We start from the raw sequence: 57671 nt of genomic DNA on the forward strand, positions 1-57671 counted from the left end.
GCTAAGAAGACACTGCGAAGAATGAGCAGATGTCGCACTTGTGCCCGTGGTGAAAGGGAGTGAATTTCGCAAAAATCAACATTGAACGATAACAGCGCCTAAAAAATAAGAAAGTATAAGTTTTTGCACCTTCGGGCAAATGGTACAGTTCCATCGCCAATATATATTAAAAAGTAATTAATTCTAGAAGATTTCATATAATTATCTTGAGATGACGTATTCTGGCTAATAATAATCGCATTAACAGTGGTTCTATTCTTCTAGTAATATAAAAATTCAAATAATTACAACAAATAGGTTCCATTTTGTATGCGTTTTCATTAAAATGGGGATAAGAGGAGAATGCCTATCGTTGAAAAGGAAACTCAAGTTTAGAGGCTTAGTCTTTGGGGAGACAGTTTCAGGCGTCTTATACTTTTTATTTGGGGTGACTTTTCATCGAGGTGCTTTTAAAAAGGGGAGATCTTTTTTTAAAGGGAGGAGAAGGATATGGAAACAGTAACGGAAAAGCCGTGGTTTCAACATTATCCAGAAGAGATACCAAAGTCAATTGAGTACGAAGTGGCAACACTGCATAGTTACCTCAAGAGGGTTGCGGAAAAATTCCCGGATAAGTCAGCATTAGATTTTATGGGGAAAGAAATGACTTACAAAGAGTTGTATGATTCCTCATTGAAGTTGGCAAATCAACTACGGTCTATTGGGGTTGAAAAAGGGGATCGAGTAGCCATTATGCTCGCAAATACCCCTCAGGCAGTAATTTCGTATTATGGTGCTTTATTTGCTGGAGCAATTGTTGTTCAAACGAATCCATTGTATGTAGAGCGGGAAATTGAGCATCAGATGAATGACTCTGGAGCAAAGGTGATGATATGTCTTGACCTTGTTTATCCGAGAGTGGCGAAGGTCTTGGATAAGACAGAATTGGAGCATATCATTGTTACTGGAATTAAAGACTACTTACCATTCCCAAAAAATTTGATCTATCCTTTTATCCAAAAGAAAAATACCGGAATAAAGGTAAACTTAACTTATAACAACACACTACACTCCTTTGTGGATTTTCTAAACAAAGGCAGTTCAGATGAGATTGATTTAGAAATAGACCCTAAAGAAGACCTTGCTTTATTGCAATATACTGGTGGAACGACAGGACCAGCTAAAGGTGTTATGCTAACACATTTTAATCTTACTGTTAACACTCAACAGTGTCAGGAAATGATGTACAAAATGGAGGAAGGTAATGAGGTAGTACTGGCAGCACTTCCATTTTTCCATGTGTATGGAATGACAACTGTGATGAATTTGTCTATTCGTATGGGTTATAAAATGATTATTATGCCTAAGTTTGAACCGAAGGATATATTAAAAGCAATTTCAAAGCATAAAGTGACACTATTTCCAGGTGCACCAACAATGTATATTGGATTGTTAAATCATCCGGACATTAAGAACCATGATCTTTCTTCTATAAAAGCTTGTATTAGTGGTTCGGCTCCTCTTCCATTGGAAGTTCAGAACAAGTTCGAAGAAATTACAAAAGGACGACTAGTGGAAGGTTATGGCTTAACCGAAACGTCTCCAGTCGCCACATCCAACTTACTTTGGGGAAAAAGAATAACAGGGAGTATTGGCATTCCATGGCCAGACACAGAACTTGCTGTATTATCAGCTGAAACTGGGGAGCCAGCCGCCCCGAAGGAAATCGGTGAAATAATGATAAAAGGCCCGCAAGTCATGAGAGGATACTGGAATAGGCCAGAAGATACTCAAGCGACGTTTAAGGATGACTGGTTCCTTTCTGGGGACATGGGGTATATGGATGAAGAAGGATTTTTCTATATCGTTGACCGAAAGAAAGACATGATTATTGCAGGCGGGTTTAATATATACCCAAGAGAGATTGAAGAAGTTCTCTATGAACATGAGGATGTCCAGGAAGCGTGTGCCATTGGAGTACCAGATCCATATCGTGGAGAAACGGTCAAGGCCTTTATCGTTCCGAAAGAAGGGCGTGAGATATCTGAGAAAGATCTAGAGGAATTTACCCGTAAGCATTTAGCCTCATATAAGATTCCAAGGTTATATGAGTTCCGGGATGAACTTCCGAAAACAATGGTAGGTAAAATCCTGCGCCGGGTTCTTGTAGAGGAAGAGAAAAACAAATTAAAAGAAGTGGCAGGGGATGAAAAGTAAACTTCATCTTATCAAGTAAAATTACTTTAATACCAACTGTCATTTTTTCGAGATAGATAACACTTGAGTTTTGAAACACGGGGGTTAAAAGGACGGCGGAAAATCAAATCACATTAACAGGTGCTTCCATTCGGATCACCTGTTTTTCTTTTTGCATCTTTCCTTCGGGAGGAAGAAAGAATTAAATATGCTTCAATAAAGAAATACGAGTAAAAATGCACTAATATCGTTGAAAAGTATGACTTTCTGTAATTAACTAATTTTTTCATAAAAATAAAAAATTTAAAAAATTGAAACAAGATAGTTTATTTTTGTAATCGGTTTCATTACAATGTCCATAGAGGGGATTGAATGTTTCTGCGGAAGGGAGAGACAAAGGAGGACATTTCATGAATGGAAATGTAGTAAGACCGTGGCTCACTCAATATCCGGAAGAGATTCCGACGAGAATTAATTATGATGAAAAACCACTTCAAGAATATTTAAAAGAAGGAGCAAAAGAAGAACCGGATAAAACTTTATTTCATTTTATGGGGAAAGAAATGAGTTTTGGAGAAGTATATAATTCTGCACTCCGGTTCGCAAATAGTCTTAAAGATTTGGGAGTCCAAAAAGGGGATCGGGTTGCAATAATGCTTCCTAATACCCCACAATCAGTCATCAGTTATTATGGGGCATTGATAGCAGGGGCAATAGTCGTTCAAACGAATCCATTATATGTGGAAAGGGAACTGGAACATCAAATGGTGGATTCAGATGCAAAAGTTATCGTTTGTATCGATTTGGTTTATCCGAGAGTAATGAATATATTGGAGAAAACAAGTTTGGAACATGTGATTGTAACAGAAGTTAAAGATTATCTGCCGTTTCCAAAAAATTTAATATATCCATTTATTCAAAAGAAAAATTATGGATTTAAGGTAGATGTAGAATACAACAAAACAACTCATTCTTTCGTTGATTTGTTAAAGTTTGCTGAAACAAAGGAAATTCCACTAAAGATTGATGTGAAAAAAGATTTAGCTCTACTCCAATATACTGGTGGTACGACTGGAGTTGCAAAAGGAGTTATGTTAACACATTTCAATCTGGTAGCAAATACAACTCAATGTATCAAGTGGATGTACAATATGAACCATGGAAATGAAGTTATTTTATGTGCACTGCCATTTTTCCACGTGTATGGTATGACAGTGGGGATGAATTTTTCGGTAATGGATCGATCAAAAATGGTGATCTTACCCCGTTTTGATACGAAACAAGTTCTAAAGGCCATTGACAAACAAAAGGCAACAATATTTCCAGGTGCTCCGACGATGTATATAGGGCTTATCAACGATCCGAATGTCCAAAAGTATGATCTTTCTTCCATTGATGTGTGTATAAGTGGATCAGCTCCACTTCCTGTTGAGGTACAAGAGCGATTTGAAAGCCTTACTGGAGGCAAACTTTCAGAGGGATTTGGTTTAACAGAAGCATCGCCTGTTACACATTTTAATTTAATGTGGGGAAATCGTCCTACGGGTAGTATAGGCTTGCCATGGCCGGATACGGATGTGGCCATTCTTTCTGCAGAGACAGGAGATACGGCGCCCGTTGGAGAAATTGGAGAATTAATTATTAAAGGACCTCAAGTGATGACAGGTTATTGGAATCGGCCAGAAGAGACAAAAGCGAGTTTTCATGGAGACTGGTTATTAACGGGTGATATGGGATATATGGATGAAAAAGGTTACTTTTATATAGTGGACCGAAAAAAAGATATGATTATAGCAGGGGGATTTAACATTTATCCGAGGGAAATTGAAGAAGTACTTTATGAGAACGATGCTATTCAGGAGGCAGTAGCAATAGGAATACCAGATCCTTATCGGGGAGAAACAGTAAAAGCATTCATTGTCTTGAAAGAGGGTGCACAAATAACAGAAGCGGAAGTAAGTAATTTTTGCCGAAAGCATTTATCAGCATATAAAGTCCCTAAACATTTTGAATTTCGGAACGAACTACCAAAAACTATGGTCGGTAAAGTTCTAAGAAGGGCCTTAGTAGAGGAAGAAAAGAATAAATTAGCCCGAAATGCAGATATAAAACAAAGTAAAAGTAGTTAATGGGCAAAAGAGGGTGATGAAAAAGGTCCAAAAATACCTTTTAAATCACCCTCTTTCATGGCTTAGTAACGGTCAAGGAAAAATAGAGCACCGACAATTACCAATAGGATAAACAGCACGAGAGTGATCAAGAATATCATAAGTCACAGCACCACCTTCCATGGCTATAACTCTGTATATTTACTAAACTTCTCAATGATACATCGTATGTCATCTACGACAATCGTGTATGGATATTTGACTGAGTATCATTCATTTCTTTTTATCCTTTTTGCTTCCCTATCAACAATCAGATAAGATATAGGTCATTGACAGAATTAAAAAGATACACTAAAATTGAACATATGAATGAATGATCATTCATTTTTCTTATGAGAGTTGAGGAAGTGATGATAATGGGAAAAAAGAGAGGACAAAAATACGAACAAATTATTAATGCAGCGGTTAAAGTTATTGCAGAGAATGGATACCATCAGTCACAAGTTTCTAAAATTGCCAAAGAGGCAGGAGTTGCTGACGGTACAATTTACTTATATTTCAAAAATAAAGAGGATATATTAATTTCTTTATTTGAAGAGAAGATGGGAACGTTTGTCCAATTCAGTCAAGAAAAACTGGCAAGTAAAACATCTGTTGAGGAGAAGTTACTTCTTCTCATTAAGCTTCATTTAACACAACTGGAAGCGGATTATAATTTAGCCATTGTTACTCAATTAGAATTAAGACAATCAAATTTGGCACTCAGGACCAGAATTAACGAAGTATTAAAGGGGTATTTAGGATTAATCGATTCCATTCTCGTAGAAGGGATTGAAACTGGATTTTTTCCGGAATCCATTGACAGACGGATTGCAAGGCAGGTTATTTTTGGGTCTATTGATGAAGTAGTAACTAACTGGGTAATGAAAGATCATCGGTACAAGTTAAAACCTCTGGCGGAACCGTTACACAAGATGCTTTTAAATGGGCTTAAGCAGGAATAGAATCTATTGGTGACCAATGAAAATAAGGATTTTATACGTTTTACCATAATGGGAAGGGGGAGCCACTTGAAATATGGGGACATTGATTAAAGTAAGTAAAGAAGACAACATTGGAATTATTACGTTAAATCATCCGCCTGCAAACACTTTATCACAAGCTATGATTCAAGAAATCGAAACGGCCTTTGACCAACTGAAAGAAGAAACAACGGTGAAAGTTATACTCCTTCATGGAGAAGGACGTTTTTTTGCGGCAGGTGCTGATATTAAAGAGTTTACAAAGGTAGATAAAAAAGAAACCTTTCAGGAAATGTCAAGGAAAGGGCAAGAAGTTTTCTCTAAAATTGAAGCGTTTCCAAAGCCTGTCATTGCAGTTATACATGGTGCAGCATTAGGTGGTGGTCTTGAACTTGCAATGGCTTGTCATATTCGTTTTGTTTCAACGGATGCGAAGTTAGGGTTACCGGAACTACAACTTGGTTTAATCCCTGGATTTGCCGGAACACAGCGATTACCTAAGCTTGTAGGTAAAGCAAAAGCAACGGAATTACTACTTTCTTCTGACACGGTAATGGGTGAAGAAGCAGTTCAAATAGGATTAGCCAACCGATGTTTTCCGCCTGAAACAGTATTGGGTGAAGGGAAAGCATTAGCAAGAAAGATTGCTCTTAAAGGTTCAATCTCTGTCAGGCGAACACTTGAGCTAATAAGTCTTTCTAATTCAGAAAAGTTGGAAGTAGCTCAACAAAAGGAGTCACTTCATTTTGGTGAAGTAGCTAAATCGGAAGATGCAACGGAAGGAATTCAAGCATTTATAGAAAAACGAAAACCGGTTTTCAAAGATAGATAGAGTAAAGGGGGTACTAAAACACGTTTGAATGAATGGAAAAAGATCGACTTTATATCAAGAAACGAAATAGGAGGGTAATGGATGAATATCTATGTAATTTTAAAACGGACTTTTGATACGGAAGAAAAAATACAGATTGAAGATGGGAAAATTTTAGAAGATGGGGCTGAGTTCATTATAAACCCTTATGATGAGTACGCTGTGGAAGAAGCGATTCAACTTCGGGAAGAGCATGGCGGGGAAGTGACTGTCGTTACTGTAGGGAATGATGAAGGGGAAAAAGAACTCCGTACTGCGTTGGCAATGGGTGCAGATAAAGCAGTTCTCATAGAGGATGAAGATGTAGAAGATGGAGATGCATTTTCCACTCAAGCCATTCTGGCAGCCTATTTTAAAGAGCAAGAAGTGGATATTATTTTAGGTGGAAATGTAGCTGTAGACGGTGGCTCAGGGCAAGTTGGTCCAAGGTTAGCAGAAAAGCTTGATATAAATCATGTAACATCAGTTATTAAAATCGAAATTCAAAATGATAAAGCTGTTGTGGAAAAAGATGTGGAAGGGGATAAAGAATTAATTGAAGTGAGCTTACCCCTTTTAGTAACTGCCCAACAGGGTCTCAATGAACCAAGATATCCCTCTTTGCCAGGTATCATGAAAGCGAAAAAGAAACCACTAGATACACTTGATCTTGATGATTTAGATCTTGATGAGGAAGACGTGGAAGGAAAAACAAAGACTGTGGACCTTTATTTGCCACCTGAAAAAGAAGCCGGAAAAATTCTTGAAGGGGAAATAGATGACCAAGTTAAAGAATTAGTATCTTTATTAAAAACAGAAGCAAAAGTGATATAAACAGGAGGGGATCAGAACATGTCAAAAAAAGTTCTAGTCATCAGTGAAATACGGGATGGGGAATTCCGAAATGTATCATTTGAAGCGATTGCAGCAGCAAAACAAATCTCCAATGGGGGAGAAGTAGTTGGTGTTGTAATTGGAAACCATGTGGGAGATTTATCTAAACAATTAATTTATTTTGGTGCTGATCGTGTCCTTCTTGTTGAAAGTGATAAATTAGAAAAGTATACACCTAGTGGTTTTGCCCAAGCAGTTCAGACTGTTGTAGAACAAGAGGACCCAGATGGAATATTAATAGGTCATACTGCCATTGGCCGAGATCTTGCTCCAAAGCTTGCAGCACGCATGAACTCTGGTTTAGTCTCCGATGCCATTGCATTTGAAGTAGTTGGAGATGAAGTTCTTTTTACCCGTCCAATCTATTCAGGTAAAGCCTTCGAAAAAGTGGTTGTAAAGGATGGAATCGTTTTTGCTACTATACGCCCTAACAATATTGCCTCTCTAGAAAAGGATGAAACACGCAGTGGAAATGTTCAAACTGTAGATGTTGAAATTAAGGATTTGCAGACAGTAATTAAAGAAGTTGTGAAAAACACGACATCGGGGGTTGATTTGTCGGAAGCGTCTGTTATTGTTGCAGGTGGACGGGGTTTGAAAAACGGAGACAATTTCAAACTTCTTGAAGACTTAGCTACCGTTCTCGGTGGAGCTGTGGGAGCATCCCGTGGGGCGTGCGATGCGGATTATTGTGACTATGCATTGCAGATTGGGCAAACAGGAAAAGTAGTAACTCCTGACTTGTATATAGCTGTAGGTATAAGTGGAGCGATTCAGCATGTAGCCGGAATGTCTAACTCAAAGGTTATCGTTGCCATCAATAAGGATCCTGAAGCAGAAATTTTCCAAATTGCTGATTACGGTATTGTAGGGGACCTCTTTGATGTTGTTCCAAAATTAACGGAAGAATTTAAAAAAGTTTTAGTTTAATATTCATTTTAAAAGCCGTTTCCAACAGAAACGGCTTTTAAAAAGGCTATGTTAAAGGCTAATGTTGATTTTTTAACAGGATGATTTTTAGCGAAATTTACGACACTCCTGCGGGAAAAGTGAGTTCAGGGGAGACCCCGCAAGGTGTGAAACACCGAGGAGGCTCCCGAACCGCCCGCGGCTAAGAAGACACTGCGAAGAATGAGCAGATGTCGCACTTGTGCCAGTGGTGAAAGGGAGTGAATTTCGCAAAAATCAACATTGAACGATAACAGAGCCTTTAAAAAAGGAAAGAATAGATTACCTTACATCACTGCTCCAGTTAATATGAGCAATATTTTTGCATCCGCAGGGCATGTTATATATTATAACAGTTAAGGGATTTATGATGGATTTTTGCTGAAATTTAATCATTAGGCAAAATATTCAATATCTGTCATAAATTGGCAGTTTAATGACATTAAAAGGAATAAAATGTGGTATTGAGGAGGAAATAAAATGGCAATTTTAAATGTAACAGATCAAAACTTTGCGACGGAGACGAGTAATGGTGTAGTATTAGCAGATTTTTGGGCACCTTGGTGTGGACCTTGTAAAATGATTGCTCCAGTCTTAGAAGAGTTAGATGGAGAAATGGGAGATAAGGTTAAGATTGTAAAATTGGACGTTGATGAAAATCAGGAAACAGCAAGTAAATTTGGCGTGATGAGCATCCCGACACTTCTTGTATTTAAAGACGGAGAAGTTGTAGATCAAGTTGTTGGATTCCAGCCAAAAGAAGCTTTAGCAAGCGTGTTAAACAAGCACGTATAAGCATTGGTGAACTGTAAATTGCATAAAGTAAAGTAGTTATGTGAGGAGTGCGTCCAAAGAAACTTGGGTGCACTTTTTTTCTGAAGTTATATAAGTTTTCGTAACCTTTGGGCATGTTTTCTAAATGTCTGGAGAATAGTGTTTAAGAGTAAAATTGTTACACGATAAAAAGCTATGCTATATTAGACAGATATACTAAAATGAAATGAAATTAATGTTATCTTATACGATAAAAGGGGCGACAGGACATGCCTGATATTAAGGAAAAATTAGTATTAGTACCAGCACAGCCTGGTTGCTACTTAATGAAAAATAAACACGGGACGATTATTTATGTTGGAAAAGCAAAACTGCTAAGAAATCGTGTCCGCTCCTACTTTTCTGGTTCTCATGATAAAAAGACACAACGATTAGTAAGTGAAATAACGGATTTCGAATATATTGTCACGTCTTCTAATATAGAGGCATTGTTGTTAGAGCAAAATCTCATAAAGAAACATGAACCGAGGTATAACGTTCTTTTGAAGGATGACAAAAGTTATCCTTATCTAAAAATTACGAAAGAAGAACACCCGCGACTAATTACTACGCGTAAAGTTAAAAAAGATGGCGGGAAGTACTTTGGACCCTATCCAAATGTTCATGCAGCAAATGAAACGAAGAAATTGTTAGATCGTTTATATCCCCTTAGGAAATGCCGAACCATGCCAGACAGAGTTTGCCTTTATTACCACATTGGACAATGCTTAGCACCTTGTGAATTTGAAGTGACCGAAGAGAAAAACCAGGAATTAGTTCAGGAAATTACACGTTTCTTAAATGGGGGACATAAGGAAATAAAAGCAGATTTAACAAAAAAAATGCTGGAGGCATCTGAGGAATTAAAATTTGAACGTGCAAAAGAATACCGTGATCAGGTTCAACATATTGAATCGGTCATGGAAAAACAAAAAATGACTGTAACAGATCTGGTGGACCGGGATGTGTTTGGATATGCCTATGATAAGGGTTGGATGTGTGTTCAAGTTTTCTTTGTGAGGCAAGGGAAACTGATAGAACGGGATGTATCTTTATTTCCTATTTACCAAGACGCTGCCGATGATTTTTATACATTCCTTGGACAATTTTATTTGAATGATCAGCATCAAAAACCTAAAGAAATTTTCATCCCAAATACGGTGGATGAGAACCTGATCTCTCAGTTTTTAAGTGTGAAAACATTACAACCGAAGCGTGGTCAAAAAAAGGCCTTGGTGGAATTAGCAAGTGAAAATGCAGAAATTGCTTTAAAAGAAAAATTTGATCTGATTGAACGGGATGAACAAAAAACCGTTGTTGCTGTGGAACGACTGGGAGAAGCGTTAAATATTGATATTCCTCACCGAATTGAAGCCTTTGACAATTCTAATTTACAAGGGGTAGACCCCGTATCAGCCATGGTCTCATTTATTGATGGAAAACCGGATAAGAAAAATTATCGGAAGTATAAAGTAAAGTCAGTCCAGGGACCAGACGATTATGAATCTATGCGGGAGGTCGTGAGGAGACGATACTTACGACTTCTGAAAGAGGGTCAAGCACTCCCGGATTTAATTGTAATCGATGGGGGAAAAGGCCAGATTTCAGCTGCGCAAGAGATAATCCAAGATGAACTTGGTCTATCTATTCCTGTCTGTGGTCTTGCGAAAGATGAAAAGCATCGCACTTCACAGTTGTTGTTTGGAGATCCCCCTGAAATTGTACAGCTAAAAAGGACGAGTCAGGAGTTCTACTTATTGCAGAGAATTCAAGATGAAGTTCATAGGTTTGCTATTTCTTTTCATCGAAATATTAGGAAACAGTCTATGTTTTCTTCTGTTTTAGATGATGTGGAAGGGATCGGAGAAAAACGTAAACGTTCTTTACTAAAACATTTCGGATCATTGAAGCGACTAAAAGAATCTTCTTTTGACGAGATAAGAGCAGCGGGAATTCCTGAAAAAGCTGCTAGAGATTTAATGAATAAAATCAATGAAGAAAAGGATGAAACGGGAGAGTAATCTTCTCTGGTCCAATGGATCACTGAATCAGAAGCAAAATAATTAGCGAATTCTTTATGTCAGGTTATCTTGCATAAGGAAATAGAATCTGATAAACTAGTAATCAAGTTTTGTTTTAGTTCCATATACTTCAGCTCATGAAGTGGTGGTAGAGGCGCGGAGACATTAGTACGTTGTGGGAGAAGGTTGAGCTTCATGGAACACAACGGAAAGGGGAATCCGCCGAAGAGAAATTACCCCTCATCGGTAATACTCTGGACCTACATTGAATAAATGTAGGACTGTCATACAATTTGTATGGAGGACTATCTCACGGAGCGGCTTTTATGTAGTTCATTGTTTATTTAAAAAGTCGTATTCGACAGTGGGAATCTCCTGCTGTCGATTTTTTTATGCTTTATTTAGGTAAAGTGTGAAACGGAAGCACATAAAAAATGAGGTTTTGAAATGTTATTTTGCTTTCGAGTGGGTTAGGTCAACTCTTTTTCATCAAGAAAAAAATTCCTGTTTAAAAAAACAGGGAAAGGGAATTAATCAAAATTGGTTGAACAAAAAGAGGAGGCGTTTTGGTTGGCGACGATTGTTCAAAAGTTTGGTGGTACATCAGTAGGTGATGTATCAAGGATAAAACGAGCAGCAGAAAGAATTAAGCAGGCAAAAGAAGCAGGAAACCGTGTCGTAACGGTTGTTTCAGCAATGGGGAAATCAACGGATGCGTTAGTAAAGCTTGCATATGATATTAGTGAATCTCCTGACAAACGGGAAATGGATATGCTCCTTAGTACTGGAGAGCAAGTGACCATTTCATTAATGGTTATGGCTTTAAAGGAATTGGGAATTAATGCTGTCTCATTAACAGGGTGGCAAGCAGGAATTAAGACCGAACCTGTTCATCAAAATGCCCGTATAACAGGAATTGATACAGAGCGATTAGAATCTTATCTAGATGATGATAAAGTTGTTATTGTTGCCGGATTTCAAGGAATGTCTGAAAGTGGTGAAATAACTACACTGGGACGTGGAGGTTCTGATACGACAGCTGTGGCATTAGCTGCTGCCTTAAAGGCGGAATCATGTACAATATTTACGGATGTTACAGGTGTTTATACATGTGATCCAAGGGTGGCAAAACACGCCCGGCAATTACAAAGTATTTCCTATGATGAAATGCTGGAGTTGGCAAATTTAGGGGCAGGAGTTTTACATCCAAGGGCAGTGGAATTTGCAAAAAACTATGAATTACCCCTCATCGTTCGATCGAGCATGGTTGAAGCGGAAGGGACTATTGTAGAGGAGGAAGCATCAATGGAACAAAATTTAACAGTACGAGGTCTTGCGTTTGAAGGTGCTGTAACAAAGATTACGATTGAAAGACTCCCAAATAGATACCATTCCATGTCGGACGTTTTCTCGGCATTAGCAGATAGCGATATTGATGTGGATATCATTATTCAACAGATGACAGGAGAAAATGAACTGAATGTTTCCTTTTCCATCCATAGCCATAAATTACAGGAAGCACTTCAAATTTTAGAAACGAACAGTGAACGTTTAGGTTATAAACAAATTCGTTTTGAAGAAGGGCTAGCTAAAGTTTCCATCGTGGGTTCTGGTATGATATCTAATCCTGGTGTTGCTGCAAATATGTTTAAAGCCCTATCGGATGAGGAAATCCTTATTAAAATGGTAAGTACGTCTGAAATAAAAGTATCAACAGTGGTGCCGGAAGTGGATATGGTAAAAGCAGTTGAAACATTACATACTGCTTTTGATTTGGATGCAGTGGAGGAAGAAGTAAGGGATGTTGAAAAAGTTACTTCATAAGTCCAATAAAGGGACATGAGGGACAGTACCTGTCCCTCATGTCCCTTTTGCTATATATTAAATACCTATTGGGTCTGATTTATCCCATTTCACAATTATACGAAATGTGAGAGGCTTTTTCCTTTTTAATTCATAGGCTGCTTCCGTTATAAAACCAACCTTTCGTTCTGTCCACTGTGCTAAAAAACCGCATTCCAATGTTAATGGTCGCGTTTTATCCATCAATGGGGCAATCAGTTCATAATGCTGCTCTGTTCCCTTTTCCTTGACTAAAGACAAAGTCCCCCAACTGGATTCCTCAAAAAAATGAACTAAGTCAGTTATATCCTCGTCGGTTAATTTTCTTGCCAGTGCTTTTCCTGCCCAATACAAGATCATTTCTTCTTCTTCTCCTAAGAGTTCCGGCAACAGTAAGTGGCGGAGGAGCTGAAAGCCATAGGTTGGAACAGTTGTATTCATCTCTTCTCCTACTAAATCAAACTTTTTCTTCATGTTTCCCATCAACATTCCTTCCCCCGTATCCGTGATCTCGAACGTTTGTTTACTCAATCCCTACTCATATTACCACATAAAGTTAAGTTAAGGAGAAAAAAAGCCAAATCTATTTTGATACTTTTATGGTAACTGACATCAACAAATGTTATACTAAACCCCGAAATAAACTGGAGGTATAATTTGGATGAAACTAGGAATGAGTAAACTCCTTAGTCCGTTTCGGATCATTGTAACTTCATATATAATTGCAATGTTTGTCTTTAGTGTTCTATTATATTTACCAATTTCCACTCAAGAAGGAGTAAGCGTTACTTATTCAGAGGCACTCTTTACCTCTGTCAGTGCTGTAAGTGTAACGGGACTGACTGTTGTTAATGTATCTGAAACATATAGTGGATGGGGGGTATTCTTTTTAGCCCTTGCCATTCAATTAGGCGGAATCGGTGTAATGACATTGGGGACATTTGTCTGGATGGTTTTTGGAAGAAAAATAAATTTGTCTCAAAGAATGTTAATTATGGTGGACCATAATCAGATTGCTTTTTCTGGGCTAGTAAGTCTAATGAGGGGTATTTTAGCTGTTGCCTTAGGGATAGAGATTATCGGAGCATTAATTTTAGGTACATATTATTTGAACTACTTCGAGACTGCAGCGGAAGCTTATTATCAAGGGGTGTTCGGAGCGCTATCGGCTTTCACAAATGCTGGATTTGATGTAACCGGTGCATCCCTCATCCCCTTTGTAGATGACTATTTTGTTCAAATGGTAAATATCCTGTTAATTTTTGCGGGAGCCATCGGATTTCCAGTTTTGATGGAATTGAAAGCGTATTTCACTTCAAAAGACAGGAGTTTCCGATTTAGTCTCTTTACCAAGATTGCTACAACTACTTATTTTATTGTATTTATCGTTGGGGTTATTGGATTATGGATTTTGGAAAAGAATGCTTTTTATGAGGGACTAGCTTGGCATCAACAGTTATTCTTCTCGCTATTTAACTCTGCCACAGCCAGGAGTGGGGGGTTAGCAACGATGGATGTTTCCAACTTAACATTAGCAAGCCTACTATTTTTGTCAGCACTAATGATTATTGGTGCCAGCCCATCTAGTGTGGGTGGTGGAATTCGTACCACGACTCTCGCTGTAATGTTTTTAACCATAAAAAGCTTTGCAATGGGGCGTAATGACGTAAAAGCATTTGGCAGGGAAATTCATCAAGAAGATAGGCAAAAGGCTTTTATTGTCTTATCGGTGTTCGTTGTAGGTCTTTTTCTGGCTATCATTCTCGTCAGTGCTTTTGAGCACAGTAGCGAATTGGAATTGATGGCCATCATTTTCGAAGTGAGTTCGGCTTTCGGAACATGCGGGTTATCCATGGGAATTACCCCAACACTTTCATTGCCCAGTCAAGTCACATTGATGGTCCTCATGTTGATAGGACGGGTTGGGTTAGTGGCATTCCTCTTCTCCATCCGTGGAAAAGAGAAGAAAACTAATTATAAATATCCTACGGAAAGAATTATAATCGGCTGATTGTTGTAAATATTGGTATTGTGAAAAAATAGTCTGAACTTTTGACATTTTTGTTGCTTATGATAATAATTATAAGTAAAGAGCACCTGGATCTATGGAGAAAGGTGCTCTACCACGTTTCCTGCCCTCATGCTATGATAAAAATCACAGCCTTTTCTGTTGGAAAATTATAAACATTGTGTTCTATTTAACATTTTTCTGTTAAAATATAAGGTGTATCCGCTTTCTTGACGATGGAGGGTATCGAGGGTAAAATGAAAATGTCACAGATTGTTCAAATATGTGCAAATTCTGTTATGATTAATACTTAAAATAGGATAATAGAATTTGAGAAAAAGGAGGCAAAATACCATACTCAGCAAGTATCACCATTTTCGAAAAAAATGATAAACAGGGGGAAAGTTTGATGTCCACGAATCGTGAATTTTTCTACCGCAAGCTGCATTCCTTGTTGGGCGTTATTCCATTAGGTGCTTTTTTAGTCGTTCACTTTATGATTAACTATCAGGCTGTAAATGGTCCTGAAGCCTACAATCAAGCAGCAGGTTTTATGGAAAAATTGCCATTTTTATTAGTTTTAGAGTTCGTCATGATCTATATTCCAATTCTTTTTCATGGTATTTATGGTTTATATATTGCTTTTCAAGCAAAGCATAACACCTCTACATATAGCTATTTCCGGAATTGGATGTTCCGCCTACAGCGTTGGACAGGTGTCATCACTATTATTTTTGTTGCTTGGCACGTGTGGGATACACGAATCGCTAAAGCGTTAGGTGCAGAAGTGAATTATGATATGGTAGCAAATATCGTTGCCAATCCTATTGCTCTCACCCTTTATATTATCTCAATCATCGCAGCATCGTTCCACTTAGCCAATGGTTTATGGTCCTTTGCAGTTACTTGGGGAATTACCGTATCTCCAAGATCACAAGTTATCGCAACGTACGTTACGATGGGAATTTTTCTTGCGATGTCATTTGTGGGAGTTCGAGCAATTTTAGCATTCGTGTAGCCAAAGAGAAGGAGTGTTTTAAATGAGCAAAGGTAAAATTATCGTTGTTGGCGGCGGTTTAGCTGGGTTGATGGCGACAATTAAAGCAGCTGAAGCAGGCGTTGCCGTTGATTTATTTTCAGTCGTTCCTGTAAAACGATCTCACTCTGTTTGTGCACAGGGTGGAATAAATGGTGCAATGAATACAATGGGAGAAGGGGACTCCACTTGGGAACACTTTGATGATTCTGTTTACGGTGGAGATTTCTTAGCGAACCAACCCCCTGTTAAAGCCATGTGTGATGCAGCACCTGGAATCATTCACTTAATGGATCGTATGGGAGTAATGTTTAATCGTACTGGTGAAGGAATCTTGGCACTACGCCGATTTGGAGGAACGCAACATCACCGTACAGCTTTCGCAGGTGCAACAACTGGTCAGCAATTATTATATGCACTAGATGAACAAGTACGTCGACACGAAGTGGCAGGTTTGGTGAAAAAGTATGAAGGTTGGGAATTTCTCCATGCCATTTTAGATGACGAAGGGGCCTGTAGAGGGATTACAGCTCAGGACTTAAATACCTCTGAAATTGAGGCTTTTAAAGCTGACGCTGTAATTATGGCTACTGGCGGCCCGGGAATAATATTTGGTAAATCTACAAACTCCATGATTAATACTGGGTATGCAGCTGCTGCAGTGTATAAACAAGGCGCTTATTATGCAAATGGAGAGTTCATTCAAATTCATCCTACGGCTATCCCTGGTGATGATAAACTTCGATTAATGAGTGAATCTGCCCGTGGGGAAGGTGGACGAGTTTGGACATATAAAGACGGAAAGCCGTGGTACTTCCTTGAGGAAAAATACCCTGCGTATGGGAACCTTGTACCCCGTGACATTGCTACAAGAGAAATCTTCCACGTCTGTGTTGACTTAAAGCTTGGAATTAATGGGGAAAACATGGTGTATTTAGACCTTTCTCATAAAGATCCAAAAGAGCTGGATATAAAGCTTGGCGGTATTATGGAAATCTATGAAAAATTCATGGGTGATGACCCTAGAAAAGTACCAATGAAAATATTCCCAGCAGTACACTATTCTATGGGTGGATTATGGGTGGATTTTGAGCAGCAAACAAACATTCCAGGATTATTTGCTGCAGGAGAGTGTGACTATTCTCAACACGGAGCAAACCGTTTAGGAGCTAACTCTCTTCTTTCTGCCATCTATGGAGGCATGGTTGCCGGACCGAAGGCTATTGAGTATATTCAAGGCCTTGATAAAACAGCAGAAGATGTTTCTTCTCAAGTATTTGATAATCAAGTAAAACAAGATCAAGAAGAGTTTGATTCCATCCTACAAATGAATGGTACAGAAAATGCATTTAAACTTCACCAAGAACTTGGTTCTTGGATGACGGATAATGTAACCGTGGTTCGTGACAATGCAAGACTTCTAAAAACAGATGAAAAACTTCAAGAGCTTTTGGAACGTTATAAGCAGATTAACATTGATGATACTTCTAAATGGAGTAATCAAAGTGCTGCATTCATCAGGCAGTTAGGCGGGATGATTGACTTGGCAAGAGTAATTACTCTTGGTGCTTATAACCGAAATGAAAGCCGTGGAGCTCATTATAAGCCAGAATTCCCTGAACGAAACGACGATGAATGGTTAAAGACAACAAAAGCGAAATACAATGGAGATACGAATGGACCTGATTTTGAATATGAAGATGTGGATGTTTCTTTAATCAAACCAAGGAAGCGTGACTACACTTCTAAAAAGAAGGCAGGTGAAAAGGCATGAGTGAGAAAACCATAACTCTTGAGATAAAACGGCAAACAGAACAAGGCGGAAAATCTCAATTTGAAACGTTTAAGATTCCTTACCGTGAAAATATGAATGTTATATCAGCTTTGATGGAGATACGCAGAAACCCAGTGGATGCAAATGGCAATGAAACTACTGCTGTTTCGTGGGAAGCGAGTTGTTTGGAAGAGGTCTGTGGAGCTTGCTCTATGGTTATTAATGGGAAGCCTCGTCAAGCCTGTTCAGCTCTGATTGATCAATTAGAACAACCTATTCGATTGGAACCTATGAATACTTTCCCAGTTGTTCGCGACCTAGTTGTTGACAGAAGACGTATGTTCGATTCGTTAAAACGGGTTAAAGCTTGGATTCCGATTGATGGAACATATGATTTAGGACCAGGTCCCCGTATGCCTGAACCGAAGCGTCAATGGGCTTATGAATTGTCCAAATGTATGACCTGTGGTGTTTGTTTACAAGCATGTCCGAATGTAAACAGTAAGTCTGAATTCATCGGACCAGCTGCCTTATCTCAAGTTCGCCTTTTTAATGCGCATCCAACAGGGGAAATGCATAAGGCTGAGAGACTAGAAACTATTATGGATGGAGATGGGGGCTTAACGAATTGTGGTAACTCTCAAAACTGTGTTCAAGCCTGTCCAAAGGGGATTCCACTAACCACCTCCATTGCAGCATTAAATCGAGATACAACATTGCAGGCATTTAAGAACTTCTTTGGAAGTGACCAAGTATAATATGGGAATGCTCAAAGGTAGTGATACCTTTGGGCAATCCCTTTCTTCACATCTTAAAACGAATGAATATTCATTCATTTAATTCGGAGGAGGATTTTTATGGCCTTACCTACTTACATAGATGATTTTGAAAGTTGGAAGAAGGAATTCCGAGTAAGTTACCCAGTTACAGTCAGATTCTCGGAAACAGATGCCTTTGGGCACTTAAATAATACCGTTGCTTTCATTTATTTTGAAAATAGCAGGACCAATTTTTTTAAAGAAAGTGGGTTAATGCAAGAATGGGTTTCCGGAAAAGGAGAACATATTCCAGTGACCGCCGATTTACAATGTGATTTTCTAAGACAGATCTATTTTGATGATAAACTGGATGTTTATATAAAGGTGACCCATATTGGGAGATCGTCTCTTGAATTACACTATATGGTAAATAATGAAAATGGAGAAACTTGCCTAGTTGGAAGAGGGAGAATCGTTCAAGTAAATCGGATGACAGGGAAATCCTCTCCTTGGAGTGATGAGGCAATAAATAAATTGAAAAAAGGGTTGTTTATTCAGGAGAAAATGCAGTGAGATAAAAAAATGGTTGAAAGACAAGTGAAATATCTCTTTTATTCAAAGTTTATTTAAGTTTATCTACTATTTTCAACTAAAAAGACGTAAAAATCCTCTCTTACCATGCCTTTCGATGTCACGGGCTTTCTCATTGCTACATAAGATAATGATGACTAAATACATGCTAATGCATTATAAGATGAAGCAGCCCATGCAAGAAAGGGTGAATCTATTGAAAGAACACGAGTTCCGTCCTAAGCCGCTTTTAACGAAGCGAGAACGAGAAGTTTTTGAACTACTCGTTCAAGACAAAACGACGAAAGAAATCGCAGCACAGCTTTTTATCAGTGAAAAAACGGTTCGTAATCATATTTCGAATACGATGCAAAAGCTGGGAGTAAAGGGGCGCTCTCAAGCGGTCATCGAATTGGTTCGATTAGGGGAACTGAAAATTTGATGGTAATCGGCTCCATTTTTGGAGCCGGTTTTACTAACAAACACTAATGGATAACTTGGGACTCTGTTCTCAGGTTTTTTTTTGGTTTTTTAGTAAACCTTATATTGACTAGATGTGGTAGGAATCGCTATGATGAAGTGGAAGATGAATGGGAGAAGGAAATGCCGTGAAAGAAACATATACGTTTGTAAAAGCTTTAAATAATAATGTCATCATTGCAGAATCGATTCTAGGACAAGAAGTTATTTTTATTGGAAAAGGAATTGGATTTGGAAAGAAAAAAGGAGATAAACTAACAGATCTTGCTTATGACAAGGTCTTTTCGCTAGTGAATCATGAGGAACAGGAGAAATACAAACGGCTCTTGAAGGAAAAGAAAAGCGAACATCTGTTAATTATACATGAAGTTATGGAGAAAATACGGAGTTTAATTGGGATTGACCTTGATGAACGGATTCACTTTGCCTTAGCTCAACATCTTGTTCTAGCATTAGAACGAACTAAACAAAAAACAGACATACATAATCCCTTTTTATGGGAGACGAAGTTACTCTATCAAGAATCCTTTCACGTTGCCGAAGAAGTTGTTTCTTTTTTACATCAAAAGACAGGAATTGAACTTCCAACTGCAGAAATCGGTTTTATAGCATTGCATATTCAAAGCGCTATCCACGGGAATGCTAACCTTCCCCATGATAGAACAGATATCGTTTTAAGGGTAATATCATATGTGGAGGAAAAGACAGGTAAAGATTTAAATAAAGATAGTATTCCATTCAAACGTTTCGCACAACACATTAAAGAAATGTTTGAACGAAGTATGACAGATGAGTTAGATGTTGAAGAAAAAGTAATAAAAATATTGAAGGAGGATAATCCTTCATGCTATAATATTGCTCGAAACATAGTAAAGATGATGGAAAAAGCGATTCAGCAAAGAATCTCAGATGTGGAGATTATATATATTTCAATTCATCTTCAACGTCTTTTAAAAGAATAGTACCCCAATTACGTGTAACTGATACGATCAGGCATGAGTAAAGAGGTGTATTTGAAGAGAGAGGATTTAAATTCTTTCTGTTATCAAATTCAACCTTTACTCATGCTTTTTTTATTTACCTAACTTGTCTTTTAAGTTTAAGCGTGAAGGGACAAGAAATTGGGTAATACTAAAAGTGGGAGTATGTCTTTCTTTAAAAGACAAGAGTATAAGTTTACTTATTTATGTCTAGCTCCAACGCATTTCTTATTTACCAAAAAGCAGAATAGTTTTTTTCTATCATCAAAAACTAAAAAAAATTGAAGGAGTGTTTTAAAATGGCAGAGAAAACGTACAAAATTACAGCAGACACAGGAATTCATGCACGTCCAGCGACACAACTTGTTAATAAAGCAGGACAATATGAATCTGAGATTACTCTTGAACATAGTGGTAAATCTGTAAATTTAAAATCGATTATGGGTGTAATGTCATTAGGAATTGCACAAGGTTCAGAAGTTACTATTAAAGCAGAAGGTCCGGATGCAGATGTAGCACTACAGGGAATTGATGAAGTAATGAAGGCAGGACTAGCTGAATAATGTCAAAAAAATTAACAGGAATCGGTGCTTCTGCTGGAATTGCGATAGCGAAAGGTTTTCGCTTAGAAAATCCGGATTTAACAGTAGAGAGAATGGTCATCGATAATGTGGACGCTGAAATAAATAAATTTAATAATGCTTTGGAAACTTCAAAAAAAGAACTAGAAGTGATTAAAGAGAGAACACTTAAGGAAATTGGTGAGGAGCATGCAGAAATATTTTCTGCTCATCTGCTTGTCTTGAGTGATCCGGAATTAGTAGATACCATTCGCCAAAAAGTGAATTCTGAAAAGGTGAATGCTGCCTATGCTTTGAGGGAAGTGGCAGATCAATTTATTGCTATCTTTGAGGGTATGGAAAATGAGTATATGAAAGAGCGTGCTTCTGATATTCGTGATGTCTCACAGAGAGTGTTAGCACACGTTCTAGGTAAATCTGTCGTTTCTTTAACTGAAATTAATGAAGAGGTTATTATCGTAGGGGAAGACTTAACTCCATCAGATACAGCTCAGTTAAATAAGGACTATGTCAAGGGCTTTGTGACGGACATAGGAGGGAGAACTTCTCACTCCGCCATTATGGCCAGATCATTGGAGATCCCTGCAGTAGTCGGAACAAAGACGATAACAGAAGAAGCTAAGCAAAATGACCTTATCATAGTTGATGGAATAGAAGGCAATGTAATTATTTCTCCAACAGACCAGGAGTTAGAGCAATATCGACGGAAGCAAGTAGAATATGAAGAACAAAAAATGGTTTGGGCTAAATTGGTTAATGAAAAAACATTAACTAAGGACGGACACCATGTGGAATTAGCTGCCAATATTGGTACTCCAAATGATATTGAAGGGGTACACAATAACGGTGCAGAGGGTGTTGGACTTTATCGGACAGAATTCCTTTATATGGGTAGAAATGAACTTCCTACGGAAGAAGAACAATTTGAGGCGTATAAAAAAGTTGTGGAATCGATGGAAGGAAAGCCAGTTGTTATTAGAACATTAGATATCGGTGGCGATAAAGAACTTCCCTACCTGGACTTACCGAAGGAAATGAATCCATTTTTAGGATTCCGTGCCATTCGCCTCTGTTTAGAAAAGCAAGAGATGTTCCGGACACAATTGCGCGCGTTATTACGTGCAAGTGCTTTCGGTAATTTGAAAATAATGTTCCCGATGATTGCCACATTAGAAGAGTTTCGCCAAGGGAAACAAATTCTTGAAGAAGAACGACAAACTCTTGAAAAAAATGGAGTTAAGGTAAACCGTGAGATGGAAATTGGAATCATGGTAGAAATACCTTCTACTGCAGTAATGGCACCACAATTTGCAAAAGAAGTTGATTTTTTCAGTATTGGGACAAATGATTTGATTCAATACACAATGGCAGCTGATAGAATGAATGAAAAAGTATCTTATTTATATCAGCCATATAACCCTGCGATTCTGAGATTAGTAAAAATGGTTATTGATGCATCCCATCAAGAAGGTAAATGGACAGGAATGTGTGGAGAAATGGCTGGTGATGAAATAGCCATTCCTTTATTATTGGGGTTAGGTCTAGATGAATTTAGTATGAGTGCAACTTCAGTCCTTCCTGCAAGAAGTCAGCTCGCATCGATTACAAAACAGGAAGCAGAAATTGTAGCAATGGAATCATTAAACAAGAATACAGCTGACGAAGTAAAAGAGTTAGTGCGTAGTAAATTCTTTTAAGACGTTTATTTATGAAACTCCAGTTTATTTCGACTGGAGTTTTCTTTTTTAAGAATTGCGAGACAATGCGCATGCACTTTTCTTAACTTGAATTTTATTGATACTTGAAATTATGGACAAAAACAAGGAAAATAGGATTAACAAGTGTTTCGATTAACGAAAGGAGGGTAAACTTATGGCTGAGAAAAAAAATGTAGTACAAATTGACCAAGTTGCACAAATAGAAAAATCTTTACGAATGATCGCGGACATCGTTAAACAAAAAGGGAGAGAGATATTGAACGAATTTCCCATAACCCCTCCGCAGTTCGTGGCACTTCAATGGTTACATGAATATGGTGATATGACGATTGGTGAATTATCATCGAAAATGTATCTAGCCTGCAGTACGACAACGGATTTAGTGGATCGTATGGAAAAAAATGAGTTGGTGGAAAGAGTTAAAGATTCAAATGACCGTCGAGTTGTTCGAATTCACCTATTAGATAAAGGGGCAACGATAATTCAAGAAGTGATTCATCAACGTCAAGTTTATTTACAGGGGATATTGGAGAACTTCTCTAAAGAAAATGTAGATTTCCTTGATAAGAGTTTGAGTTTTTTAAATGATGAAATGAAGCGAGATGCGAAAACCTGGAAATCATTCTAAAAGGAAAAGGAAGTATTTTTGTGGAGAGACCAATAGGGGTAATTGATTCAGGAGTTGGCGGACTTACCGTCGTTTCTGAATTAATTCGACAACTGCCAAAAGAAGAAATCATCTATATTGGAGACACTGCCCGATGTCCGTACGGACCTCGTCCAGAAATGGAAGTCCGAAAATTCACTTGGGAAATGATTGATTATCTTCTATTACATGAAATTAAAATGCTTGTTATTGCATGTAATACTGCAACTGCTGTTGTTCTGGAAGAGGCAAAAGAAAAATTATCGATTCCTGTCATTGGGGTTATACATCCAGGTACAATTGCAGCGTTAAAGGCAACGAAGAGTGATCATGTTGGTGTAATTGGGACGGAAGGCACGATAAATAGTGGTGCATATTATCGAGAATTAACCATGATTAATACCGATGTGAAAGTGGAAAGTTTAGCGTGTCCTCAGCTTGTTCCCCTAGTGGAGAGGGGAATGTTTTCTGGATCGGAAGCAGAGGCAATTATAAAACAATCTCTTGAACCAATCTTAAAAACGTCCATAGACAGTTTAATATTAGGATGTACTCATTATCCTCTTCTAGCCCCTGTAATTCAAAAGATAGCAGGGGAGAGTGTGGAAATAATCTGTTCTGGAGATGAGACCGCGAGGGAAGTCAGTGCTCTCTTGTATCACGCCAACTTACTTTATACTGGTGAGCGTCCTGACCCATCACATATTTTTTACTCAACAGGTTCACAGGATATGTTCCAGCAAATTGCAAGAGATTGGTTATCCATTAAGGATATTGATGTGAAAAGGATTAATCTCCAAGGCCAAAGAATTAGTAAGAAAAAATTTTATAACTAAACGAAATGCCAGGGTAGTCGCTATCATTCGACACTCTGGCTTTTTTATTACTTAAATCTCTTGGTCTAAATTTATCCAAGGCTCGTATATATGATAGTACAAACTGTCAAGGAGGGAATGAGATGCGTCGCCTAAATTTAAAATCAGGGTGGTGGCTTGTTGCTGCAGCCATTACACTAACTGCTTGTGGGTCCGATCCGGTGGATGAAGTATTAACCGAGGTGGATCCGCCACAAATAGACTATATTGAAGAAGGGGAAGATCTTGAAGTAACTGGTAACGAAAACACTGGAAACGATGGAGTCATCAGCCATACAGAAGATATGGATAATGATGGAGAAGCTGATGGTGCAATGGAAGAAAAGGGTGGAACGGTTGCGGAATCTGTTATGAGAGAGTTATATTTAATGGATCGAAATGGTCTGGTTGCTCCTCAAAGCTTGAATATCCCCCGTGGTGAAGATGAATTGGCACTAACAGTAGAATATTTAGTCCAAGGTGGACCAGTAACAGAAATGTTACCTAACGGTTTTCAAGCCGTGTTACCAGCTGGTACAGAAGTGTTAAATTCCACTGTGTCAGGGGGAATAGCTACCATTGATCTATCTGAGAACTTTGCGGAATATCATCCGAATCAAGAATTACAAGTACTTCAAGCATTAACTTGGACATTAACGCAACTCGATGGTGTGGATCGTGTTAAATTAATGATGAATGGTGAGGAATTGGAAATGATGCCACAAAACGGCACGCCAATTTCTTCCGGGTATACTCGAGCTCATGGAATAAACTTGGAAATGAATGATATGGCAGATCCGGTTGGAACAAAATCAATTGTAGTATACTTTTTATCACAAACGGATGAACAGACATATTATGTACCTGTAACACGTAGGGTTTCTGAATCTCAAGATATGTATGAGGCCGTGGTGAGTGAACTGTTAAAAGGTCCAGATATGATGATGACACAATTATTTTCCGACTTCAGACAAGAAGTTGAGTTAATTGATACTCCTGTGTTATCGGCAAATGGTACGTTAACATTGAATTTTAATGAGGCAATTCTAAGTCAGTTAGACGGCACTGCAGTTTCTCAAGATGTATTAAACATGTTAGTACTTTCTTTAACAGAGCAGTCAGATGTCCAAAATGTATCGTTACAGGTTGAATCGGAAGGAACAGTACTAGTAAGTACAGGAGAAACAATTACGGAGCCTGTATCTAGACCAAGTATGGTCAACACTGGGGAATATTAATTTTCTGTCATTTGAAATTCGTTTTATAAACAATTATTATTAAAGAGGTAGCGAAAAGGCTACCTCTTTTTTCCTGTTGACAAAGGCGAAAAAGAAGGAATTATAAATTCCAAACGTATATAGGCTTGATTAGTTAACTACTAGTTATTTTAACGGAAATGCAATCATTAATTAGCAGTCAATAATAGATTTTTTATCCATAAGGAGTGGTAGTATGAGACATGACGGAAGAGCAGTAAATGAAATGAGACCAGTAGAACTTATACCAAACTACATAAAACACCCTGAAGGTTCTGTATTGATATCTTTTGGTGATACAAAAGTCATCTGTTCCGCAAGTATTGAAGATCGGGTGCCCCCTTTTATGAGAGGGCAGGGAAAAGGCTGGATTACAGCGGAGTATTCCATGTTGCCAAGGGCAACAGAACAACGGAATATACGGGAATCCTCAAAAGGGAAACTTTCTGGACGGACGATGGAAATACAGCGTCTAATTGGGAGAGCACTTCGATCCGTAGTGGATTTAAATACAATTGGTGAACGGACAGTATGGATTGATTGTGATGTCATCCAAGCGGACGGGGGAACTAGAACGGCATCTGTAACGGGAGCCTTTGTAGCTATGACTATGGCATTTCATAAACTGATGGAACAAAAATCAATTTCAAAGTTTCCGGTTAAGAAGTATTTAGCAGCGGTTTCAGTTGGCATGGATGAAAAAGTGGGATCCATTCTTGATTTGGACTATGTGGAGGACTCGAAAGCAAATGTAGATATGAATATTATTATGACAGGCGATGGAGAATTTGTTGAACTACAAGGAACAGGGGAAGAGGCAACTTTTTCCTTTCAGCAACTCAATGAAATGCTGAAACTAGGTGAGAAAGGAATCCGGGAATTATTTTTAAAGCAGAAAGAAGTCTTAGGTCTAATTGCAGAAAAATTGGAAACACCTATTGAGAACTTGGTAACTCCTCCAACAAGTAGTGAGGTATCTGAATCGAAGGAGAAATAGTATATGAAGATAGATCGTGTTTTTATAGCAACTAAAAATAAGGGGAAGGTGGCAGAGTTTGCTGCCTTCTTTGAGGAAAAAGGGATCCATGTTAATTCCCTATTAGATATTGAGAAATCCATCAATGTGGTGGAAGATGGGAAAACATTTGAAGAGAATGCCATAAAAAAAGCAGAGACAGTAGGTAAAATGATAGGGGAGGCAGTTATTGCCGATGATTCCGGTTTAGAGGTTGACGCCCTTAATGGAAAACCAGGTATTTATTCTGCACGGTACGCAGGTCCAGACAAGGATGACAAAGCTAATAATATGAAGTTACTGAAGGAACTTCAGGAAGTTCCAGATCCTAATCGGACTGCACGGTTTGTTTGTGTTTTAGCTGTCTATATTCCTGGTAAAGGTACTCAGACTATAAGGGGTACTTGTGAAGGGGTAATCGCAAGAGAAATTCATGGAAGTCATGGTTTCGGGTATGACCCTGTATTTTACGTGCCTTCTATTGAAAAAACAATGGCGGAATTGGAAAAAAAAGAGAAAAATAAAATTAGTCACCGGGCAAATGCACTAATGGAATTGGCTGAAAAGTGGGATGATTTGGGTTGAAATAGAAAGGTACAAATTTGCTATTATGTTTGTGACTTCTTTTAAGACGAATGTGGGGCGATGGCTTTGAAGGCATTAATAATGAGTGATAGTCATGGTTGGACAACGGAGGTCCAACAACTCGTTAAACGCTATGAAAATGAAGTGGATGTGATCATACATTGTGGAGATTCTGAGTTAGATTATCATTCACTTGAATTGAAGAATATTATATTAGTAAGGGGAAATTGTGACTTTGGAAATGGTTTTCCTGAAGAAGTAGTGAAAGATGTGAAAGGTGTCCGATTCTATGTGACTCATGGTCATCTGCTAAATGTTAAAATGACAGAGATGAATCTAATTTATAAGGCAGAAGAAACAGGGGCCAATGTAGTCTGCTTTGGTCATACACATGTGCCAATCGCTTTGCAGGAGAAAAGAACCATCATTGTCAACCCAGGCAGTATGCGCCTCCCTAGGAGAGTTTCTGTGGGGACGTATGTGATACTTGAAGATGATGAAAATAAAATTGATGTTACTTTTTATTCTCTTGCTGGTGAAAAACAACAGGAACTAAGTAAAACTTTTTTTAAATAAATGTTGACATTGGATTGGGGATTGTATTATATTAATATATGTCGCTGATAAACAGTCCCCATGAAAATGAGCAAAAAAAGGTGACAAAAACTGCGCCAAGCAAGTGTATTAAGGCGAGTGGACGAGAACAGGAATAAAGTAAGATGACAATAAAAGTGATATATATTAAGCGGGTGTAGTTTAGTGGTAAAACCTCAGCCACGAGCAAAACATCTCTGGAATACTGCGAGTTGTCTCGACGGATACACTTCAAAGCGATGCTAGCAGAGGAAGAGACATGTCAAGGCGAGTGGACGAGAACAGGAATAAAGTAAGATGACAATAAAAGTGATATATATTAAGCGGGTGTAGTTTAGTGGTAAAACCTCAGCCTTCCAAGCTGATGATGTGAGTTCGATTCTCATCACCCGCTCCATTTATTTTTAAGTCCCAGTAGCTCAGCTGGATAGAGCAACGGCCTTCTAAGCCGTCGGTCGGGAGTTCGAATCTCTCCTGGGACGCCATTACATATAAATTAAACCCTCAATTATTGAGGGTTTTTTTGAGGGCAAGTATAAGTTTTTTATCATTGTCTAGCTCCAGCAACGAATCACAATAACAACTAAAATACTCCATGCCACTTTTCCTCTAGAGATTCGTTTCACTATGTTAGCTTATTGTACTTTTCCAATACCGTTTCCATATTGTAATCTTGCTTCCTTTAAAGCTAACTTTAAATTGTCCAAATCCATTTTTTCCCCATCAGAAACAGCTAGGAAATATACCTTCCATCCCCTTAGTTTATAGTAACATTTCACCAGAAGACCGGGTGCTTTTCCATCTTTTTTAGGGAGAATAGCTATTCGAAATGGAACTAGTGCCAGTGGAATAGTTTGAATACCACAGGCAACCCGACAACTTACATAATATCCTTGACTTGTAAAATAATCGTAAATTATTTTTTCCTCATCAGAAAGCAACTCACGTTCTTGGTTCCTGACAGTGGTTAAACTTGGTGAAGGAAGCTGCTTATTGATTATACTTAAATAGATCATACTAGTAATTAATAGTAGAAACAAAAAGAACTGTAGCACAAAACAACATTCCTTCCATAAACTAGATCAATGTCATGTAACTATTATTAATCATTAACAATTTATGCTTCACATAATACATAAATAAAAAAATAAACCAAATCTTTGAAATCTGGGCTAATGTATAAACAAGTTAGGAATATTCTATTTGTTTTTCATTATTGGTATTGATAAACTGAAAGGAAGATATGTTTAATAGAACATAGAAAATACGTTAGGAAACCGCGCTAATAATTCAGCATAAAAGGAGGTGGTTAATACCATATGGGAAATCAAATGGACGGCAATGATGACAATGTGATCCTTTTCCCAGGTTTGGTGGATCGGCTTGTGGAAAAAGGTATGTCCTCACTAAAGGAAAAAAAGTACTATGAGGCACTAGGATACTTTCAGCAATCCATTGAGTTGGAAAGTACACAACCTCAGGCTCGATACGGCCTTGTAATTACGAATATTGAACTTAACCGTTTAGATGAAGCGAAAAAACATTGTGAGTCAATGCTACATGAGGGAATTGGGCAATATTATGAGGTATTACAAGTATATGTTTCCTTACTCGTTCAACTTGGCGATTATCAGGAAGTGGAAACTATTCTTGAGACGGTTATTTCGGAGGAAAAACTCCCTCCAAAGATGGCGGAATCCTTTTATCAATTGTTAGAGTTTGCAAGACAGATGACTTCTTCACAACCCATGGAAGAACTTGATGAGGATATCGAAGAAAGTAATATTGAAATTCTCGCAAAAAAAGAAGAGTGGATCCGCTTGTTAGAGAGGGGAAAGCCTGATCAACAGTGGGGAGCGATTCAAAAGTTAAAGCAAATTAATACAGATGAAGTGCAGAGAGCATATGAAGATTTTTTAAAGGGAAAAGAGAACAATCCAGTACTAAAAAGCTATTTATTACAAATATTAAAGGAATTAGATGTAAAGGGATCGTTTGAAGTACATAAATTTGGTAAGACTTTTAATGTAGAGATTGACAACTTAGAAGATGTTTTCCATGAAAGGTTTGGATCAAGTGTCGTGAACCAACTAGAGGGAGAACTTGGCCAAGAAAGTCCATCGTTATTCGAAATGGTGCAGCAAATATGGTGGCATTATTTATTTGCTCTATATCCTAAATCGCCGGAACCATTAGATGCTTCTGTCTGGGCTGCAGCACTCCATATTATGGGGGTTCTCTTAATGGACGATGATGACATGGAGGAACGTGACTTGCCTGCAAGATATGGTGTCTCCACAGAACAGGTGAATCTTGCAGTCAAACATATGAAGGAGATAGAATCCCACTTGTTTATGATTCAGGAAGACTATACATAATGATTGATAGAAATAATTGAAAAGAAACCGTCGTGTGTTATAATGTAAGGGTTGCAAAAAATAGCAGATAATAAAAGAATTATTTTTTAAGTGTTGGAGGGAAAGTATACATGAGTGCAAAATGGGAAAAACAAGAAGGTAATTCCGGCGTTCTTACGGTAGAAGTTGATAAAGAACGTGTGGATAATGCATTAGATGAAGCGTTTAAGAAAGTTGTAAAAAAGGTTAACGTTCCAGGATTCCGTAAAGGGAAAATTCCTCGTCCGATGTTTGAACAACGTTTCGGTGTGGAATCCCTGTACCAAGATGCATTAGATATTTTATTACCGCAAGCTTACTCAGAAGCTATTCAAGAGTCTGGTATTGAGCCAGTGGATCGTCCTGACATTGATATTGACCAAATGGAAAAAGGAAAGAACTTGATTTTTAAGGCTACTGTAACTGTGAAACCAGAAGTTAAACTGGGGGATTACAAAGGCTTAGAGGTGGAAGAGAAAGATACAAAGGTTACAGACGAAGATGTGGATGCAGAATTAAAGCAGATGCAGGAACGCCATGCAGAACTTGTTGCTGTGGAAGACGGTCAAGTGGAAACTGGTGATACGGTAGTTATGGATTTCGAAGGTTTTGTAGAAGGGGAAGCGTTTGAAGGCGGAAAAGCAGAGAATTATTCCCTTGAAATTGGATCTGGTCAATTTATTCCAGGTTTTGAAGACCAGTTAGTAGGAGTTAAAACTGGTGAAGATTTGGAAGTGAATGTGGAATTTCCTGCGGAATATCATTCCGAAGAACTTGCAGGTAAACCAGCTCTATTTAAAGTGAAAATTCATGATATTAAACGGAAAAATCTTCCTGATTTAGATGATGAATTCGCTAAAGATGTTAACGAAGAAGTGGAGTCACTAGAAGCTTTGAAAGAAGATATCCGACAAAAAATTCAAACAGGTAAAGAACAAGAAGCGGATACAAGTTTACGTGACACTTTAGTAGAAAAAGCGGCAGAAAATGCTGAAATCGATGTACCAAGTGCAATGGTTGAATCAGAAACTGACCGTATGTTACAAGAATTTGGGCAACGTCTTCAATCACAAGGTATGTCCCTCGATATGTACTATCAATTCTCACAAACAGATGAAGAGGGAATGAAAGCTCAATTCCATGATGATGCAGAGAAACGGGTTCGAGTTAACCTTACTTTAGAGGCAATTGCAGAAGCAGAAAACTTGGAAGTTACTGATGAAGAAGCGGATAAAGAAATTGATCAAATGGCAGAAACATATCAACGTTCTTCTGATGAAATTAGACAAATTCTTACAATGCAAGGTGGCGTAGATACGCTAAAGAACGACTTAAAAGTACGTAAAGCAATTGATTTATTGGTTGCAGAAGCAAAAACGGTGAAGTAATCCCAAAAGATAAAAGGCAAGGCATGTTCACATGCCTTGCCTTATACATAATAATTTTTCTGTGAAAATTATTTATCTCACCGAAAAATGAACGACAATTCTTTTACATAGGAAAATGTTAAAAAAATTGTGCGTATGGTTATAAAACAACGATTATTTTTATACCATACAATAAATGTCTTTTACAAAAGGTAAGAATGTATAAGTTTTGGCACCTTCGGGCAAGTTGTCTAGCTCCACCGCCTACTTGCTACGGGGCACTTCGGAAGTGACAACCGAAGTCAAAGAGCGGACTTCTAGCTACTTCTTCGAATTCGCTGTCCAACGAGCGTTTACTTCGCGAATATGCTTCGAGTTGCCTCGACGGATACTCTTCAGAGCGATGCTTGTAGAGGAAGAGGCACTGCCCTACGCTCGTGTTCATAGGCTATACGTTACGTCTCGATGCTTTCTGATTGACAGAGTTCTTATGATAAGATATTCTGATGTAACATAACTTGACGGGGTAACTGGGAATTTTTCCAGAATAATGCAACTTAATCGTAAGCGTTTCTATTTCAGGTAATTTAATTATTTGTGGTACAATTCAACTAAGAGGGGGATTATCGATTGAAAAATTCGTTAATAGCCACTTCTATTGAAAACGATTATTGAGTAAAATAGCTTATTGCAACGTACAATGTAAACATACGATAAAACTTCATGTAAATTCAATTTATATTAGAATGTAAGTTGTTCTGTTTAAATCATTGTGTAAGGGGTGAACGAAATGTTTAAATTTAATGAAGAAAAAGGACAGTTAAAATGTTCCTTTTGTGGTAAAACACAGGATCAGGTAAGAAAATTAGTTGCCGGTCCAGGCGTCTATATATGTGATGAATGTATTGAATTATGTACGGAAATCGTGGAAGAGGAACTTGGTGGCGAAGAAGAAGTGGAGATGGAAGATATTCCAAAACCACAAGAAATTCGTGAGATTCTAAATGACTATGTTATCGGTCAGGATCAGGCAAAGAAAACTTTATCTGTAGCAGTTTACAATCATTATAAACGTGTAAATTCCACGAAGAAGAACGACGAAGTGGAACTTGCAAAAAGTAATATTTGTTTAATTGGACCAACGGGTAGTGGTAAAACATTACTAGCGCAAACTTTAGCACGTATTCTCAATGTTCCTTTTGCTATTGCGGACGCAACGTCGTTAACAGAGGCTGGTTATGTTGGGGAAGATGTGGAAAACATTCTCTTGAAATTAATTCAAGCTGCTGATTACGATGTGGAAAAGGCAGAGCGTGGTATTATCTACATTGATGAAATTGATAAAGTTGCCCGTAAATCAGAGAATCCATCCATCACTCGGGATGTTTCCGGTGAAGGTGTTCAACAAGCATTGTTAAAAATTCTTGAGGGTACAACTGCAAGTGTTCCACCCCAAGGGGGGCGTAAGCATCCACATCAGGAATTTATTCAAATTGACACAACAAACGTTTTATTTGTCTGTGGTGGTGCTTTCGATGGGATTGAACAGATTATCAAACGGCGACTCGGTAAAAAGGTTATTGGATTTGGTTCCGAAACAGCAGCAGAGGATTTAAAGGAAGGTCAATATTTATCAAAAATTCTTCCAGAGGATTTACTAAGGTATGGCTTAATTCCAGAATTCATTGGCCGATTACCGGTTATTTCAAGTTTGGAACCTTTGGACGAAGAAGCTTTAGTGGAAATACTGACAAAACCAAAAAATGCTTTAGTAAAACAATATCAAAAACTTCTTGAATTGGATGAAGTGGAATTGGAATTTTCCGATGAAGCCCTCCGTGAGGTTGCTAAACAGGCGATTGAGCGTAAAACAGGAGCACGTGGCCTTAGGTCTATAATTGAAAGTATTATGTTAGACGTCATGTATGAGTTACCATCCAGAGAAGATATTGCTAAATGTAAAATCACTGGTGAAACAGTTAAGGATCAAAAACGTCCCGTATTGGAATCTGCAGATGGCACAGTAGTTTCTGATGATGAACAAAGGGATTCCAAAGAAAGTGCATAAATGATTTTATTTTATCAACCTCCGGATATTTTCCGGAGGTTTTTTTGAATGATAAGAATATATAAGATTCGGCACTTGCGCTTTTCTTTTTCTAGCTCCAGCGCTTTTCTAATAAATCATTTATTTCCAATGCTACACAAAGCATGTAAATTCTTCCCTCTTGATGTTTTAAGATTATCCATCTTTGTTAAGGAAATACTAATCAGCACAATCGATATTTGGATAGGAGGGCGTTACGATGAATTTAACAGGGGTTGCCTTTATTATTCAACTCTTTTTTGGAATTGTCATCGGACTTTATTTTTGGAACATGTTAAGAAGCCAACGGACTCAAAAGGTGTCTGTGGATAAAGAATCCAAAAAAGAATTGGAACAATTGAGACGCATGAGGGCGATACGATTAAGTGAACCTCTTTCTGAAAAAATCAGACCGAAATCCTTTGACGATATCGTTGGTCAAAAAGATGGGATTCGTTCCTTACAAGCAGCACTTTGTGGACCTAATCCACAGCATGTCATTATTTATGGACCTCCAGGAGTAGGGAAAACGGCAGCAGCGAGGTTAGTATTAGAAGAAGGGAAAAGGAATCCTTCCTCCCCGTTTAAACAGAACTCTGTATTTGTGGAATTAGATGGAGCGACGGCAAGATTTGATGAAAGGGGTATCGCAGATCCACTCATTGGTTCTGTTCATGATCCAATCTATCAAGGTGCAGGGGCCATGGGGCAGGCAGGTATACCCCAGCCAAAACATGGTGCAGTAACGAAAGCACATGGTGGAATTTTGTTTATTGATGAAATAGGAGAGCTTCATTCTATACAATTAAATAAGTTATTAAAAGTATTAGAAGACCGGAAAGTATTTTTAGAAAGTGCCTATTACAGCGAAGAGAATACTCAAATCCCAGAGCATATTCATGATATTTTTAAAAATGGTCTTCCGGCAGATTTCCGATTAATCAGTGCAACCACAAGGTCACCAGAAGAGATACCTCCAGCAATTCGTTCCCGTTGTATGGAAGTTTATTTTAGACCTTTAACCCCATCAGAGATACAAATAGTGGCTAAAAAAGCGGTAGAAAAAATAGGAATTGTTGTGGATGATGGAGTATATGATCTTACTGCAAGATATGCTTCCAATGGGAGGGAGGCTGTTAATATCATCCAGATTGCTGCGGGAATGGCTACCGGTGAAGGCAGAGATCATATTTCAGTACGAGACGTGGAGTGGGTTATCCATTCTAGTCAACGGGCACCAAGACCGGAAAAGCAAATTCATAAGGAAGATAAGATCGGTTTTGTAAACGGTTTAGGAGTATATGGTCCAAATATGGGTGCAATCTTAGATATAGAAGTAACTGTTATTGAAAACAAGGGAAAGGGTACCATAAATATAACCGGAATTGCGGAAGAAGAAAGTACAGGAAATCAAATGAAACAAGTAAAAAGAAAAAGTATGGCGAAAGGATCTGTGGAAAATGTATTAACTGTTTTAAGGAATATGGGGGAGGAAACGTTTGATTTTGAAATCCACGTGAACTTTCCTGGGGGAATTCCAGTTGACGGACCATCTGCTGGTATATCCATCGCCACAGCCATCTATTCTGCCATACACAAGCTACCTGTATCCCATTCTGTAGCCATGACTGGTGAGCTAGGTATCCATGGGCACGTAAAACCTATCGGAGGAGTCGTGGCAAAAGTAGAAGCGGCAAAGCAAGCAGGAGCAACAGATGTTATCATCCCTAAAGGAAATTTGCAATCCATTCTCCATGAATATGAAGGGGTAAGGATTCACGCAGTGGAAACTCTTGATGAGGTTCTTAAATTAGCTTTAGTAAATGAAGCGAAGTTTGAGGAAGCAGAGCAGGGAACTTTACCTGCAGTATCTTCATTTGCTCTAGGGCAATCAGGGGTCTAATACATGTTAGACCCTTTTCCCTTGAGGGTAAACCCATTTTTAGACGATAAGTTCATCTTGTCATTCTAATCGACTTCCGCAATATTACACTTATTGTCTAAATAATGACGGTTTCCCCTTTTCTGTCCATTGTTAGACAAAGTTGGTACAATAGGATAAAATTGAAAAGACTTAAGCGGGTCAAGGTTTTTACGAGAATGTGACTGAAACGTATGTAGTTATGTGCGGTTTCATTAAACCTTGTGCAAGGAATTTGGGCAAAGGCAATTTTATTAAATTATACTGGTTAGGGAAAGGTGGAGGTGTATACATATGAGTGAAAATACTCAACGAAAACTCCCTTTACTGCCACTAAGAGGATTACTTGTCTATCCAACGATGGTACTCCATCTGGATGTGGGGCGAGATAAGTCAGTCCAAGCACTAGAACGTGCAATGGTAGAGGAACATGAGATCTTTCTTGCTACACAAAAGGAAATATCCATTGATGAACCAGGAGAATCTGATATTTACTCAGTTGGAACTTTAGCGAAGGTCAATCAAATGTTAAAGCTTCCAAATGGTACGATTCGTGTTTTAGTAGAAGGTTTACAACGTGGAAAGATTAAGTCCTTTGAAGACAAGGATGAGTTTTTTGAAGTGGAAGTAGAACTTCTTGAAGAACGGCAGGAAGCATCTGTTGAAGAACAGGCACTTATGCGTAATGTCTTAGACCAATTTGAACAATATATTCATATATCAAAAAAAATCTCCCACGAAACTTTTGCATCTGTATCAGATATCATTGAACCTGGACGGTTAGCAGATATTATTTCGTCCCATTTACCATTGAAGATTATCCAGAAACAAGAGGTTCTTGAAACCATTTCTTTAGAAGACCGTCTGACGAAAGTGTTGCAAATTTTAAGTAATGAAAAAGAAGTATTAGGTCTGGAAAAGAAAATTGGTCAAAGGGTCAAAAAATCAATGGAAAAGACTCAAAAAGAATACTACCTTCGTGAACAAATGAAGGCTATTCAAAAGGAATTGGGCGATAAGGAAGGTAAAGAAGGGGAAATTGAGGAGTTACGAAAAAAAATTGCAGCAGCAGATATGCCTGAATCGGTAGAAGAGAAGTGTTTGAAAGAACTGGCGCGATATGAAAAGATGCCTGCGACATCAGCAGAAAGCTCTGTCATTCGTAATTATGTGGACTGGTTAATTCAAGTCCCATGGAAAAAAGAGACGGTTGATCTACTTGATATCCATAGATCCCAAAAAATATTGGATGAAGATCACTATGGACTGGAAAAAGTGAAAGAACGGGTATTGGAATACTTAGCTGTCCAACAATTAACGAAAGAGTTAAAAGGACCGATTCTCTGCTTAGCAGGACCTCCGGGAGTTGGGAAGACTTCCTTGGCCAGATCCATATCCCGCTCCTTAGGGAGAAACTTTGTACGGATGTCCCTTGGAGGAGTTCGCGATGAAGCGGAGATCCGCGGTCACCGGCGAACATATGTGGGAGCAATGCCAGGGCGGGTAATTCAGGGAATGAAAAAAGCAGGTACTGTTAACCCCGTCTTTTTATTGGACGAGATAGATAAAATGGCGAGTGATTTCCGTGGTGATCCTTCCTCTGCCATGTTAGAAGTACTAGATCCAGAACAAAATAACAGCTTCAGTGATCATTTCATAGAAGAACCATATGATCTTTCGAAGGTGATGTTTGTTACAACAGCAAATAATATTGGGGCAATTCCCCCTCCATTAATGGACCGTATGGAAGTCATCCATATTGCCGGTTATACAGAAGTGGAGAAGTTACAAATTGCGAAAGAATATCTCCTTCCAAAACAGGTGAAGGAACATGGCCTTACGAAAGGGAAACTACAAGTCAAAGATGATGCAATCCTTAAAGTAGTCAGGTATTATACCAGAGAAGCAGGAGTTCGGAACCTCGAACGCCAAATGGCTACCATTTGCAGAAAGGCTGCAAAAATCATTGTATCCGAAGAAAAAAAGCGTGTCATTGTTACGGAGAAAACGATCGAAGAGTTATTAGGAAAGACAAGATTCCGTTATGGTAAAGCAGAGGCAGAGGATCAAGTAGGTGCAGCAACAGGTCTCGCTTACACAACTGCTGGTGGTGATACGCTGACCATAGAGGTTTCCCTTTCCCCAGGAAAAGGGAAGCTAATATTAACTGGTAAATTAGGGGATGTCATGAAAGAATCTGCACAAGCTGCATTCAGTTATATCCGGTCAAAATCCGAAGAACTATCAATTGACCCTAGTTTTCATGAGAAAAATGATATTCATGTCCATGTACCTGAAGGAGCCGTTCCAAAGGATGGTCCTTCCGCTGGGATAACGATGGCTACAGCCTTAATATCCGCATTGACGGGTCAACCAGTTCGGAAAGAAGTAGGGATGACGGGAGAGATTACCTTAAGGGGGCGAGTTCTTCCAATTGGAGGACTGAAGGAAAAATCAATGAGTGCCCATCGCGCGGGGTTAACACATATTATCATTCCGAAAGATAATGAGAAGGATTTAGAAGATATTCCTGCCAGTGTAAGGGAAGATCTTACCTTTATCCCAGTATCCCACTTAGATGAAGTACTTAAGGAAGCGTTAGTGGTGAAAAATAATGAAAATAAATAGTGCAGAGATTATAATTAGTGCGGCAAAACCAAATCAGTTTCCTGCGGGTCCCTTCCCTGAAGTGGCCCTTTCAGGGCGTTCTAATGTGGGGAAATCTTCCTTTATCAACACTGTCCTTGCCCGTAAAAACTTGGCGAGAACTTCCCAAAGACCAGGGAAAACACAAACACTTAATTTCTACTTTATTAATGAGCAGTTTCATTTTGTAGATGTTCCTGGATATGGCTATGCTAAAGTTTCCAAGTCGGAGAGGGAGGCCTGGGGTAAAGTAATGGAAGTGTACTTTCAGGAGCGGGAACAATTAAAGGGAGTTGTTCAATTAATCGATATCCGTCACAAACCGACGGAGGACGATACGATGATGTATGAATGGTTGAAATATCATGAATTGCCTGTCCTGATTATTGCAACGAAAGCAGATAAAATACCAAAGGGAAAATACGACAAGCACATAAAAATTATTAAGGAAGAGCTAAAAATGGAACCAAATGATAAGATCGTTGTTTTTTCTTCAGAAACTGGGTATGGAAAAGAAAAAGCATGGAAAGAAATGGAATCCCTTTTATTTCATTAAACTCAACATCCAATGACTGAAGTCACCTTGGTTCTTGCATATTTCCTAAATCACCATCTATAAAAGCTTTAAAGGAGATCTTTTGCTCCTTTAAAGTTTTTTTTAATTCTTTTTGTCTATGAAAAAGAATAGCTTATAAGACATATAGATAATTTGACAGTATTGTGAATAAACAGTTGAATTTCATGTCGAAGTTTACCTATTTCAAGTATTTGTTAGAAAGGTAGAGATATTGTAAGAATCTATATTGTAATTACATAGGAGTCATCATAGCGTTGCCCAATTCATGTGGAACAAGTTTATTTTCGTTTGAAATGGAAAAATAAGCTTTGTTATGATAACAACGGACTACTTTTTAGAAAATTCTGAACTATTAATTAAATTTAATAAATAGATTTGTTTAGAAATTTAATAGTTCCTGTAGTTGTGTTGTGAACTTTTGAGATTGAAATCTCAAAGTTTATATAAAAAAAGGGGGAATGTAAAATGAATCGTCTTTTTAAAACATTTTTACCCATTTTGTTGCTCATGGTTCTTTTGTTAGCAGCTTGTGGGGATGATGATGCAGGTGGAGATGGAATTACTTTGGAGGAAGGAAAGTTTGTTTTCGCTTTATCTGGTGAGTACCGACCATTTAGCTATATTAATGAGGATGGTGAGTTGGTCGGTTTTGATGTGGATATCGGAATGGCTATTGCAGAGGAAATGGGATTAGAAGGAGAACCATACCAAATTACGTGGAACTCTATTATTCCCGGACTTCAAGATAACAGATACGATGCAATTATCGGTAGTATGGGAATTACAGAGGAAAGGATGGAAACAGTAGATTTTTCCGATCCATATTATTTCTCTGGTGCACAACTATATGTTCGCGGAGACAGTGGCATTGGAAGTATAAACGATGTGGATGATAGTACTGAGGTTGCTGTAGCAGAAGGGACTACATATCACACGATGATACAAGATCATACAACAAATATTGCCACTTATGATTCTGATGTTGTTGCACTTCAAGCACTGGCACAAGGGAGACATGATGCTGTCGTAACAGATCGTCTCGTTGGCCTTATTAACATTGAAGAACAGGGATTCGATATTGAAATGGTTGGGGAACTTATTGACACAGAAAGAATCGCCATTGCAATCCGTCAAAATGAAGAGGATTTACTAGCTGCTATTAACGATGCCCTTGCAACAATCAGAGAAAGTGGAGTATATGAAGAAATTAACGCCAGGTACTTTGATGAAAATATAGGAGAAGAGTAATAGAGTAAACGCAAAAAAGATTAAAGAAGGACTAAATGTGCACTTTTTAGTGCACATTTTTCCCACTTATGTGAGGTGAAGCGATTGATACTCGGAGGTCTTTTTAGTTTCCAAACATTCTTATCAGAGTTAATTAGAACATATCCGTTATTTTTAAAAGGTGCACAGTTAACGATCCAGATTACGGTAACAGCCGTAGCGATAGGGATGGTACTAGGAATTATTGTTGCGTTATTTAAGCTTGCCAATCCAGTTTCTAGAAGGATTGCTGACTTTTACATTACTCTAATTCGCGGAACACCATTAATTGCTCAAATTTTTATTCTCTATTTTGGATTTTCTGGAATTTTCATGTTGTCTACTTTTTGGGCTGTTTCCCTTGCTCTAGCGATACACAACTCCGCATACATTGCAGAGATCTTTCGCGGAGCAATTCAATCTATCGATAAAGGACAACGGGAGGCGGGAAGATCATTGGGGATGACACCAGGGTTGACGATGCGAAGAATTATTATGCCCCAGGCAATGAGACGTGCCGTACCACCACTTGGAAACCAATTTATTATTGCCCTAAAAGATTCATCACTGGCAGCATTTGTCTCCGCAGGGGAATTATTCCGAACAGCCCAAGGACAAGTATCTGCCACTTTTCATACGATGGAAATATATATCATTGTGGCAATCTACTATTTACTATTAGTAATGATATTAACGTGGATTGTAAACAAGGTCGAGTATCGCTTGTCAGTGAGTGAAAGGTAGGTGTCTAAATGAAAGAGATGATCCGGGTTGAGAAATTAAATAAATCATTCGGCGATCTCCATGTTTTAAAAGATATAGATTTAACAGTAAATGAAAGTGATGTGGTTTGTCTGATCGGCGCCAGTGGATCAGGAAAAAGTACCGTATTAAGGTGTTTAAACTTTTTGGAAATAAAAGATGAAGGAAAAATAATCTTTGATGGTGAACAGATTGAACCGAAAACTCATGATTTAAATAAAATTCGTCAGAAGGTGGGAATGGTATTTCAACATTTCAACCTATTTCCCCACATGACCGTATTAGAGAATGTCATCGAAGCCCCAATTATGGTTAAAAAAATGGGAAAGGAAGAAGCGATCAAGGAAGGAAAAGCCTTACTGGATAAGGTCGGACTAAGTGATAAGTATGATGTTTATCCTTCTAAACTTTCCGGTGGACAAAAACAACGGGTTGCTATTGCAAGGGCATTAGCAATGAAACCGGAAATTATGCTCTTTGATGAACCAACTTCTGCCTTAGACCCGGAATTAGTAGGAGAAGTTCTAGAAACAATGAAGACCTTAGCAAAGGAAGGAATGACCATGATTGTAGTAACCCACGAAATGGGTTTTGCAAAAGAAGTGGCCGATTATACGATTTACATGCATGAAGGAAAAATTGTGGAAGTGGGACCATCTGTTGAATTCTTTGAAAACCCTAAAGAAGAAAGAACAAAGGAATTTCTGAGTAAAGTATTATAAAAGTATAGAAATAAAATTCAAAAAATATAAAAAAAATCATTGCAACAGCAATGATTTTTTTTGTTGAAATACAATAAGCATTTTAGGTTGTAAAAATTTTTTAAAATGGTATCATAGTGACGGTTGGATAAGTTACCTTTTCCGAAAAAATATAAAATATACACCAATAACAATAAAAAGGATTGGCCAAATTAAATCGAATCCTGAGAACACTGTTTTTATCCAGTTGGATAACACATGATTATAAAAGGCAAATGCAGAGATAACCAATAAAATGAGTGCTGGAGTTAATCCTTCTCTCTTATTAACAAAATACTTCATGAAGAAGGCTACACTTACGATAAGGGTGAAATATCCCCAATAATATGACCAATAACCGAAAGTATGGACACCATGAAAAAATACACCTAGCCCTAATAGGACCATCCCAGAGAACATTTTATTATCATCTCGGTTGGAGAATCCTTGAAAGGCGAGAACAATTCCTATGAAAAAAAGAATCGATGGCCAAGCAAAAAGAACATGTGCGAACGGAATTCCAATATCTAATTGCTGAAGTAAAAAATAAAGACCAATAGTAATTAGAATAATTCCTGCAAACATACTATTATTTTTCAAAAATGCTCACTCCTTTTTTTCCATAAATCTTACTAACATTTTCCTTATTGGTTACAATAAAACAATATAGTAAATGATGCGAAAAGGGAACCAATAATTTGTATTTTTTTTTTGACACAAAATGTTCACATTTACTGCAGAGCATATTTAATGCGGGCTAGATTAGAAATGTTATAATGAAGTTTGAGTTATTTATATTTATTCTAATAATATGTAAAGAACCTATATATTTAGATAATTGTGGAGAAAGTAATGGGGGTGAAGGAATGCACATCCTGGTCGTCAGTTTGAACTATAAAACAACACCAGTAGAAATTCGAGAAAAATTTACCTTTCAAGAGGATATGGATCGTGCGTTGACAAAGCTCCGAAAGTCGAAGAGCATTTTGGAGTGTGTAATCGTTTCTACCTGTAATCGAACGGAACTGTATGTTGTCGCAGATCAATTGCATACTGGCCGATACTATACAAAAGTTTTCTTGTCGGAATGGTTTGATATTCCAAAAGAGGAATTCACACCATTTCTGCAAATTCGTGAAGACGAACACGCCATTGAACATTTATTCCGTGTCTCCTGTGGATTGGATTCCATGGTATTAGGGGAAACTCAAATTTTAGGACAAGTACGCGAAGGGTTTGTAGAAGCACAACGCCAAGGGACAACAGGTACTATTTTTAATCATTTGTTTAAACAAGCTGTAACAATAGCAAAGCGTGCCCACTCTGAAACTTCAATTGGTGAGAATGCTGTTTCTGTAAGTTATGCAGCGGTGGAATTAGGAAAGAAGATTTTCGGAGATTTTCAGGACAAAAAAGTGTTGATTTTAGGTGCAGGGAAAATGAGTGAGTTAACCGCTAAGAATCTTTCAGCTAATGGAATTAATGATATTACAGTGATGAATAGGACGAAGAATAAAGCGGTCGAGCTTGCAAAAAAGTTTTCTGGTTCCGCAAAAGGAATGGAAGAGATTGAGAATTCTCTTCTGACAACAGATATTCTCATTAGCTCGACGGGGTCAAAGGGATATGTTGTATCCAAACCAATCGTGGAAAAGTTAATTAAAAAACGTAAGGGACGTCCCCTGTTCTTAGTAGATATTGCTGTTCCAAGGGACATTGATCCACTGTTATCTGAAATAGAAAATGTCTATTTATATGATATTGATGATTTAGAAGGAATTGTAGCCGCAAATCTTGAAGAGCGTAAACAAGAGGCAGAAAAGATTGAACTAATGATCGAGGAAGAATTAATTCATTTTAGTCATTGGCTTGATACATTAGGTGTAGTGCCCGTCATTTCTGCTTTACGTAATAAAGCTATGACCGTACAAAGAGAGACAATGGATAGCCTTGAAAGGAAACTTTCAAACTTGTCTGATCGAGAAAAGAAAGTGATCCGTAAACATATGAAGAGTATTGTTAATCAATTATTACGTGACCCCATTTCTGCCGTAAAGGAATTGCCGGAGGAAAAAAACTCAACGGAACTTTTAGACTTTATCACAAAGGTTTTTGCTCTAGAAGAGCAATTACAGGAACAAGAAAAACTGCCTTCCTGTGAGATTCAAATAAATAAAGATGAACGTAAGTGGAGTATGGAAAAACGTAAAGCAAAATTAGCAGATCGAAAAGAGGCTTTTGCCCGCTCTGTTTAAGAGAGGGGACTGACATTATATGTTATTAAATTTTATTTATTTATCCATTGTAGTATTTTATAGTTTAAGTATATTAGGTTTTTTTATTGATTTTATTCAAAACAACCAGAGGGTTAATCGAATTGCCTTCTGGTTGCTTTCTATTGTCTGGGTACTACAGCTTCTCTTTTTAATTGTCAGGACGATGGAATATAATCGTTTACCTTTGATGACAATTTTTGAGGGGATGTTTTTATATTCATGGATCGTTGTCACCTTGTCGTTAATTATTAATAAATTTTATAAGAAAGACTTCCTAATATTTTTTGTGAATTTGATTGGCTTTGGTATAATGACAATCAGCATTTTTGCTCCCACTGGTGATGTTTCTCCAAGACTAACGGAATTATTGATTCTGGAGTTATTGGTGATCCATGTGACACTTCTCCTATTATCCTATGGAACCTTCACATTATCTTTTGCGTTTTCCATGCTCTACTTCATACAAAACAACATGTTAAAACGTAAACGTTGGGGGAAGAGGATTAAACGCATTGGAAATTTATCTACATTAGGTCAACTTTCATATATTTTTACTTTAATTGGTTTTCCACTGATGTTATTAGGAATAATTCTTGGGGTTATTTGGGCATGGGTTAAATTCGGCATGGTACCTTGGTTTGATGTGAAAGTATTAAGTTCCTTTTTAGTCCTGTTTATGTATGGATTATTTTTATTCCAATGGGTAGTGAAAAAGAAAAGGGGATATAGTTTAGCTCTCCTAAATATTGCTGCCTTTCTCGTTTTACTAATTAATTACTTCCTTTCCACGTCATTTTCTAATTTTCATATTTGGTAGTAGAATGGAAGAAGAGTATCACTTACATCAATTGCAGAACATTACATTTTGGAGGTTAGCATGAGGAAAATTATTATTGGTTCACGAAAAAGTAATTTAGCAATGATTCAAACAAATTGGGTTATTGACCGCTTAAAATCTCTTGGTCTTGATTATGAATTTGAAATCAAAGAGATCGTAACAAAGGGAGATAAGATTCTGGATGTTACCTTATCTAAAGTGGGTGGAAAAGGTCTTTTTGTTAAAGAGATTGAAAAAGCGATGTATGATGGTGAAATTGATATTGCGGTACACAGCATGAAAGACTTACCTGCTGTTATTGCGGAAGGATTAATGATCGGTGCTGTACCGGAGCGGGAAGATCCGAGGGATGCGTTCATATCCAATAGTGGACAAGCATTGAAGGATTTGCCGGCAGGATCTGTGGTTGGAACAAGCAGTTTACGTCGTTCGGCCCAAGTCCTTGCCAAACGTCCAGATTTAAAGATTCAGTGGATTCGTGGGAATATAGAAACACGTTTACGAAAATGCAGAGAAGAGGGATTCGATGCCATAATCCTTGCAGCAGCAGGAATTAAACGTGCTGGTTGGAAAGACGAGATAATATCTGAATTTCTCGATCCGAAAACATGTCTTCCCGCAGTAGGACAAGGGGCTTTGGGAATTGAATGCCGTGAGGATGATAAAGAAATTGTTGACTTATTATCTAAAATAAATAATAAGGATACTGAAAGAACTGTGGCTGCAGAACGCTCTTTTCTCCATACCGTTGAAGGGGGATGTCAAGTTCCAATTGCAGGATATGCAACCCTTCTTGATGATGGGAAAATTTCATTAACTGCACTCATTGCTTCACCAGATGGACAAACGGTATTTAGGGAAACGATCGTTGGTGATGATCCTGTGTCCATTGGGAAAGAAGTTGCAGAAAAAATGCTTATGCAAGGGGCGAAAGAAGTTCTTGATCAAGTGAAGGAAGAACTTGATCTTTAAGGAGTGTGGACAGTGAAAGGACTTGGTCTTCATGGTCGGCACATTTTAAACACACGTGCAAAACATCAAGCGAGTGAATTAACGGAGTGCCTTCAAAGGCATGGGGGAATTGTCTTAGAAATTCCCCTAATTTCTATCGAAAAGCCGGTAGATTGCACCCCAGTGTATCGGGTAATTCAGCAATTGGGTCGTTATGATTGGATTGTTTTTACCAGTGCCAACAGTGTTCATTTTTTTATGGAATTTCTTACCAATGAGGGGAAACGGGTAGAAGAACTTCAAAGGAAAAAAATCGCAGTTGTGGGGAACAAAACATTAAAATACCTTCAGAAGAAAGGTATTACGCCTCAAGTTGTTCCATCTACTTTCAGTGGTGAATACTTAACCGAGGAATTACTAAAGAATATTAAACTCGGGGAACGAATCCTTTTTCCAAGGAGCAGTCTTTCGAGTAACTACTTAGTACATACATTACAACAGAAAGATATGGAGGTGGATGCTCCTATTGTGTATGAAACAGCAATGAATACGTCCATCAAAAAGGAATTACATGATACCCTCTTAACCGAAAAGATAGATATCATTACTTTTACAAGTCCATCCACAGTCCGTTCTTTCTTTATGCAAATAGATCAGTCACTAATAGAAAATAATAGATTAGATTCCATTCTGTTTGCGGTTATTGGAACTGTTACGGCGAAGGAACTGAAGGAATATGGTGTAAAAGAAATGATAATACCAAAACAGTTTACCATCGAAGGACTAGTGGAGGAACTATTAGAAAAACAATAGACTAAATATACTAAAATCATGGAGGATGAATATGAGTAATGAATTTAAAAGGCACCGCAAATTAAGAACGAGTGCAGGAATGAGAAAGATCGTACGGGAAACACACTTACATAAGGAAGACTTAATTTATCCAATATTCGTAAAGGAAGGCAATAATGTAAAAAATGAAGTGGCTTCCATGCCTGGGGTATATCAATGGTCCCTCGACCGTTTAGATGAAGAAGTGGATGAAGTCGTACAACTTGGAATCTCTACAATTATTGTATTTGGTGTACCTGCTAATAAAGATGATTGTGGGACTTCAGCTTATTCGAAGGAAGGTATTGTACAGAAAGCAATCCGTCAGATAAAAAGAAAATATCCAGAATTAATTGTTATTGCTGATACATGTCTTTGTCAATTTACAGATCATGGTCATTGTGGAGTAATTGAAGATGGACAAATTTTGAATGATCCATCGTTAGAATTGTTAACGAAAACAGCAGTGTCTCAGGCAGAGTCTGGAGCGGATATCATCGCACCTTCCAATATGATGGATGGATTTGTGACTGCAATACGACATGGTCTTGATGATGCTGGTTATCATCACGTTCCTGTGATGAGCTATGCTGTAAAGTATGCTTCCTCCTTTTATGGCCCGTTTCGAGATGCAGCACACAGTTCTCCACAATTCGGTGATCGTAAAACCTATCAAATGGATCCTGCCAATCGTCTCGAAGCTTTACGGGAAGCACAATCAGACGTGGAAGAGGGGGCAGATTTCCTTATCGTAAAACCGGCCCTTTCCTATTTAGACATTATTCGTGATGTGAAAGACAGTCACCCTGTACCTGTTGTGGCGTACAACGTAAGTGGTGAATACTCCATGGTAAAAGGTGCTGCTCTCAATGGATGGATCGATGAAAAGGCAGTTGTTTTAGAGAAATTAATAAGTATGAAGCGGGCAGGAGCAGACTTAATATTGACGTATTTTGCCAAAGACGTGGCTAAATGGCTAGAGGAAAACTAAAGGAAGGCAGGTCTTCAAAATATGAAATGGAATAAATCTGTAGAAGCTTTTAAGCAGGCTAAAAAGGTAATGCCAGGTGGAGTGAATAGCCCTGTTCGGGCGTTTAAGTCAGTGAAACTGGACCCTGTTTTTATGGAACGGGGCAAAGGCTCCCACATTTGGGATATTGATGGAAATGAATATATTGACTATGTCCTTTCATGGGGACCTCTCGTATTAGGTCATGCTGATGATAAAGTAGTGGAGGCACTTAAATCGGTAACAGAAAAAGGAACGAGTTTCGGTGCACCAAGTCAATTAGAAACAAAGATGGCAGAGTTAGTAATTAATCGTGTTCCATCGATTGAGGTTGTCCGTATGGTGAATTCAGGGACAGAAGCAACGATGAGTGCTCTTCGTCTGGCTAGGGGATTCACAGGCAGAAACAAAATTGTGAAATTTGAGGGGTGCTATCACGGACATGGGGATTCTCTATTAATTAAAGCTGGTTCTGGTGTTGCAACATTAGGATTGCCAGATAGTCCGGGAGTACCTGAATCCGTTGCGAAAAACACATTAACCGTTCCTTATAATGATTTGAATAGCTTAAACTATGCTTTCGAACAATTTGGTGAAGATATAGCAGGAGTCATTTTAGAACCTGTTGCAGGGAATATGGGTGTCGTTCCACCGGTACCTGGGTTCCTGGAAGGTGTTCGTAAGCTTACAGAAGAGTATGGTTCATTATTAATTTTTGATGAAGTAATGACAGGATTTCGTGTTGGCTACCATTGTGCGCAAGGGGAGTTAGGGATTACACCAGACTTGACATGTTTAGGAAAAGTAATTGGTGGTGGTCTTCCCGTTGGTGCATATGGTGGAAAGCGGGAGATCATGGAACAAATTGCACCTGCAGGTCCAATATATCAAGCGGGAACACTTTCTGGAAACCCTTTGGCCATGACGGCAGGATATGAAACCTTAAGTCAGTTGACACCAGAGAACTATGACCGTTTTAATGAATTAGGGGAAAGATTAGCAAATGGACTTCGTGGTGCAGCGAAAAAGTATGGTGTTCCACATCAAATTAATCGTGCAGGATCAATGGTTGGATTCTTCTTTACAAATAATCCGGTGACAAACTATGAACAAGCTGCGTCATCTGACTTAAATATGTTTGCTACCTATTTTAAGAGCATGCTTAACGAAGGAATATCTCTCCCCCCTTCACAATTTGAAGGAATGTTTTTATCTACAAAGCACACAGAAGAGGATATTGATCGAACAATAGCAGCTGCAGAAAAAGCGTTTGCTGTTATAGCAAACTGAAAACGAGTATATAATTTAAAAAATCCTAGAGGGTTTCCTCTAGGATTTTTTCTGTAAACGGGACAGATTTGGCATATTTCCATTCTATGAATCATAAAAGTGTAACGTATGATCACTATTGTTTCAGATGGACAAATACCAACACCATGACTTAACTTAGCGCAATGCAGTTTTTAATAAAGGGGGAAATCAAGTTGACGTATGAACAACCTTCTTCTTTGGCCTTTTCCATAAAGGAATCTGTATGGTTAAACCAAAGAGGCGAAATTGGTGAAATTTTATCACTTGCATTAGAGCCGGACATTAGTATTCATGAAGAAGAAGACCAAGTTTTAGTTAGGGGATCCCTTCAATTGTTTGGGGAATACCGACAACAACAGGATTCAGGACAAAATGAAACAGAATCATTTGCAGATCAAGTATCATTCCGTTCTGTAGAAGAAGTCTCCATGACAGATGATGGAGTTGGGATGATAAGACACTCCTTCCCATTGGATGTGACCATTCCTAAGGAAAGAATTGTTAATCTACATGATATTTACGTAACAGTAGATGACTTTGATTATGAATTACCGGGAAGAGGCTGCATTGAACTGGAAGCAAACATCTCTGTCAGTGGTATTAAGAATGAGAGAAGTACTCCCCAAGGGAATGGTTACCAAGAATCACAACAAGAAGTGGACGTTGGTGGCGATATAACAAACCACTCCTTTAATAGTGAGTATCAGGATTCGCGAGTAAACTATAATGAGTATCAGTATGAAAAACCACAAGTAAATTATGAGCCAGAAGAACAAATGCATACAGAAGCAGAGGACGAAAGGAGTTTTCACTTTGAATCCGTTCGTCCGGCGGAAGAGGAGGAACATGAAGAAGAGCCTTATAAAGAAAATGTTGTTGAAGAGGATACCCGATTTGCTGGACAGAAATTCGGTGAAGTGGATGCCGAAGAAGAACCAGTATTGGAAGCCGTGGAAGAAGAAGTGGAACGGGATCCAATAATGGACGGGAAGGAAACCCAGGAAACGAGGGCAGAACCGTCTACTGCACCAAATGTTACTTTCTCATCAAGCCCACCGCCTAGCCAAGGTACAACCGAGGATACAGATACACGTCCATCTGAAGGGGAAAGTGATGGAGTTGATGGGGATGGAACGGAAGAGCCGAAACGGGAAGAAAACGCCCTTTATTTAACTAAAATGTTAACAAAGGGAGAAGAAGAATTTTCCAAGTTGAAGATGTGTATCGTTCAAGAGGGAGAAACGCTAGAGATTATTGCTGAAAGATATCAGATTCAAGTTAGTCAATTAGTACGTATGAACCGCTTAAATGACCAACATGTATCTGAAGGAGAAATTCTCTATATTCCGGTGAAAAAGACTGTACCATCCGACACGTGATTGGAGTGTGGAAGGATGCTTCGATTAGAAACTATCAAAGAAAGTTACGGATTTAAGGAAGTAACCTGGGAAGTGGACGGAAAAATACTAAAGACTGAAAAAGGTTTAAAACGACTTTCCCATTGGACAGAAAAGGATAACATGGAATGGCATATCAACTGGCGGGATCGTTTGGCAGAGAAAACAGGGTGTCTGACGGACCGTATGATTCAGTCGCTATATGGTGAAAGAAAATTTCTCTCAGATGTTGGTTGGTACACCCTTCATGATGAAGTAACCAGCCCGTTCTCCTATCAAAACAGGGAAAAAGAGATGGGAATATTTTTCGGACATTATTTTTCAACTAAAATAGAAGATGATCATCAAAATCTCCACATCGATGTGATGAATTTGGAGAGGATGTCTGACCAGATAAGTAAACCTTCCACTGCAAAAAATAATCATTCAACATCTTTTATCGAAGGTTTAAGAAGAGAATCCATCAACCGTCTATTGAAAGCGAAACGACTATGGAAAGAGGGACAACAAGCTGGAGGAGAGCCTCCGATTGTGACGCCAATTGATTCATTAGATCAAGGGAAAAACGTATTTGAAAAGCTGTTTTGGCAACATGGAACAGGAAGACCAGAGAAGGGGTATCGCTCTCTCAAAATTGTTCTTTCCCAATGGCTTCAGCGTTATGGGCGAAACTCACTATACAAGCTATTAAATGAGTTAGATAAACAATTATCTTTAAGAGAATTACATGCTAAAGCCCTCCTTGCAGAGTGTTTGACTCCTCGAGAATTCATTCAATTTATGAATGAGATGAAGGATGTTAAAGATCAGCAGCAAATAGAGAAATGTAAGGAAAATCTCTCTTACCAGTGGGAGGAATCACTGAAGCTTGTGAAGGCGTTGAGCGAATGGCTTGACCTTACCAGGGAGAAGGTGCCAAACCCATGAGTATCCAGATTCAGCAAAAACCAGTAGGAGCCGTATTATTTCAGTACGATTTATACCCAGAAAGAATTGAAACCGTAGGTAAAATAAAAAAAATCCATACAGCAAATGGGCAATATGCATTGAAGGAAACTCAAATGACTGAGGAAGAGGGAGAATGGTTTGTCCATGTGATGAAACGGTTAGAGAGGATAAACTATCATTTTGTCATCCCAATTATCCCAAATAAGTACGGGGACCATCTCATCCGTTATGGTAAGCAAACATATTATTTAATGCCATGGTACGAGGATCATACCGAGTTCCGTTATCCTGTTGAACAGGAAGAAGTAATGGTAGAGGAAATTGCAAAGCTCCATGATTTAACGGAACGTACGCAGGAATATTCGGAGGAAGTATTGGAAGATTCCTTTGAGACGTTGAAAAAAAGATGGGCTCTTCGCCGCATAGAGATGGAGCGGTATGTAGATCAAATTGAGGGGAATGAGTATTATTCCCCCTTTGAACTCACGTTACTTACTCATTTTCAAAGGACCTTGTTTATGGCCAATGAAGCGGAGAAACATCTCACTTCATGGTATGAAGGAGCCAAAGAAAAAAAGAGTTTCCGGAGTGTGTTATGTCATGGGAAACCGAGCAGAAAGCATGTTTGTTTTGATAAATATGGAACAGCCTATTTTATAAATTTTGAAAAAGCAGTTTTAGATACACCTTCCCGTGACCTGGCGTTATTGTTCCGCCATTACTTTCAGTCACGTCCTTGGGATGAACACGAGGGCAGACACTGGTTACAACTTTATGAAAAACAGTTCACTCTCTCCGATGAGGAAAGACATCTTTTTATTAGTTATCTTGCTTTTCCGGAAAGCATCTACCAAACGGTGGACACATATATGAAAAAAAGAGATAAACTTACAGAGTTCCAGGCAGTAACACAATTAGAACGAAAGATCTTGACAATGCATCGAGTACATCGTTTTATGAACAGTGTTTTCCCAAAGGAGAATGGATAAATAAATCAGGAAATAAACAGAAAAATGCTATCTCCGGCAATTGGGGATAGCATTATTTTTGTTAAGAAAACCAGCCTAATGTGTGAGAAAGGTATAATAAGACTAGTATCCCTAATAGAATCATATCAAACGTTGTTGGGAGTAAAAGGGTTCGGACAAACTGAAAGATGATTAACGGTAAAAGAATTTGATAAAAAATATCGATCCCTTTCCTAAACCATCTTGGCCAACGAAAGGTTCTAAACCGCCGCTTAAAATTCATTTTAATCACTCCCTGTAAGCTTACTGTTATTACTATGATATGTTCACTTAGAAAAATAGTGTATGACCTAAGGACTCATTCATCATTATAAAAATTTCGTTCGTATATCCATTTAGTTCCATGGATAAAATGAAGAAGAATGAACGGATAAAAAGGAGTTTGAAAAACTGGCATGAAAAGTCCGTTTAATACTATTATGGGAGATGGAATTGAAAAATGACTCCTATATAACTATTGATTCTTTCAAGGAGAAAGGGTAAAATAACCAATACAAACATAGATGGAATAAATGTTGACAGGGAAGAGTACATCTTGAAATCATCAGAGAGGAAAACCATCGCATTGGCGATGCTGGAAGGTTTTCTTGAAGGTAAAGATGGAAGGTCGCCCTTGAGTTGCTTTTATGAACAATACATGATTTAACTATTATGTGTTCATTAGTTTAAGCCGGATCAGCTCCGTTAAAGCTTTGAGTGTATATTCCTCATTGTAAAACAGGTAAGAGGAATATAAACAAAGGTGGTACCGCGAGGAAAACAACTCCCTTCGTCCTTTGACGATGGGGGTTTTTTATATTTCTCAATAAAATATTTTAAGTTCACAAAATTGTCAGGGACCTGGTCCCGCACAATTTTAAGGAGGAAGAAAAATGGAAAATAATGAAACAACAATGCCCCCTAAGTATGACCCTAAGGCTACGGAAGCGAAATGGTATCCTTACTGGATTGATGGCAAGTTTTTCGAAGCAACGGGGGACGAGAAAAAAGAGCCTTATACGATCGTTATTCCGCCACCAAATGTAACTGGAAAATTACACCTAGGCCACGCTTGGGATACAACGTTACAGGACATCTTAATCCGCACAAAACGGATGCAAGGATATGATGCCCTCTGGCTTCCTGGTATGGACCATGCTGGAATAGCCACCCAAGCTAAAGTAGAGGGAAAACTCAAAGAACAAGGTCTTTCAAGATATGATTTAGGAAGAGAAAAGTTTTTAGAAAAATCATGGGAATGGAAAGGGGAGTACGCAGATTTTATTCGTACTCAATGGTCAAAGCTTGGTCTTTCCCTTGACTATTCCAGGGAGCGTTTCACATTAGATGAAGGTCTGTCTGAAGCGGTAAGGGAAGTGTTTGTCCGTCTTTATGAAGACGGCCTCATCTATCGTGGGGAATATATCATAAACTGGGATCCGCAGACGAAAACGGCACTCTCTGATATTGAAGTCATTTATAAAGATGTGCAAGGTGCTTTCTATCATATGAAATATCCTTTGTCAGACGGCAGTGGTCATATTGAAGTGGCAACTACTCGACCGGAGACAATGCTCGGGGATACTGCTGTTGCTGTTCATCCAGAAGACGAACGATATAAGCATTTAATCGGCAAAAAAGTAACACTACCGATTGTTGGACGTGAAATCGAAATTGTAGCTGATGATTATGTGGACATGGAATTTGGGTCTGGTGCTGTAAAAATAACTCCTGCTCACGATCCAAATGACTTTGAAATTGGTAATCGCCATCATTTAGAAAGAGTTCTCGTTATGGATGAAGCGGGAAAAATGAATGAGAATGCTGGTATTTATCAAGGACAAGACAGATTCGAGTGTAGAAAGCAAATTGTAAAAGATTTACAAGATCAAGGAGTACTTTATAAAATTGAAGAGCATATGCACAGTGTAGGTCATTCGGAACGGAGCGGCGCCGTTGTAGAACCTTATTTATCCACCCAATGGTTTGTTAAGATGGGACCATTAGCAGAGCAGGCAATTGATCTGCAAAAATCGGAAAAGAAAGTGGATTTTGTTCCTGATCGTTTTGAAAAAACGTACCTCCATTGGATTGAAAACATTCGGGACTGGTGTATTTCGAGACAGCTTTGGTGGGGGCACCGTATTCCGGCTTGGTACCATAAAGAATCTGGTGAGATTTACGTTGGCCGTACAGCACCAGAAGATCTTGAGAACTGGGAACAGGATGAAGATGTATTAGATACGTGGTTTAGCTCCGCATTATGGCCGTTTTCTACAATGGGCTGGCCAAACGAGGAAGCGGCTGATTACAAGCGCTATTACTCCACAGATGTTCTCGTAACGGGATATGATATCATCTATTTCTGGGTTGCCCGTATGATCTTTCAAGGATTACAGTTCACTAACGACCGTCCATTTAAGGATGTTCTCATTCATGGTCTTGTCCGTGATTCCGAAGGACGAAAAATGAGTAAATCCCTAGGCAATGGCGTTGATCCTATGGATGTTATAGATAAGTATGGTGCCGATGCCCTCCGGTTCTTCTTATCAACTGGTAGTTCGCCGGGGCATGACCTCCGATTCTATTGGGAAAAAGTCGAAGCAAACTGGAACTTTGGGAATAAAATCTGGAATGCCTCCCGTTTTGCATTAATGAACATGGATGGATTAAAGTATGAAGATATTGATTTATCCGGTAAAAAATCAATCGCAGACAAATGGATTTTAACCCGTCTTCAAGAAACTATTGAAACGGTAACTCGTTTTATTGACGCTTATGAATTCGGTGAAGTGGGCCGTTCCCTCTACAATTTCATTTGGGACGATTTCTGTGATTGGTATATTGAGATGGCAAAACTTCCGTTGAATGGAGAAGATGAGGAAGCGAAGCACACCACAAGGTCTGTTCTTGCTTATGTGTTAGATCAAACGATGCGACTCCTGCACCCATTCATGCCTTTTATCACGGAGGAAGTTTGGCAGCACCTCCCACATGAAGGGGAATCAATTACAGTAGCTTCTTGGCCGGAGAAACAAGATTTTCTTATGGACCTACAGGCTGTAAAAGATATGAAACTGATTCAAGAAATTATTCGATCCGTTCGAAATACCCGTGCGGAGTTGAATGTACCAATGAGTAAAGAAATTACCCTGCAAATTAATGCCAATTCAGAGGATATACTTGATCAGTTAAACCGTGGAGAAGCTTATATTCAACGTTTTTGCCGTCCTGGAGAATTGAAGATGGAAACAGGATTAGCTGCACCTGAAAAATCCATGAGTTCTATTCTTTCAGGAGTTGAACTTTACATGCCGCTAGCAGGATTATTAGATTTAGATGCGGAAATAAAACGTCTAGAAGGGGAATTAAAACGATTGGATGGAGAAGTGAACAGAGTCCAAAAGAAGCTTTCCAACGAGGGATTTGTGGCGAAGGCACCAGAACAGGTTATCACTGCGGAACGGGAGAAAGAAAGGGATTATCTGGAGCAACGAGATAAAGTGAAAGCCCGTATTGATGAGCTGAAAAAATAATCCGGTTAATTAAATTAATTAAAACGATTAAGGTAGACCGTCCCAGTAGGAAAGACACACTAGTCTCTTCTTGAGGGGATGGTCTATCTATTTGAAAGAACTAAGTGTCAAGAGCCCCCGTTTATTAACTAGAAACGCTGCAGAAATAGTTTTACTTCACTCCCTGTTTCTAAAGATCCGTAATTCATATTCCATGCTCATCTTGGGAAAACTCGAATGGTATTCCCCTATTTTGGGAAAAGAAGCTATAATAGATACAATATGGATGGTGAGGATTGTTATATGACGAAATACTATAGAGCAAGGGATCGCCAAATAGAAATCGGAAAACTTTCAACTGGACCAAAGAACAGAATAACAGATATAGATGGAGTAACAGTAGGTCACGTTACCATACAAGAGGATTCAATCAATACAGGGGTGACAGCTATTGTCCCGCACCAGGGAAATCTTTTCAAAGAGAAGGTTGTAGCAGCGAGTCATGTGTTAAACGGTTTTGGGAAAACGATAGGGACTGTCCAAATTAATGAACTAGGTACCCTTGAAACTCCAATTCTGTTAACAAATACTTTAAGTGTGGGAAATTGTTCCACTGGACTTATAAAGTATATGCTACAAGATAATCCAGAAATTGGAAGAACAACCGGAACGATCAACCCGGTTGTAGCCGAGTGCAATGACATGTATTTAAATGACATTCGCCAAATGGTTATCAATGACAATCATGTTTTCGAGGCCATCAAAAATGCAAAAGTGGATTTTGATGAAGGTGCAGTTGGTGCCGGAACGGGCATGAGATGTTTCGGTCTTAAGGGAGGCATCGGGTCTGCATCACGGGTGATTGAGATTGAAGGAGATACATATACGTTTGGAGTGCTCGTGTTATCGAACTTCGGTCATTTAGATGACTTTATCTTAGACGGGAAGAAAGTAGGGAAACCATTAACAAAAATGCAGCAAAAACAAACATCGGAGAAGGACAAGGGATCAATTATTATCATCGTCGGGACGGATATGCCGATGACTGGTCGACAGCTTCAGCGTGTTATTAAACGTTGCGGTGTTGGACTTAGCCGAACAGGTTCAAAAATGGGTCATGGAAGCGGGGACCTTGTTATTGGTTTTTCCACGGCTCAAACGATTGCCCACCAGCCGCAGAAAAAGAAACAGTCATTGGAATTTTATTACGAAGAAGAGCTGGACAAGGCATTTCATGCCGTCTCTGAATCCACGGAAGAAGCTATACTTAATTCCATGCTGACAGCACATACGACAAGTGGCCGTGAAGGTCGAACTTTATTCTCACTAAGTGAGTATATAGATTTTCTAATATAAAGCAGGGAGGAATAACCATTGGGAGAGATCGCATTTTATCAAGATAAATTTGTGGGAATTGACGAGAAGGTAGTTCCAATACAAGAGAGGGGTCACCAGTTTGGGGACGGAATATATGAAGTGGTCCGTGTATATGGTGGTGTACCGTTTTTACTTGATGAGCACCTTTTGCGCATGGAAAAAAGTGCAGACGCACTGGAAATGAAACTTCCATATACAACGGAAAAAATTAAGGAAATTATTCATGAGGCATTGAACCGATCTAATTACACCGATGCAGATATTTATTTTCAGGTAACAAGGGGAATATCTGCACGGCAACATCATTATCCGGAAGTACCAACCGTTTTTTCCCTGACAGTTCGTCCAGCGAAGGCAATTGATGAAACAAAACGGCAGGAGGGCATCGGTGTTCTTCTTGTAGAAGATGTGCGCTGGCTCAATTGTTATATTAAGTCGTTGAATCTCCTTCCAAACGTCATGGCAAAGCAAAAGGCAATGGCGGGGGGCTATTATGAGGCCATATTTCAGCGTGATGGAATTGTTACAGAAGGATCCAGCAGCAACCTTTTTGTGGTGAAGGATGGACAACTGTTTACACACCCTGCAACAAACCGGATTTTGCACGGAATCACTCGGGCAAAAGTACTGGAGTTGGCAGCAAAACTGGATATACCTGTTCAGGAACAGGAGTTTGATATCAACTTCCTTCATCAAGGGGACGAAGCGTTCATCACTAGTACAAGTGCAGAAGTTCTGCCGATTCGAGAAATCGGGGAGTTAGAATTGCCGAGAACTCGGCCAATTACCGATCGCTTAGCGGAGGCTTTTAAAGATTTGTATAAAGTAAAGAATTAACACTTTGATTCAATGAATAAGGCATGATTCCACATCATGCTTTTTTTAGTATATAAGAAATAGTTTATGTCTAACTTCATCGCCT

49 protein-coding genes, 2 tRNA genes, 1 riboswitch and 1 other annotated feature are annotated in these 57671 nt (G+C 38.5%); of the genes, 47 read left to right on the top strand and 4 right to left on the bottom strand.

Going from position 1 to position 57671, the window contains the following annotated elements; genetic code table 11:
- Positions 1-489 precede the first annotated feature (489 nt).
- The 9 genes from KS419_RS04235 (at position 490) to KS419_RS04275 (ending at position 12655) form a co-directional block, all read left to right on the top strand.
- Positions 490-2196 (top strand): long-chain-fatty-acid--CoA ligase, encoded by a 1707-nt coding sequence (locus KS419_RS04235; RefSeq protein ID WP_217064836.1) that lies wholly within the window; start codon positions 490-492, stop codon positions 2194-2196.
- Positions 2197-2585: 389 nt separating this feature from the next.
- Positions 2586-4304, top strand: a complete 1719-nt coding sequence (locus tag KS419_RS04240) for an AMP-binding protein (protein WP_217064837.1) — start codon at positions 2586-2588, stop codon at positions 4302-4304.
- Positions 4305-4699: 395 nt separating this feature from the next.
- The gene (fadR, locus tag KS419_RS04245) at positions 4700-5287 is read left to right on the top strand and encodes a fatty acid metabolism transcriptional regulator FadR (protein ID WP_217064838.1); all 588 of its coding nucleotides are present in this window, start codon (positions 4700-4702) and stop codon (positions 5285-5287) included.
- Positions 5288-5360: 73 nt separating this feature from the next.
- Positions 5361-6137 (top strand): enoyl-CoA hydratase, encoded by a 777-nt coding sequence (locus tag KS419_RS04250; RefSeq protein WP_217064839.1) that lies wholly within the window; start codon positions 5361-5363, stop codon positions 6135-6137.
- A gap of 81 nt (positions 6138-6218) precedes the next feature.
- The gene (locus KS419_RS04255; protein ID WP_217064840.1) at positions 6219-6989 is read left to right on the top strand and encodes an electron transfer flavoprotein subunit beta/FixA family protein; all 771 of its coding nucleotides are present in this window, start codon (positions 6219-6221) and stop codon (positions 6987-6989) included.
- A gap of 18 nt (positions 6990-7007) precedes the next feature.
- Positions 7008-7979: an electron transfer flavoprotein subunit alpha/FixB family protein gene (locus KS419_RS04260; protein WP_217064841.1), complete on the top strand. Its 972-nt coding sequence runs from the start codon at positions 7008-7010 to the stop codon at positions 7977-7979.
- 498 nt (positions 7980-8477) lie between these two features.
- On the top strand, positions 8478-8792 hold the full coding sequence (trxA, locus tag KS419_RS04265) for a thioredoxin (protein ID WP_217064842.1): 315 nt from the start codon (positions 8478-8480) through the stop codon (positions 8790-8792).
- Between the two features lie 248 nt (positions 8793-9040).
- Positions 9041-10831 carry an excinuclease ABC subunit UvrC gene (gene uvrC, locus KS419_RS04270; protein WP_217064843.1) on the top strand — a complete coding sequence of 597 codons (1791 nt, stop codon included), beginning with the start codon at positions 9041-9043 and terminating at the stop codon, positions 10829-10831.
- Between the two features lie 141 nt (positions 10832-10972).
- Positions 10973-11147: riboswitch (Lysine riboswitch) on the top strand.
- A gap of 254 nt (positions 11148-11401) precedes the next feature.
- A complete protein-coding gene (locus tag KS419_RS04275) occupies positions 11402-12655 on the top strand; it encodes an aspartate kinase (RefSeq protein ID WP_217064844.1) in 1254 nt (417 codons plus the stop codon).
- 57 nt (positions 12656-12712) lie between these two features.
- Here KS419_RS04275 and KS419_RS04280 read toward each other — a convergent pair whose 3' ends face one another.
- On the bottom strand, positions 12713-13204 hold the full coding sequence (locus tag KS419_RS04280; RefSeq protein WP_217064845.1) for a DUF2507 domain-containing protein: 492 nt from the start codon (positions 13202-13204) through the stop codon (positions 12713-12715).
- A 130-nt stretch (positions 13205-13334) separates the two neighbouring features.
- Between KS419_RS04280 and KS419_RS04285 the strand changes: the two genes are divergently transcribed.
- From KS419_RS04285 to KS419_RS04365, 17 genes are all read left to right on the top strand, one after another.
- Positions 13335-14684: a TrkH family potassium uptake protein gene (locus KS419_RS04285; protein WP_217064846.1), complete on the top strand. Its 1350-nt coding sequence runs from the start codon at positions 13335-13337 to the stop codon at positions 14682-14684.
- A gap of 406 nt (positions 14685-15090) precedes the next feature.
- Positions 15091-15699, top strand: coding sequence for a succinate dehydrogenase cytochrome b558 subunit (locus KS419_RS04290; RefSeq protein WP_217064847.1), 609 nt, complete (start codon positions 15091-15093; stop codon positions 15697-15699).
- A 22-nt stretch (positions 15700-15721) separates the two neighbouring features.
- Positions 15722-17491, top strand: a complete 1770-nt coding sequence (gene sdhA, locus KS419_RS04295; protein WP_217064848.1) for a succinate dehydrogenase flavoprotein subunit — start codon at positions 15722-15724, stop codon at positions 17489-17491.
- Positions 17488-18249 carry a succinate dehydrogenase iron-sulfur subunit gene (gene sdhB, locus KS419_RS04300; RefSeq protein ID WP_217064849.1) on the top strand — a complete coding sequence of 254 codons (762 nt, stop codon included), beginning with the start codon at positions 17488-17490 and terminating at the stop codon, positions 18247-18249. The genes sdhA and sdhB overlap by 4 nt, the downstream gene beginning before the upstream one ends.
- 99 nt (positions 18250-18348) lie before the next feature.
- Positions 18349-18822 carry an acyl-CoA thioesterase gene (locus KS419_RS04305; protein WP_217064850.1) on the top strand — a complete coding sequence of 158 codons (474 nt, stop codon included), beginning with the start codon at positions 18349-18351 and terminating at the stop codon, positions 18820-18822.
- A 214-nt stretch (positions 18823-19036) separates the two neighbouring features.
- A complete protein-coding gene (locus KS419_RS04310; protein WP_088076137.1) occupies positions 19037-19261 on the top strand; it encodes a helix-turn-helix domain-containing protein in 225 nt (74 codons plus the stop codon).
- Between the two features lie 148 nt (positions 19262-19409).
- A complete protein-coding gene (locus KS419_RS04315; RefSeq protein ID WP_217064851.1) occupies positions 19410-20261 on the top strand; it encodes a BglG family transcription antiterminator in 852 nt (283 codons plus the stop codon).
- A gap of 317 nt (positions 20262-20578) precedes the next feature.
- Entirely contained in the window at positions 20579-20842 is a 264-nt protein-coding gene (locus tag KS419_RS04320) for a phosphocarrier protein HPr (protein WP_217064852.1), read from the top strand.
- Complete coding sequence (gene ptsP, locus KS419_RS04325) at positions 20842-22557, top strand: phosphoenolpyruvate--protein phosphotransferase (protein WP_217064853.1); 1716 nt, start codon at positions 20842-20844, stop codon at positions 22555-22557. Before KS419_RS04320 ends, ptsP begins: the two co-directional genes overlap by 1 nt.
- Before the next feature lie 175 nt (positions 22558-22732).
- Positions 22733-23206, top strand: a complete 474-nt coding sequence (locus tag KS419_RS04330; protein WP_217064854.1) for a MarR family winged helix-turn-helix transcriptional regulator — start codon at positions 22733-22735, stop codon at positions 23204-23206.
- A 20-nt stretch (positions 23207-23226) separates the two neighbouring features.
- On the top strand, positions 23227-24060 hold the full coding sequence (gene racE / locus KS419_RS04335; protein WP_343215026.1) for a glutamate racemase: 834 nt from the start codon (positions 23227-23229) through the stop codon (positions 24058-24060).
- 122 nt (positions 24061-24182) lie between these two features.
- Entirely contained in the window at positions 24183-25316 is a 1134-nt protein-coding gene (locus tag KS419_RS04340) for a GerMN domain-containing protein (protein WP_217064855.1), read from the top strand.
- A 214-nt stretch (positions 25317-25530) separates the two neighbouring features.
- Complete coding sequence (gene rph, locus KS419_RS04345) at positions 25531-26331, top strand: ribonuclease PH (RefSeq protein ID WP_217064856.1); 801 nt, start codon at positions 25531-25533, stop codon at positions 26329-26331.
- Between the two features lie 9 nt (positions 26332-26340).
- Positions 26341-26934, top strand: a complete 594-nt coding sequence (locus KS419_RS04350; protein ID WP_217064916.1) for an XTP/dITP diphosphatase — start codon at positions 26341-26343, stop codon at positions 26932-26934.
- 81 nt (positions 26935-27015) lie between these two features.
- Positions 27016-27510 (top strand): metallophosphoesterase, encoded by a 495-nt coding sequence (locus tag KS419_RS04355; RefSeq protein ID WP_246593653.1) that lies wholly within the window; start codon positions 27016-27018, stop codon positions 27508-27510.
- A 341-nt stretch (positions 27511-27851) separates the two neighbouring features.
- Positions 27852-27925: transfer RNA gene (locus KS419_RS04360), tRNA-Gly, on the top strand.
- Positions 27926-27936: 11 nt separating this feature from the next.
- A tRNA-Arg gene (locus tag KS419_RS04365) sits at positions 27937-28013 on the top strand.
- Positions 28014-28163: 150 nt separating this feature from the next.
- Here the strand turns inward: KS419_RS04365 and KS419_RS04370 are convergent.
- Entirely contained in the window at positions 28164-28583 is a 420-nt protein-coding gene (locus KS419_RS04370) for a hypothetical protein (protein WP_217064858.1), read from the bottom strand.
- A gap of 264 nt (positions 28584-28847) precedes the next feature.
- Here KS419_RS04370 and KS419_RS04375 point away from each other — a divergent pair, with 264 nt between their 5' ends.
- The 9 genes from KS419_RS04375 (at position 28848) to KS419_RS04415 (ending at position 41271) form a co-directional block, all read left to right on the top strand.
- The gene (locus KS419_RS04375; protein WP_217064859.1) at positions 28848-29906 is read left to right on the top strand and encodes a tetratricopeptide repeat protein; all 1059 of its coding nucleotides are present in this window, start codon (positions 28848-28850) and stop codon (positions 29904-29906) included.
- Positions 29907-30016: 110 nt separating this feature from the next.
- Positions 30017-31312 (top strand): trigger factor, encoded by a 1296-nt coding sequence (tig, locus tag KS419_RS04380; RefSeq protein WP_217064860.1) that lies wholly within the window; start codon positions 30017-30019, stop codon positions 31310-31312.
- Between the two features lie 769 nt (positions 31313-32081).
- Positions 32082-33359, top strand: coding sequence for an ATP-dependent protease ATP-binding subunit ClpX (gene clpX / locus KS419_RS04385; RefSeq protein ID WP_217064861.1), 1278 nt, complete (start codon positions 32082-32084; stop codon positions 33357-33359).
- A 238-nt stretch (positions 33360-33597) separates the two neighbouring features.
- Positions 33598-35280 carry an ATP-dependent protease LonB gene (gene lonB, locus KS419_RS04390; protein ID WP_217064862.1) on the top strand — a complete coding sequence of 561 codons (1683 nt, stop codon included), beginning with the start codon at positions 33598-33600 and terminating at the stop codon, positions 35278-35280.
- Positions 35281-35592: 312 nt separating this feature from the next.
- Positions 35593-37926 carry an endopeptidase La gene (gene lon, locus KS419_RS04395; protein WP_217064863.1) on the top strand — a complete coding sequence of 778 codons (2334 nt, stop codon included), beginning with the start codon at positions 35593-35595 and terminating at the stop codon, positions 37924-37926.
- The gene (gene yihA, locus KS419_RS04400; protein WP_217064864.1) at positions 37913-38500 is read left to right on the top strand and encodes a ribosome biogenesis GTP-binding protein YihA/YsxC; all 588 of its coding nucleotides are present in this window, start codon (positions 37913-37915) and stop codon (positions 38498-38500) included. The genes lon and yihA overlap by 14 nt, the downstream gene beginning before the upstream one ends.
- A 486-nt stretch (positions 38501-38986) precedes the next feature.
- Positions 38987-39769, top strand: coding sequence for a transporter substrate-binding domain-containing protein (locus tag KS419_RS04405; protein WP_217064865.1), 783 nt, complete (start codon positions 38987-38989; stop codon positions 39767-39769).
- An 84-nt stretch (positions 39770-39853) separates the two neighbouring features.
- Positions 39854-40531 carry an amino acid ABC transporter permease gene (locus tag KS419_RS04410; RefSeq protein WP_246593654.1) on the top strand — a complete coding sequence of 226 codons (678 nt, stop codon included), beginning with the start codon at positions 39854-39856 and terminating at the stop codon, positions 40529-40531.
- 8 nt (positions 40532-40539) lie between these two features.
- Positions 40540-41271: an amino acid ABC transporter ATP-binding protein gene (locus KS419_RS04415; protein ID WP_281419768.1), complete on the top strand. Its 732-nt coding sequence runs from the start codon at positions 40540-40542 to the stop codon at positions 41269-41271.
- Positions 41272-41403: 132 nt separating this feature from the next.
- On the opposite strand, the gene KS419_RS04420 is transcribed toward KS419_RS04415, so the two are convergent.
- On the bottom strand, positions 41404-41889 hold the full coding sequence (locus KS419_RS04420; protein WP_217064866.1) for a LiaI-LiaF-like domain-containing protein: 486 nt from the start codon (positions 41887-41889) through the stop codon (positions 41404-41406).
- A gap of 266 nt (positions 41890-42155) precedes the next feature.
- On the opposite strand from KS419_RS04420, the gene hemA reads away from it, so the two are divergent.
- The 9 genes from hemA (at position 42156) to ysxE (ending at position 51839) form a co-directional block, all read left to right on the top strand.
- Positions 42156-43544, top strand: coding sequence for a glutamyl-tRNA reductase (hemA, locus tag KS419_RS04425; protein ID WP_217064867.1), 1389 nt, complete (start codon positions 42156-42158; stop codon positions 43542-43544).
- A 19-nt stretch (positions 43545-43563) separates the two neighbouring features.
- Entirely contained in the window at positions 43564-44382 is an 819-nt protein-coding gene (locus KS419_RS04430) for a cytochrome C assembly family protein (protein WP_217064868.1), read from the top strand.
- Between the two features lie 60 nt (positions 44383-44442).
- Complete coding sequence (gene hemC / locus KS419_RS04435; RefSeq protein WP_217064869.1) at positions 44443-45375, top strand: hydroxymethylbilane synthase; 933 nt, start codon at positions 44443-44445, stop codon at positions 45373-45375.
- Between the two features lie 12 nt (positions 45376-45387).
- Positions 45388-46167 (top strand): uroporphyrinogen-III synthase, encoded by a 780-nt coding sequence (locus KS419_RS04440; protein ID WP_217064870.1) that lies wholly within the window; start codon positions 45388-45390, stop codon positions 46165-46167.
- 31 nt (positions 46168-46198) lie between these two features.
- Entirely contained in the window at positions 46199-47176 is a 978-nt protein-coding gene (gene hemB / locus KS419_RS04445) for a porphobilinogen synthase (RefSeq protein WP_217064871.1), read from the top strand.
- A gap of 21 nt (positions 47177-47197) precedes the next feature.
- Positions 47198-48484: a glutamate-1-semialdehyde 2,1-aminomutase gene (hemL, locus tag KS419_RS04450; RefSeq protein ID WP_217064872.1), complete on the top strand. Its 1287-nt coding sequence runs from the start codon at positions 47198-47200 to the stop codon at positions 48482-48484.
- A gap of 194 nt (positions 48485-48678) precedes the next feature.
- Entirely contained in the window at positions 48679-49884 is a 1206-nt protein-coding gene (spoVID, locus tag KS419_RS04455) for a stage VI sporulation protein D (RefSeq protein ID WP_217064873.1), read from the top strand.
- A 15-nt stretch (positions 49885-49899) separates the two neighbouring features.
- Entirely contained in the window at positions 49900-50829 is a 930-nt protein-coding gene (locus KS419_RS04460) for a hypothetical protein (RefSeq protein ID WP_217064874.1), read from the top strand.
- On the top strand, positions 50826-51839 hold the full coding sequence (gene ysxE, locus KS419_RS04465; RefSeq protein WP_217064875.1) for a spore coat protein YsxE: 1014 nt from the start codon (positions 50826-50828) through the stop codon (positions 51837-51839). The genes KS419_RS04460 and ysxE overlap by 4 nt, the downstream gene beginning before the upstream one ends.
- 61 nt (positions 51840-51900) lie before the next feature.
- Here ysxE and KS419_RS04470 read toward each other — a convergent pair whose 3' ends face one another.
- Positions 51901-52101 (bottom strand): hypothetical protein, encoded by a 201-nt coding sequence (locus tag KS419_RS04470; protein ID WP_217064876.1) that lies wholly within the window; start codon positions 52099-52101, stop codon positions 51901-51903.
- Between the two features lie 283 nt (positions 52102-52384).
- Positions 52385-52658 (top strand) — a binding site (T-box leader).
- Positions 52659-52750: 92 nt separating this feature from the next.
- Here KS419_RS04470 and KS419_RS04475 point away from each other — a divergent pair.
- The 3 genes from KS419_RS04475 (at position 52751) to dat (ending at position 57586) form a co-directional block, all read left to right on the top strand.
- Positions 52751-55393, top strand: coding sequence for a valine--tRNA ligase (locus KS419_RS04475; protein WP_217064877.1), 2643 nt, complete (start codon positions 52751-52753; stop codon positions 55391-55393).
- A gap of 282 nt (positions 55394-55675) precedes the next feature.
- Positions 55676-56728, top strand: coding sequence for a DmpA family aminopeptidase (locus tag KS419_RS04480; protein ID WP_217064878.1), 1053 nt, complete (start codon positions 55676-55678; stop codon positions 56726-56728).
- 18 nt (positions 56729-56746) lie between these two features.
- Positions 56747-57586 carry a D-amino-acid transaminase gene (dat, locus tag KS419_RS04485; RefSeq protein ID WP_217064879.1) on the top strand — a complete coding sequence of 280 codons (840 nt, stop codon included), beginning with the start codon at positions 56747-56749 and terminating at the stop codon, positions 57584-57586.
- The last annotated feature ends 85 nt before the right edge of the window (positions 57587-57671 follow it).

Origin of the sequence: Evansella tamaricis (assembly GCF_019042215.1) — a bacterium.
Classification (GTDB): Bacteria; Bacillota; Bacilli; order Bacillales; family Salisediminibacteriaceae; genus Evansella; species Evansella tamaricis.

Coding starts and splice junctions, on each gene's coding strand:
- KS419_RS04480 (WP_217064878.1), top strand. CDS start 55,676: ATGACGAAATACTATAGAGCAAGGGATCGCCAAATAGAAATCGGAAAA.
- KS419_RS04305 (WP_217064850.1), top strand. CDS start 18,349: ATGGCCTTACCTACTTACATAGATGATTTTGAAAGTTGGAAGAAGGAA.
- clpX (WP_217064861.1), top strand. CDS start 32,082: ATGTTTAAATTTAATGAAGAAAAAGGACAGTTAAAATGTTCCTTTTGT.
- KS419_RS04255 (WP_217064840.1), top strand. CDS start 6,219: ATGAATATCTATGTAATTTTAAAACGGACTTTTGATACGGAAGAAAAA.
- hemL (WP_217064872.1), top strand. CDS start 47,198: ATGAAATGGAATAAATCTGTAGAAGCTTTTAAGCAGGCTAAAAAGGTA.
- lonB (WP_217064862.1), top strand. CDS start 33,598: ATGAATTTAACAGGGGTTGCCTTTATTATTCAACTCTTTTTTGGAATT.
- KS419_RS04315 (WP_217064851.1), top strand. CDS start 19,410: ATGGGAGAAGGAAATGCCGTGAAAGAAACATATACGTTTGTAAAAGCT.
- KS419_RS04240 (WP_217064837.1), top strand. CDS start 2,586: ATGAATGGAAATGTAGTAAGACCGTGGCTCACTCAATATCCGGAAGAG.
- KS419_RS04460 (WP_217064874.1), top strand. CDS start 49,900: ATGCTTCGATTAGAAACTATCAAAGAAAGTTACGGATTTAAGGAAGTA.
- KS419_RS04330 (WP_217064854.1), top strand. CDS start 22,733: ATGGCTGAGAAAAAAAATGTAGTACAAATTGACCAAGTTGCACAAATA.
- KS419_RS04260 (WP_217064841.1), top strand. CDS start 7,008: ATGTCAAAAAAAGTTCTAGTCATCAGTGAAATACGGGATGGGGAATTC.
- fadR (WP_217064838.1), top strand. CDS start 4,700: ATGGGAAAAAAGAGAGGACAAAAATACGAACAAATTATTAATGCAGCG.
- KS419_RS04285 (WP_217064846.1), top strand. CDS start 13,335: ATGAAACTAGGAATGAGTAAACTCCTTAGTCCGTTTCGGATCATTGTA.
- KS419_RS04430 (WP_217064868.1), top strand. CDS start 43,564: ATGTTATTAAATTTTATTTATTTATCCATTGTAGTATTTTATAGTTTA.
- ysxE (WP_217064875.1), top strand. CDS start 50,826: ATGAGTATCCAGATTCAGCAAAAACCAGTAGGAGCCGTATTATTTCAG.
- KS419_RS04290 (WP_217064847.1), top strand. CDS start 15,091: ATGTCCACGAATCGTGAATTTTTCTACCGCAAGCTGCATTCCTTGTTG.
- KS419_RS04405 (WP_217064865.1), top strand. CDS start 38,987: ATGAATCGTCTTTTTAAAACATTTTTACCCATTTTGTTGCTCATGGTT.
- KS419_RS04355 (WP_246593653.1), top strand. CDS start 27,016: ATGAGTGATAGTCATGGTTGGACAACGGAGGTCCAACAACTCGTTAAA.
- sdhB (WP_217064849.1), top strand. CDS start 17,488: ATGAGTGAGAAAACCATAACTCTTGAGATAAAACGGCAAACAGAACAA.
- KS419_RS04235 (WP_217064836.1), top strand. CDS start 490: ATGGAAACAGTAACGGAAAAGCCGTGGTTTCAACATTATCCAGAAGAG.
- rph (WP_217064856.1), top strand. CDS start 25,531: ATGAGACATGACGGAAGAGCAGTAAATGAAATGAGACCAGTAGAACTT.
- sdhA (WP_217064848.1), top strand. CDS start 15,722: ATGAGCAAAGGTAAAATTATCGTTGTTGGCGGCGGTTTAGCTGGGTTG.
- lon (WP_217064863.1), top strand. CDS start 35,593: ATGAGTGAAAATACTCAACGAAAACTCCCTTTACTGCCACTAAGAGGA.
- KS419_RS04375 (WP_217064859.1), top strand. CDS start 28,848: ATGGGAAATCAAATGGACGGCAATGATGACAATGTGATCCTTTTCCCA.
- KS419_RS04415 (WP_281419768.1), top strand. CDS start 40,540: ATGAAAGAGATGATCCGGGTTGAGAAATTAAATAAATCATTCGGCGAT.
- KS419_RS04320 (WP_217064852.1), top strand. CDS start 20,579: ATGGCAGAGAAAACGTACAAAATTACAGCAGACACAGGAATTCATGCA.
- KS419_RS04250 (WP_217064839.1), top strand. CDS start 5,361: ATGGGGACATTGATTAAAGTAAGTAAAGAAGACAACATTGGAATTATT.
- yihA (WP_217064864.1), top strand. CDS start 37,913: ATGAAAATAAATAGTGCAGAGATTATAATTAGTGCGGCAAAACCAAAT.
- hemA (WP_217064867.1), top strand. CDS start 42,156: ATGCACATCCTGGTCGTCAGTTTGAACTATAAAACAACACCAGTAGAA.
- KS419_RS04475 (WP_217064877.1), top strand. CDS start 52,751: ATGGAAAATAATGAAACAACAATGCCCCCTAAGTATGACCCTAAGGCT.
- tig (WP_217064860.1), top strand. CDS start 30,017: ATGAGTGCAAAATGGGAAAAACAAGAAGGTAATTCCGGCGTTCTTACG.
- KS419_RS04340 (WP_217064855.1), top strand. CDS start 24,183: ATGCGTCGCCTAAATTTAAAATCAGGGTGGTGGCTTGTTGCTGCAGCC.
- KS419_RS04470 (WP_217064876.1), bottom strand. CDS start 52,101: ATGAATTTTAAGCGGCGGTTTAGAACCTTTCGTTGGCCAAGATGGTTT.
- hemC (WP_217064869.1), top strand. CDS start 44,443: ATGAGGAAAATTATTATTGGTTCACGAAAAAGTAATTTAGCAATGATT.
- ptsP (WP_217064853.1), top strand. CDS start 20,842: ATGTCAAAAAAATTAACAGGAATCGGTGCTTCTGCTGGAATTGCGATA.
- trxA (WP_217064842.1), top strand. CDS start 8,478: ATGGCAATTTTAAATGTAACAGATCAAAACTTTGCGACGGAGACGAGT.
- hemB (WP_217064871.1), top strand. CDS start 46,199: ATGAGTAATGAATTTAAAAGGCACCGCAAATTAAGAACGAGTGCAGGA.
- uvrC (WP_217064843.1), top strand. CDS start 9,041: ATGCCTGATATTAAGGAAAAATTAGTATTAGTACCAGCACAGCCTGGT.